Raw genomic sequence first — 57,671 nt, 5'->3', positions numbered from 1 at the left:
AACGATAAAATCTGCTCCTGCTTTTTCTAAAGAGAGTGCCACATCCCCCAAAGTGTGTCCAGCACTTTCCCAATCACCGTTTGCTTGATATCGTTCAATTTCGTCAAAGTCAACGCTATATAAAATGCATTTGGCTGAATGTAATCCACCTAATTTGCTCTTTATCTCTTCATTTATTAACCGGTAATATTCATTTGATGATTCCCAACTCATTCCTCCGATTAAACCTATTGTTTTCAATGTACTAATTCCTCCTAACAGCATTATATTTGTAGAATTGAATATAATAATATCCACCATAAGATACTAAAATCCTCTATTCTTTATTTCGACAATTTAACAACCTTTTCCTTCTTCATCAATCCATGTTTACTATCCTACCAGCTGCTCAATTGTTCAACAAACAGAACGAGTCCCAAGTAGATAAACGCTCTTTGTTTTCTTTTATTACATTGAATCCTTCTCTTTCATAAAAGGAAATATTGGGATTCCTTGCTCAGCCTAAATTTAAGTAAACTGTTTAGATTGCACACAAATTTACATAAAAATATAGTCTTTTATTAAAATGAGTAATATCTTAAAGTTACTACTAAAGGTATAGGAAGTTTGTATCTTTAACAAATACTCTATTTAATTTGAAAGAGGTAGTTATATGAAAATTGATTCACCAAAAATACCAAATGATTTACCTACAATGAATTTCCAAGATATTTTTTATCAAGAAGACCCTGAGCTTGAAATGTGTTTAATTCATGATTCCTTTTTTTCCAATGAAGTGTTACATAGAGTGCGTTTATCTAAAATGTCCATAAAAAACTGTAACTTTAACAATACTAATTTTAGTAATATCGACATAACTGATGTTATTTTCGAGAATTGCGATTTTTCAAAGACTAATTTGAGTAGTTCTTCCATACATAGAGTGGTATTTAAGAATTGCAAATTATTAGGTCTGGATTTTACAGAGTCTCGCTTTGGCAATGTTGAGTTTTATAATTCTTTACTGAACTTAGCTGCATTCGGAAATTCAAAACTAGAAAAAGTTAAATTTCTAGATACTTCATTAGTAAGTTCAGATTTTTATGATTGTATATTTAAGAACGTAGAATTTAGCCTATGCAACATTAACAGTGCAAACTTTGAAAAAACATCTCTAAAAGGGATAGATATTAGTAATTCTACTTTTGAATCACTTACTGTATCTTTAGCAGATTTAAAAGGCTGCAAAGTAAATTCTTATCAGGCAATTCAATTTGCTTCTCTAGTGAGCTTGGTAGTAACTGATTAAATTCATATTGAATATCTAAAAAAATATTAATGTAATAAAAAATAAAAATACATGAAAATATTGTGCGGAGTATGATATGGTAAATTATCTACAACTAATGATTAGAAGGTGAAGACCATGCTAGAAGTAAGTGAAAGTAAATTAGCAAAGTATGTCGTACATTATGTGAGCGATACACTTATTTTGGGAGATGAGGCATACTCTCAACCAGAGGTAATGCTTGAAGCAGCATTTACACAATTAGCGTTTAACAAAATTGATTTTGAGCAGAAATATGAATTTTTTCATGAAACGGATATTGGATTAAATGAAATCTATACATATGTGAATTCAATTTTTGATCAGGAAAGCAGTTTTCTTGATCAATCTAAACATATCGCCATTCACTTACAAAGTGTATCTCAACACCCGAATATTAAAAGTGGTGAATTGTTTATTGGACTATTCGATAATTGTTTATGGCATGCAGAAGTAAAAAAGGTAATTGCCATTGTCAAAATTGATGAAAAAGAAATGTTCTTAGATGTGAAAAACGAGCAAAACAAAATGACTGTGAATGGTATCGACGGTATTAATGTGAAGAAAATCAATAATATGGCTGTAATAATGGATATGGGGCCGGACGTAGCTCCTGCTGTCTTTATGAAAACGAAAAAAAAAGAGGATGTTGTTTACTGGCAAGAGCGTTTTTTAAAGGTTAAGGTAGCAGATGAACATTATCATAAAACTAATTTAGCGTTAACAGAATGTAAAAAATATATTGTAAAAGAAGAGAGTTTTACGAACACCGAGAAATTGGGGTTATTAAACAAAACGCTCGATTACTTTAGAAATGAAGAAGAATTTCAGGTAGATGACTATATTGAAACAGTCTTTGAAGGGACTGATCCTGTTCAAAAAGATATTATCGTCAATTCGGTAAAAGCATACGAAACTGTCATTTCCGAAAGTGCAATCGAAAAGGCAGAAAAAAAATATAAACGTAAAATAAAACTTGATTCCAATATTGAAATTCAGGTCAACGTACGTGATATCGAGCAAGTCGATGAACTGATTGAAGTCGGCTATGATGAAGCAACTAATCGAAAGTTTTATAAAATATATTTCCAAGAGGAAATATAATCACAGAACGATAGAATCCCAAAACTCCTAATTGAGGTGTGGGATTCTTTCTATATAAAGTATGCATTTTAACGAATTAGAATGGTGAAAAGTCAGAAGCAAGCTAACTATTATTTGATTAGCCACCTCTTTTTTTCTTACGGTCAACCCAAACAATGCAAAAGACATTAGAGTTTTATTGTGAGAATGGGCAGGACTTAATCTCCTCCATTTTCGCTAAAAATACAGATTGAATGCCTAGTTTAAATAATCCGCGCTCAATAATTTGCTAATCTTCAGATAATTCAAACCTTATTGAACCATCCTCCCTGTTTATTCAATAAAGAAGGCAATTCCTTATTTAAAGATTGCACTCATTAGTGAAAGAACTTCTCCATTTAAAAAGGATTATGTGATATAACTATTCTGTACTATTTAGAATATAGGTAAAGTCCAAAATCTTGCATAACGGAGTTGTGACCCATTTGACGCAACATAGTAGCTATATTGCCACGGTGATAAGAGCCGTGAGTGACAACGTGTAGTACTGAGTCAGAAATAGAAGTTTCAAGCAATCCAGCATATGGATTATCCACCACTATCAACTTTTCAATATCTTTTTGACTGTTAAGAAGTGCTTTGTTTCGGTAAGATAAGTCTAGAAATATTTTTTTCATTTCCTCAATATTTTTCGTTTCCACCTCTTTTCTTAATTGATCCGTAGACCCCATTGCTTCATCCATACTTTTACCTGAGATTATGTCAAACCATGCGTAATCTGTGAGATAAATGTGAGACAACACCTTTGAAACAGAAGAAAAACCACTCTGAATTTCCTCATGATAAATGTCCTGTGGAAGTTCTTTCAAACGATCAATAATAACTTCATTTGCCCACACGTGGTAGTTGTACATTTTTAATGCGGGGTGTGTCATATTGAATCTCCTCCATTTTCAATCGTTTTTTCATATTAAAACTAAATGATACATAATTTACCTATATATTATGGGAAGTATATTTATTTATATGTTTATTCTAGTTTAGTTATAATAATCCTTCTTCAACTAACCTGCCCCTTCACCCTTAAATGCAATATCGATAATGAGAGTATTGGGACTGTGATTTTTCGCTTTTCTACTCATTGTTAAGGTAAAAACCTCAAAAGTTGACTTTTTTGTTAAAGTTAATAAGACTGGGCAAGACGGAATCCAAGATCGTCTATACAAAATGACGGATGGCTACGCCGACGACACGAGGCCCCACAACCCCTTACCTCTTCAGCCCAGCTACCTCCCCGAAAAATATGGTAGGAGCCGTACACTTGTTCATCATATAAATCCCAACACCACTCCCAAACATTCCCTAACATATCATACAGCCCCCATGCATTCGGTTCCTTTCTTCCTACTTCATGAATTTTGCCTTCTGAATTTTCTTTATACCAGGCAATCTTATCAAGATCTCCGTATCTATAACCAGTAGTTCCTGCTTTACATGCATATTGCCACTCTGCTTCTGAAGGAAGTCGATAGCCATCAGATTCCCAATCACAGATAATGTTTTCACCATCATTACTTATTGAATAACACTCTTTCAGTCCAGCTTTTTGTGAAAGCAGATTACAAAAAGAAATTGCATCATTCCAAGAAATATTCACAACCGGTTTTAGATTTCCGTCAAAAGAATCATTAGGTGATATATTTGTAATAGCGTAGTATAGACCCATAGTTACAGGATATTGGGCAAGAAGAAACGGTCTTATTTCAGCATTCCATTTGCTTTTTATTCTATCGTCTCTTAATTCTATTTCTCCCCCTGGAATTTTTACCATTGGATAGTCTATGAAACTCTTTATTTCATTTGACACTCTACCACCTCCAAAGATTTTGATTTTACAGATTTTACCGCTTTTAGAAGCATTAAATCTATACAAAAATTACTTTGGTTTTTTGCAGATTTTTGCCAGTTTGTATAAGTACATGTCTTTACATCTCATACCAATATTAATATTTACATCCAGAACAATAAAGGCTGTCTCCGGACCAACTTTTATTGTTCTGCTAAAGCCTCGTTAGTTAAAAAAATGCTATGACAATAACAATGAACAAATTAGCGATAAAATGTGATATAGCACTTATCCATGCATTGTTTGTTTTGTAAAATACTACACCATACAAAACACTATTTATGAATATGAAGAAAATATCATAACTGACTACTACAATATTACCGACTGCTAAATGACCTAGTGAGAATAGTAAAGAAGTCAAAATTAACGTTGGAATGATTGGTAACCATTTGCTTAATTGCCTTTGGAAAAAACCCCTCCACGCAATTTCTTCACCTAATGCTAAAATGGCAAGTTGAAGGACGAGTAATAATATCTTATCTAATGAAACCATAAACTCTGTTCTGAGATAAATATGTTCTATGAATTCAGGTAAGAACAGTGTCGCTAAAATAAAACAGACAATATTTATAACGAGTGGTAAACCAATCCAAAACAAAATTGATTTATCTTTTAGATTTATTCCAATTGCTTTCACATTTAGTCCAGTATCAGAAGAAGTATTTTTTTCTAAAACTCTATTGATAAAGAAAAATACGATACCGACAATAACAGATATTCCAGCAATACTAAATCCCAAAAAGTTCGAAACGGACACAATGGTCATAACTAACATCGCAACCAAACATATACTATTAATTTTTGACAAATTTATCTCCCCTTTCCTATTAATCTTTAGAATAAAGCTTATTCTTATTGAATTAACCTACCCCCTTAGTACAATAAGTTCAACAAAAAGACCGTTAATCCTTCTAGCTGCCCTCCAATTGTTACACTCGATTCTAACAATTGGATACAGTTCATTCTTGGATTAACGCCCCGTTAGCGAATAATAAGTGTCCAACTGATTAGGGGTGATATGTTATGATAATTAAGATTCGTTAACTTGTTTGGTTAACATTTGTATTAAATCGATCCTGTCGAAATGGGGGAAAATCATGTATATGCTGCGAGGTCATCATCTTTTTTGCCTTTTGGGCTATCGGGGAATGGGCTATTCCAAAGAATACGTGGAAAATATGACACTTCTTCACCAAACCTTGAGAGACAACCCTAAGATGAGGATTCAACTTGTAAAGGGTCCTGATCAGTTGTGTGAAAAGTACCCAAACTCAGGTGAATACCACTGCCAAAACGATAATATTTATGAAAGAGATGCCGCTATTTTAGAAAAACTAGGGCTTAAAATCGGACAAATTCTGACTTGGGAGGACATTGAATCACACATCCGAAATTATATCGTCCCATCTGACATTCAAATTGTGTGTGAAACTTGTTCTTGGCGGTCATATGGAGTTTGTGAAGAAGGTATTAAAGAGATTCTTGAAGGGAAAGGCTTAAGGGAAGTTAAATAAGTCCTCCCTCTTTTATTATATATTTCTATTTTAAAGTGAATTGTTTAAACTATAGACCCCGTTAGCATAACAAGGGATGAGTTAATATAATTTATTATCATTTTCTAAAGTCACTGCTAAAAATAAATACACAATAATAGATGTTGGACTTGTAAAGAAAAATATTAACCTAACGATTGTAGAGGATATACTGAAAAATTCTGCAACCCCGCCACAAACGCCTCGTATTAATCTATTTTTTGATGATTTCTTTAATATTTGTATAATTATACCTCCCTCATATTTGTAAAATTGGACTGTGCTAAATTGTTTTGCAAAGATGAAAGAATAACTACTTAGTTACTCAAGTACAGATTGAAAGTAAAAGCTGCTAATGGCAACCCCATGTTCTTTAACTAAAGCACCCGTGAGTTGAAGAATAAGATAATTATTCCCCAGGCATAATTCCTATCACCTCTAAAGTGTCCGGGTCAACAAAAACAGTTGGTGCAGCGATAGCATCTTCAATAGTTACTGTAAAAATCTCTTTGCCTATATATGACTTATTAATATTTTTATAACTATCATCAACCGTTATTTTTTTCACAGTTGCATTTTCCCAGTTACTTCTCGAGTATGGCTCAGGATTCCAATCTTGCTCTTCAATATAATTCAATACCACATCTCTAATCTCGCTATAAGTGTTATTATTTTCTACTTCATTACCTTCAACTTCATTGTTTGTACAACCTGTTGCAATTAGCGAAACGGAAATAAGTATGAAAACCAAGATTTGTTTTACTTTCAAAATATCCCCCCTTTTTACAATAAGTCGTTATTGGTAGTTGTATTGTTACTCCTGTTATTGTTAAACTAACTTGCTCTTTTAGTTGAATAGCAATAAAGCCTGACAATTCTGTTTCACTAAAGCCCCGTTCAACTATTTTCCCTATAAAGATAACCTATATTGAATTAGTTGGTTTTCCGTTCCTAAGTATTCTTCAATGCCAATCCTACTTACCTCTATAAATTCTAATTTCTCAAGCATTTTTCTGGAACGAATATTTGCTTCGTGAGTTTCTGCTTTATAAACTGTAATTCCTAACTTCTGAAAAGCATAATCCATCATACATAGAATAGAATTAGACCCAATTCCTTTTCCCCATAGTATACTCTCGCCAATTGCAATACCTAATTCAGCTGTATTATCTTTAATACAGGCTAAATCTACATACCCAACTAACCTTTCTTCCAATTCTATTCCTATTCGAATAAAATCTTCAGATTCATTACTTATACAATGAAGCCACCATCTATATAATTCTTCTTCACTTCTATTTTTCTCCCATCCATTTGCTGAACAAAAAGTGTCATCTTTACTCCATCTTAAAACAATCTTATAGTCATCTATGCTTAAAGGTCTAATTTTTATGGTATTAATATTCACTCTTCTATCCCCCAAGAGTTTTCTTTGTTCAACAACCTGCCCCGTTAGTTGAAGTACATTTTTTCCAAGCTAATTACATACAAACTTTATAATTCTTGTTTAACCATCTTCTTGTTATCAAAATGAATACTTTTCATTCCTTCATAAAACTTATATTCTCTGCTTAAATAGGTTTCTAACTCTCCATTATCATGAATAAGTTGTTTTAAGTAATACTTCGAACAATTTATTCTTTTTTGAATTTCTTTTTGATCCTGTGTTGTAGAACCATGACCTGGTACGTGAGTCGTTATATTATGATTTAGCAAAATGTTTTCAGCTTTATTGACAGTATTTACATAGTCATTATAATTACTGAAGATGAATGGAAATTCTATATCTGACAGGTAATCCCCTGAAAGAAAAATTCCATAAGGTTCGACCACTGTAAATAAACCATCATTAGTGTGACCTGGCGCTTTATAAAAAGTCATAGTAAACGATTCTAATTCTAATTTTTGCCCATCATCTGAAACAACAATATCTACTGAAGGATATTCAGCTATATAGTTTCTGTTCAAATAATACCCTTGGTCAAACCTATTTATTTTTCGAAGTATTTCTTCTTTATTTGGATTATTATCAAATTGTTTAGAAGCTATTACCTTTGCCTCAGGAAAAGCTCCAGAACCAATAATATGATCAAAATCACTATGAGTATAAATAATATACAATTGTTTATCACCAATATTTTGGTTTATGTAGTTCTTAATCACTTCAATTTCAGTAGGCAACCAATTAGGATCAGTCATTATAACAGCTTTATTAGTTTGAATTATCGCCGTCGTGGTCATATATAATGAACTTTGAAAAACTGTAATATTATTTTTATTGAATTGAATCATATAAATCCTCCCTTCCTCCTTTATTATTCTCTATTTCTTCACTCCTTTCCTTCTTTAACTAAAGCACCTGCTAGTTAAACAAAGATTTATTTTTAGTTACTGAATTCAGTTCTTTGGATTTTAATTTGAATAAGAAAAAAAGAGCTGCCTAAGCAAGCCCATGTTCTTCTAAAGCTACCGACAGCTTAATGATAGCTTGATTTTGATCTCAATTGAAAACTCACTTTTGTGTTTCCATGTATATAGAAGTTTAATGAATACATCAAATGAAGTTCCACTATCTTAATCTTTGATATGATAGTGCTTCATTTATTAGGATTTTTTGTTATGTTCCACATTTATGACGACATTTCCCTTCTTATGTCCTTTCTCCACATATTTATGAGCTTCAACTATCTCTTCCATCTCATAGGATCTGTCAATGACCACTTTTAACTTTCCTGACTCTATAAGTTCTTTGAGGAAGTTTAGAGCTTCGGAATTTTAGGTGAATTTTGACTCAATATTATTTTTTTGTTGGTTATCAATTTAGTCCATAACATTTTAATTCCTGGTAAAGGTATAGTGATATTTAGATAGGTTCCGTCCTTCTTTAACGATTTCATACAAGCTGAAAATAAACTCTTGTTTACCGCTTCAAAGATAACATCATAAGTCTCGCCTTTAGTAGAAAAATTTTCTGAAGTGTAATCGATTACCTGATCTGCTCCCAGAGATTTTACCAATTCTAAATTCGTTGTACTGCATACTGCAGTGACGTTTGCTCCGAAGAATTTTGCTATCTGTACTGCATAAGTTCCTACACTTCCTGAAGCTCCATAAACAAGAACCTTTTGGCCACTCTGAATATTAGCTTTTCTAAGAAAATACAATGCCGTTCGCGCCCCAATTGGAATGGCTGCTGCTTCCTCGTAAGTTATATTGGAGGGCTTAATAGAAACTGGTCCATCTTCAGAAAGACACTTATACTCGGCATAAGCACCAAAACCTGCCTGGGATGCTGCAAAAACCTGATCACCTTTCTTAAACAGCTTGACATCTTTCCCTACAGACTCAACTTCCCCAGCTAACTCCATCCCCAATATAGCTTTTCGGGGTCGTCTCATACCAAGTGCAATTCTCGCGGGCAACCAAAAAGTGAGAGGAACTTTAAAACTCCTTACACGAATATCTCCTGCTGTTACGGTTGTCGCTTTTACTTTTACCAGTATTTCATTTTCCTTAGGAGTAGGTTTTTCTACCTCTTTCAGTTGAAGAACGTTGGGGGGGCCATACTTTGTGTAAACAATTGCTTTCATTCATTTCCTCCAATTCGTTATATTCATTAATATCTACGAATGCGAATAAATAGAACAACGGTTTCACACTTCACAACTGTTCTCAAACTTTCCTGTCAGATGATTTTTATTCTACTAACTATTAATAATGTCAAAAATTTTGCGTTGGGCATCCTTAGCTTCAGGAATAGGAAAAACAACAAAAACATGATTCATTTTGGGATAAACAAAAGTGTTATGCTCGATTCCCTGGTCAGTTAGCATTTTATCAAGTCTCATGTTGTCAGGAAATAAGCCTTCATGCGTTCCAATAAAAATTGTAATTTTCCCTAGTCCTTCTAAATCACCATAAATAGGACTTATCATCGGGTCATCTAAACTTTTATCAGCCGCCCATATTCGCCTAATTACATCGTAGCCTTCTACAGCCAACATTGGGTCTCTAGCTTCATAGTCAAATATAACAGGATTATCCAATACCATATCAACACATGGTGATAATAAAATAATGTCTTTAGGCTGAGGAAGATTATTCAATTTTAAATAATGTGCTAAGCTCAGCGATATATTTCCACCCGCAGAGTCTCCCATAATGGTTAATTGTTTAGGACTTTCAATGGATTCAAGGGTTTCTCTGTATAAGTTTAAGAGTCTTGGGTAGGTATGCTGATAGTTAAAATTAGGTACTTTAGGATAAATTGGAGCGATGATTTTTGTATCCAATGATTGGGCAATTTTATCCATGAACTTCCAATGAAGACCTATCGGTTGATGAGTATGGGCACCGCCATGTATATAGAGAATAACTTTTTGTTTTGGAGACTTTTTATCATTTAATGTAAAAACCTGCATTTCTTCAAATGAACGTTCTGTAACATCACAGGTTAATTTAACCTTACCTATAAGATAAGGTTTGATATTTTCAAATCCAACTTGAGTAATGTGCTTCAAGGTGTTTTCTCTGCTTGAAAATTTCATTTTTGTCTTAGAAAATATCAAATATTTTTCAAATAAATAACTTTGTAACGAACGTTTTTTGTTATATATTTCTAAAGTCATATTTATACCACCTTTCACAATTATTAGTCTAATTTTTTAAAATTTTACTTTCTTTGTATAAAATTTGTTCTGCTTGTTCATATTATTTTATGTTTTATCAGATACACGAAATGACAATAAATAGTTATTATTTTCATCATACTAGCACTCATGTTCCAAACAGGCGTCTCCTACTTATTACTAAGCATGCATTAATTGTATACTTTAAGGTCATGACATAAATTGTTCATTTACTTGAGTAAAATATTCAGTCACACAATATGTAAAGGGATTAGTTCAACTTTTTTTGCCTATGCATGTTTGGGGGCTAACTCATATGGAACACTTAGAGGAACTTTATAGGAGTCAAGAAGTGAGGACACACCACCAAATTTGGACCAAGTATAAAATTTGGTGGTGTGTTTCTTTTTCAAAACTAAACTGCCACTTGAGTTGAACAAGATACTCTTTATTTGTTTTTTAAAGCAAGTTTAACTGATGTATTTATTTGTTCTTTGAACACACCAGTTTTATCAATAGCTAATAATTCCTCTTTTAAATGTTTTTCAAATAATTCAACGTTTTCTCCAAGAAATCTTTTAACACCAAAAGAAGTCGAATAGTGATTACCGATTATAGAGTCCAGTGTCCATAGATGCTCATAAGTAGGCATTTGATGAATTTCTAAGTCGAACTTTGATTTAGATATAATTTCCTGATGGCTAACTGCTGGATGACTGTATGTAATTTTCCCTGCTCTCCTTTCATTCCCATACCAATGTTTTATAACTTCTTGGACTTTCTCCTGCCAAGGTAGAAGCATTTCATTAGGAGAGTAATTATCTATAATAGCTATTCCTCCACCAACATCAATCATTTCGTATAAACTTTCAAGAACGTTTGGTCTATCCATCCAGTGAAATGCCTTTGCAATAGTTACAAATCGAAAGGTTGTATTGTATTTACTTTTAAATTTTTCAATATCACCAATAAACCAATTTGCATTCTCTACTCTAGCTTCCTTACTGATTCTTTCAGCCTCCTGAATCATCTCTGGCTCCGTATCTAAACCTACTATTTTTTCGAACCAATCAGAGAACCTTAATGTTAATCTTCCATCACCGCATCCCAAATCTAGCATGCTGCCATTTCCATCATAAGAAAACTTACTTCTTAAAAATCTGATTAAAGTTGCAGAATACAATGGTCTATATCGTGAATAATACCAGGCTGTGCCTTTAAACAAGTCATCCCCATAATCTTTCATTTAATCGTCCCCTTATTTATACCCTCAAAATGTAAATAAACTTTCTATTTAACTAACCTTCTTTAGTTAACGAATTTTATAATATATTTTTTAATATCTTTTTAAATTCGAATTCTTCTTCTAAAAATGGATAATGGTTACTTTGTTCAAAAATATGGAGAGAAGCGGCTGTAATTAATTCTCCTAATTCAATAGAAAAATCAATAGGACACTGAACATCATGTCTACCACAAAGTATGTAAGTATTTGTTTTAACTGATGGCAATTGGCGAGTAACATCAAAAATAAGTTGTTCTCGACTGAAAAAATTCATCCTGCTTGCTGACATCTTTTTAGTGATATTTTTTGAAAAATATAAGTCATAATTGTCAGGTGTAAATAATGACAATTGTGTTCTTTCTTTAGATAATCTTTTTCTTTCTTCCTCAGAAAGGCTTGGGAGTTTTAAAATCTCTATCAATTCTTGCATTCGTTTAAATTTAGGATGTCCTTCATTATAAATACACCTATTTGAGGATGAACTATATTCTCTTGCGGAAGAACCAACTATAATAAGGGATTTTAAAGAAAATGAAAAATGAATACCATATATTATTCCAATCATCCCACCTGTAGAGTGACCTGCGAATGTCCAAGACGGAAAACCTTTCACTTTTCGTATCTCTTCAAGGTCAAGAACGGCATCTATCATACTTAATTCGTGTGCATAGTTTGCCTTATCTGAGTTTCCAGCGTCTTTTAAGTTAACTAAAAAAACTTTATTGTTATCCGTAAATGTATCCGCAAAATAATCCCCTGTCTCATTAAATTCTGAGTAGTGATGAGTTATACAAATAGGTTCTCCTTCTCCTTTGACAAACACTTCAAACGTCCCACGAGTAGTTTTAATCATCTCTTTTATCCATTTCGGCATTCCATTGTTCCCTCCATTGTTAATAATTCTGTTCCTTCTTAAACTAACCAGCCCCTTTAGTTCCATAAGATCAACAAAAAGGGGCATTAATCCTACTTGGTACTTGATCAACGCCCCCCTTCTTCAACTAACTTGCCCAGCTAGTTCAATAAGCAAAAAGAAATTATATTATGTAAGTATAGGTTTTATATTCAATAAGCCTTTATCAACGGATGTCTCTATATAACCAACTATCTGATTAAACGTAAATACATTAAGTTTTTCATTTATAACTTCCTTATCATATTTCATATCGCCTAATACATAAGGAATGAAATCTTCAACTTCTTTTGACTTAACCTCTTGCAAATCAAATATAGTAGGAAGATTACTGAGCATTTTTCTTAATTCATCTGTAAAACCATAGTATTCTAATAATTTTCCATTTAATAATTGGAAATCATTATAGTATAAATCAAACATTTCTTTATTAGCTTCCATTCTATTTTTCAACCAAGGAAGATAAAAACCTTTCAGCCATATGTCATCAGCGATTAAATGTGTAAAGTATCCCAATATATAATGACTTTGACTTTCTACTTGCGAACTATATTGATGTAAAAATCCTTTATAATCAATGCTTCTTGAATAATCTTGTACTTCACCTTTAAAGAAATGTGATGAGTCTTTAGTTGAAACAGCATCTGGCGCAATTCCTCCAAGTAAAAATGATGTCTTATCTTCTATTGAGAGACAATCTGCAATTCTATTAGCAATAACCAAGTGCATGATTCTTGAACCCATAATTCCCCTCACCCTTCAATAACTATTTTGCGCCGTTAGTTGAACAAGAACATTATAATTGAAACTCTTTTTTAATTATTTGAGCTACTTCTTCCGCACTCAAATAAGTGTTATCTATTCTTAAATAATGTTCCTTGTCAATTTCACCCTTTTTAGAATTCAACCTACTACTTTCTATGGTACTTAGTAAATGTTGTTCAGATTGTTCAATGTTTCTTTTAGTTGGTTTATATTCAAGTCTATGCGGTGTCTTATTTCGTTTTAATCTCTCCTCTACGTTGGCCTCTAATTCAACGAAATAAATATCAGCCCCTTGAGAAGAGACAGTTTGACACATGTTTTCAATCTGATCCCAATCCTCTTTTTGATTGAAATACCATACCTTAGTAAAAATCATCCCATAATTATCACTTTTCGAAAATGAATTAAATATTTCCTGCCGAAATAGTTGTGTTAATCTCCACATTTCTGTACTAAATCCGAATAGTGGCTCAAGTAAATCTATAGTCATGTGGTTATGAAATAACTTTAAATCTGTTACCTTAGCTAATTCTTGTCCGACAGTCATTTTTCCAACTGCTTGTGGACCAAATATAAAAACAAACTTTTTCATAGTACCTTCCTCCAAACAGTAATGAAAAGATCACCATATATTTTTCTTATAGTCTCTGTTATAGAATGTAAGCTTCCCGAACTAACCTACCAGTGGTTGAAGAAGAGAGATGTTTTTATGTTCCGAAGACGGAAAAAGCAATATAAATGGTGGCAAAACTTGTTAAACAAAAGCCTTTGCCCTGTTCGAAGACTTGAATACTTAGGATACAACGTTACAATCACTGAACCAATTGCCTCATAATCCAATCCATAGTTTGATCCTCATTTAGGGGCTGCACTTTTTTAAAAATAAATAAGTTTAGTCTGATTTCGTATGGTCTTTTTCTTTAAATCGAAGACTTTAATTTTCATGGGAGTTTAACAACTATTTTGTTTGTTTCCCATTCGACCGTAAATATTCTAAAGTGATTTCTACTCGCTCTTGTACTGTATAATTTCCTTCAATTCTTAACACTGGACAAGTTAGGTCGTCCATCCAATTTTCGTGTAGTATTTTACTTCTAACTTCCATCCCTGCACTATCATATAAGGAAGCCCATTCAATAAACTTCTTATATTGTTCATGTTTGCTACCATCAGCTAATATTTCATCACCATATCTTTCAAACTCTCTTTGTTGTAGCCTTTCCAGTCTAATATTTTCAGGAATCCATAAAAATATTACCAAATCAAAATATGATATTAAGCTATCACCCCAACCACATAATGCCCCCGACAGAACCGACTTTTCATACTTTAATAAGTCTTCCTTCAGTATTTTCTTTCTATCGTTTACTTCTCTTATATCTGTAAATTTTTTTATCCAGAAATAATCATCGGTATCAAGATGAGAGTAAAGTAGCTCATTTGATAATGATGTTCCCAGTGTAGATGTACCAGAACCAGAAGCACCGAAAATATGTATTTTTTTCATTTTTCTCCTCTCAATTTTAAATAATTTTTAAGTTAGTTCTACCTATTCGTACACATATGTTTTAAAGTAAATATTCTGAATCGTGTGTGTGTCTGTCCGCTCTAAACTAATTCACTCCAATTCTTTTCTTTACTACGCAAATATTTTTTCAAGTTTCTTTAGCGATTCAATACTGCATACATTTGAAAAAAAGGATAGTAGATATTTCCTTGATTCCTCTTTGTCTTTATTTATAGTGTCTATTTTATTTCTAATAGCCCAAGAATCATAAGTCTCAAAAGCTGTACTGCTCCATCCATTCTTTTCACCGTCTTCATTTCTTTTCTCCTGTATGCCTGAAATTACAATATCCATTGATCCTTGTAATTCTAATAACGCGTTCTCAAATATCCTTTTTTTATCTCTTTCCTTTAATCCTGCTTTTACTCTTAACGCCCTTGTGTCTATCCCTTCCAGTTGGCTAATTATATTGTATATTTCAAATGCTTCTTTTGAAACGTTCCCATCATAATAGCGTTGCTCAACGGACTCAGCATAACCTAAGACCCTTTTTACATATGGAAGAAGCTGACGTGAAACTAATATCGATTTTTTCTTAATGAATTTACCGTATCCTGCAACTCCATCAGTTGAAAATTTCGTTCTCCAAATCCAAGGATCAAACTCTGTATCGGAATGCCAATACTCTGGAAGAGTAATAGTATTTAAAGAAGGGAAATCAGGTATTAAAGGGGCAAGGGGAAGTATACCAATCTCTTCTATTACATCTATGGCATCTCCATAAGTTTTCACTTTATATTCCATCTTTTTTTATCTCCTTTTAAAAAATAGACATATACATAATTTCTATATATAACAAGATTTTCCTTCTTGAACTAACCTGCCCCTTTAGTTGAAACAAAAAAGGCTGTCTTCAGTTTGCTCTGTTCTGTTATAGCACCCGTTACTTTAAGTAGGAAAATACTCCATAGGTTCTGTACAATGAACGTATCCATTTTTCTTATAATAATTAATGCTATCATCACTTGGCCATACAATAATAAATTCATATCTCTTTTCTTTAGTCCACTCATTAATTTTGGTAAGTAGCTTACTTCCAATACCCTTATTTCTAAATTCTTTAATTGTATATACGTTCGTCATATAAGCAAATGGATGTGTTATTCTACCAGGGCGTGGTACTTTATGTATTAATTCTATATATATATGTGAAACAATTTTTCCATCTTCCTCCGCAACCCAAATAAACCATTGGATACTATTAAGTGCAGACTCTAAAAAAGTTTGATATTCCTTTTCAAAATTATTAAACATAGTCTGTTCGTTATTTTTACTTTCATCAAATTCTATTGTAAAATCCCATCTCATTCTTATTAATTGCTTAATGTCATTTGATTCAGCAAGTCTTATATTCATCTAATTATCCTCCCCTCCCATTATTTCTTCTGTCTCTAAACCGCCCCGTTAGTCAACCATGCAGCACTAATTAGGCTGCCCCACAGAGAATGAAAAAAGCTTAAGAGGAGTCAATACTAATAGTCCACCGAAATCCATAGACCTATTATTGTACGCTCTCCTCTTTTTTTAATCGAATTGAGCAGGGTCTTCTGGAAATTGAATAATAAAAGCTAAATTTATTAATTAAGCAAATTCTTCCACATTAGCACCAATTATATAGTTGAAAATTATTATGTTTTTTAAGACTCTAGGCAATCGGTGTACCATTTTTAACAGTTTCATCTGGCTTTAACAGAATTACATCACCTTCTTCTTGGACACCGCCAACAACCAATACTTCAGATTTGAATCCCGCGATTCGACGTGGAGGAAAATTTACAACCGCTATCACTTGGCGACCTATCAATATTTCTGGAGTGTATCTTCTTGTTAATTGCGCACTAGATTGTTTAATTCCTAATTCTTCACCAAAATCAATACTTAGTTTAATTGATGGATTACGTGTTTCTGGAAAGGATTCGGCACTTATTACAGTACCAATACGAATATCTAGTTTTTGAAATTCTTCTATTGTTGTTAAGGTCAAAATTATTACCTCCCAAAAAATTTAAATAAATTAGTCAAACTGTACGAAAATTAGTTATAAGCAATTGTTGAGATTTTTGTGTATTTAGAGAAGTATCAAAAGATAGATAAGGAACAACTTCTTTTGAAATTATTATTGGACAGAGAAGACTATTTTTCCCTAAAAGAGATATAAAAAGCCAATAGAAAACCGTGCTGAGAAATTACTATTTGATCTAATGCAAAAGAAAACCAAATTTATTTTATTGTGTCAAACAACTCTACATCAATTTCCTCTTTATCTTCCCAACTATAAAATTTTTCTAAATGCCACTTATTCTTTAGTCTTATATGGTTGTTTTTTTCAATCCATTTGTGTAATTCATTATATTCTTTACTTATTTGATAATTTGGACCTAAATGTCTTGTAATAGCATATCGTTGAGGTGGTACTGTTAAAGTCACCATATTAGTCGGAATATCTTCGAACTCTTTTACTTCTACACAAACCCAATAACCATCTTCCTCAACGGTATCATTATCTACCACAAATGCACCAAATTGTTGTAATGGATTGACAACATGTTTAATTTCGCTAATACACTCGCTAAGGCGTAATGATGCTTTTGGTATTTCCTCTATATATTGTTCCCCAGCACACAAAACTCGAAATCCTACTAACCTTAATTCATGAAGTTCTTTAATTGTCTTATTCTCCATTGTCATTTCTTTCATATCCTCCTATTTTCAGTATATTATAATTTCTGCATATCAAAATCAAATACCTTCTTATCTTATGATTTATGATCCAAATAACTAAAAAATATTGGTAGGTTATGCTTCGATTAAGATTCATCCTAAAACAAAAGAACGCCCTGTGGACGTTCTCTTTCTTTACGACAAATTATGTTCCAAATGTGCAACAAAAAAGCCAACTAAATGTTGGCTCAACTTGTTAAACTAAGCACCCGTTAGCCTCTTTATTTGCCTACAAAATAAACAGTAAAAATTAACCCATTTATTACTAAAGCTGATAAAGGAATCATTGCAACAAATGCCGAGAGAACTAATTCCCTTTTGATTCTATTTGAATTAGCTTTAACAATACTAAATAACGAAGAAAGAATTAAAATGAATATAGTTATAGTGCTAACTAACAATATGCTTCGATTCATTTCACCAGTTACTCTTGCAATATATTCCACGAAAAATACTGCTATTAGCCCTACAAGCCCCAATATAAAAGAAGATATAAACCCTTTCGTGAATTTATCTATTTTGCACACCTCCTAATGTTTCAATAAGTACAATTCCCCCCAAACCCCTCATTACTTCCAATTTTAAACAATTAATATTGTAAAGTCCATCTTACCTTATTGAACTATCCTGCCCCTTTAGACGAGTAAGAGTAATAATCGTCACAAAGAATAAAATGGGCTAATAATAAAAAAATGAAAAATGAAACTTTTCAGTTTATGGTTCGTATTACAAATATGCCTTTTGTTAGTAATTTCAGCATAAAAGCATTGGCAAATGAGGTGTACTTTGCTAGTTACAAATTTTAGCAATAGCACAGAATGGAGAGGAAAAAACATGTTAAGACCAAATAGTAAATACGCAGCTTATTCACTAATGTCAAGTATTATAGCTCTTGGTTTAATGCTTCCAACTTTCTTTTCGTCTTCTATTAAGTCTCTACCATTCATTTTTGATATGGGTTTCTTATTATTAGGAATATCATTTATTCTATCTTCTAATACCGAAATAAATAACAAAAAATCTTTTTATATCTATTTAATATGTGGGACTGTAATTATTGTTGTTTCTTTACTCAATATTTATAAACAACTTTAATTTCAAAAAAATGTTAGTTTTCATGATCTATAATTTCATATACTCAACTAACCTGCCCCGTTAGTTCAATAAAAAAAGAGTTGCCTAAGCAACCCGCGTTCTTAAACTAAAACCACCCTTAGTTTAAGTTCATTTCTTCACATTTACATTAATAGAGTATTTTTTAAGAAAGATGTCCCCACTATTTCCAAGTGACTAAAATGACATTATCTATAATATTCTCGCAACCTTCAAGAATGTAATCAGTTCTTTCTGTAGTTTCGACCTCCTCGATTGAGGTACAAGTCGTATTATTTATGCTTCCTTCCCCAAATTTATCTCTTCGTGTGTCACTTGTGGATTTTATGACTTCACCATCAAATTCAAGATCATGAAGCATTGGATCACCCTCTTCTGTATATCTAACTACTCTAATATTATCCTTCTGCCCTTTTTCAACATTATTTAGAAACTCACTAAATCTCTTTATTTTCAATATCCCCATGCATATCTACTACATCTTCTGATGAAGGTTTGTAATCTTGAATATCATTTTGTTCCTGAATTTTGTTTGTTGTATTTTGACAACCTGCAATTAAGAGCGTAATTAATAATAAATTAAATATAAAATTTACTATTTTCATGGCTATACTCCCCCTCATTGCAATTAGACTCTTCTTCCTTAAAGTATGTTACATCTCTTATTCAACTAACTTGCTACGTTGTTCAATAGAGAAAGCGCAATCTAAGCATCTCTAAAATGCACCCTTAAGCATAAATGTACTACTCCGATGCGTCTGTTTTATTTGCTTTGCACAATCTTTGATAGTTTCAATGACAATGGTCGGCTCTGATAATTGCGGGAAATGTCCGCTGTTTCTTGCGATAATATGTTTGCTATTGCTTGACAATGAAAGTAGTTCCAATTGATTCTCTATACGTTTTTTTCGAACGTCCTCTGGCACCATTCTACTTTCTCGTCCACCTGTAATAACAAATAAAGGTATTTCAGGGAAAGTGTCTATTTGCTGAATTTTATCCACAGTTTGTTTCACAAAATTTACTTCATTGAATTGTTTATGTGATGACAAGGAATCAAACATTCTAAACATCTTGTTAATTGCCTTAACTGTCTTACCTTGATATTCATTAAGGCTTATATCATTCGGATGGCTGGATTCTAAAAAGACAATTCCTGCTACTTCATTTGGGTAGAGCCGGGCATATAAATTTGCATATAAGCCACCTAGCGAATGTCCAACTAATAAGAAAGGAGGCTCAAATCCTACTATTGATAATGCTTCACGTAAAACTCTAACAATCGTTATTCCGTCTTGTGATTCTTTCGGCTTATCACTACCAGTAACACCGAAACGATTATATGAAAATACTGATGATGATTTCGAAATTTCCGGCAGTATTTTCATCCAGCCTTCTATCGGCCCTGAACCACCGTTAATCAAAACTATATTTGGTTTTCCGTTTCCACTAAGATTATATTGTAATCTTCCTTTTGATGTTTCCATTATAGATTTAACTATTTTCACTGGGACACCTCACTTTGTTTAATTTTCTTTAACTTTGTTTACGTATGTTAAAAGCTATTGGTTTCATAAGACTCCTTTTCAGATTGTATATAGACACAAATAGATCTATTGCAATTAAATATTACAGAATATAAGGACATCAAACTTAGTCACAGGTACATTTATTTAATGAAGGGCAACGTCTTAAATGACGCTACCCTTTTACTATTGCCCTTATTAGTTAAAGAATATTTTTAAGCCATGACATCATAATTCCCATTCCATTTCTATTGTTCGCTCTAAAATTTCTAACATTAAGCCGAGTTCTTTTACTGACTTCATTTTTTGCGCATCTTCACTTTCGTATGATGCCACTGCCTCCCGATAGCGCTTTATGGAATAGCGCGTTAACTCTTCCTTCACAATCTTTCCCTTCAATTCGTATAATATATCGTTATACGGTTCATCAAGGTAAATAGGCAAATACGTATTTTCTACAAAAATATATTCCCCTTGTGCATTTGTTGTCACTTTCAACCCAAAATCATCTGTAATAAAAGGCAAATCTGGCTGTGGTTCCATCGGATTGAGTCGTTCAGGAATCTTTTCTGCAAGCTCGTTCATCTCATCTTCTGTAATCCCCATAAGATTACTATAGGCCATTGCCACTTCTCCACTTGGGTATGCGCCTGTTTCATCCAAGCCGATTCCTTTATTAAATAAATCTTGATAGAGCATTTCGAACTCTCTGTTTACTAATACATAATATTCAATATATTCTTCCTCTGTAATCTTCAGTGTAGCAAACATCTTTTCATAATATGCGTTTAAATTCGCATCCCTCTTGTCATATTCAAGCTCCATTTTGATACGCTCTCTGAAAAAATCACGTTTCTCTTCATCCCATTTGTAATCATGCTGCTCTAAATGATAGAAAAGTGCAAATTTCTCGATCGTCTTACTTAAACTAAAAAATTCAACAGCTTCTTTAGAATACAAAAAGTTATCTCGATAAAACATTTCATATTTTGTGATCTCTATAGTTCGATCATCAAACATACGAAAGCTTAAAGGGTCTGCTAATTGTTGTGGCTCTTCCGTATTCAATAAGTTCGTCGATACAAGTATTGCACCTATCACTAAAATGATCAGTGCAGCCGCTAGAAATAGCTTTATGTACGGTTTTTTTGGTGTTTTTTGGTTGTGAATCGTTTCTTGATCCATTGTATTTGTCACCCCTGTCTCTATTTTTTATTTTGACAAAAAATTCCGATAATAAAACTTGTAGAAGCACCCTTATTTTTTATAAAAACATAAATTTTGATAAACCTCTCTTTTTTCATTATGAATATCTTTATACACTACAAGTTGTTTATCCTCTAATTTTTCATTACATCATTTAAACATATTTTCATAACATTTACTTATGATACGTTTCTTAGTCACTATTCTGGTTCTTACATTAAGTCGCCGCTGCAGAGGAAGCAGCTGCTTGGTCAGCCTTCACACAATCAATTGCGACAACAAACGCAATAATGATTGCCTCCATTTCCTCATTAAATATTTGAACCTTGTAGCTATCGCCCCAAGTGAACCACTCCTTGTTCACTTTACCGACGATTTCACCATGCTGTAAGACCTGAAAATCCATATCCCACCAGTTACCTTGTACCTCAATGTCTGCAGCATCAATAGTATAGCGTGCTTTTAAGAAAGAAAACTCCTTCTTAATCGTTAGCACCTCTCGACCATTCACCTCAACAAAAAACTTAGGTAAAAAGCTAAACACCTTTTTTGTAATAAGTGCAACTTCATCTCTTGTTGTATTCATAATGGAGAAAGTCTTTGGAATTTGCATAAAACTGCCCTCCACGTAATAAACATCCTTCTCCTGCTGATCCTTTACCGTAAATTTGCCACTTATACTGAATACCTTCTGCTTTATATAAAGTTGCTTCATACTACGCCTCCTTCGATATTGCATATTAATAAAGCGTTGATTTCATCATAGACATCAATAGTGATTGAAGTGGATTTTTTTGTGTTTTGTTTAAAAATATTTGCTAAAGAGAAAAATAATATATTCATTATATATATACTACACATTATATCGAAATACCTTCTTAACAAAAAAAGTATGCAAATATTGAAGATTGCATACCTTGCTATTCTATTCAAAACATAGGAAAACCTCATTTACTTATGATATGGTTGACCGTATTGTAACTAAATAAGGTTTCTACATACTAATTTTCTTAATACCTACTGCCACAATAGCATTATCAATAGAAATGTGCTTTCTTAAATAGTTTTCTACTAACTCCCGTAGCATTGTTGATCCTGGTAATCCATTAAACTCTATTTGATAAGAAAGGGTTTTTCTCGCAATAATATTTTATGGTAAGATGTTTAGGTCGTGTATCAACTATCTGACACATTTACATTCATCTAAGAAAAGAGGTATTTATGCACCACACAAAATTATCCAAGCGACATTGGTTGCTCATCTTAACACTTTCTTTATTAACATTTGTTCTCGGGACAAGCGAATTTGTTATTGTCGGAATCTTAACCGATATTTCGTCGAGTCTTCATATGACAAATGCAAAAGCAGGCACACTCGTTTCTGCGTTTGCAATTACATTTGCCATCGCCACACCACTAGTGATGTCAGCAACAAGTCATTTTCCAAAGCGTAAATGGATGTTGTTTTTGATAGGTTCTTTCATCGTCCTGAATGCTTTGTGTATAATCTCGACAAGCTACATCATGCTTCTAGTACTTCGGATTATGACAGCGATTGTAACAGGAGTATTAATCTCTCTAGCTATGATTGTTGCAAGTGAAACAATGCCCATTAAAAAACGCGGACTTGCTATATCATTCGTTTTTGGTGGTTTCACACTTGCAAATGTCGTTGGAGTGCCAATTGGTGTTGTCATTGCCGAATCGTACGGCTGGAATGCCACTTTCATGTTAACTACTTTCCTAGGAGGATTGGCGTTTTTGGCATCATTTTTCGTCTTGCCTACTAGACTCAGCCAAATACGCAGTTCGATACGGGATCAGTTTTCTTTAATGACCAATCCAAGAATTTTGATGGCTTTTTTCATTCCTGCTCTCGGATTTGGCGCAACTTATACCGTCTTTACGTACCTTGTTCCTATCTTGAAGGGAATGGAAGCACCAAATAATTCAATTAGTTTAATCTTATTTGGTTACGGATTTATCTCGATTTTCAGCAACATCCTCGCCGGTAAAATTGCCAGCCACAATGCAATCGGTCGCCTTCGGTTTGTTTTTCTCGTGCAGGCAGTTGTTCTGACAAGTTTATTTTGGACTACAAATCATTTTATTTTAGGACTGGCAAACATTGGCTTGATGTCGTTAATGGCCATCCTCTTAACAACATCTACTCAGCTTTATTTAATAGACCTCGCCGGAATTTATCAGCCAAAAGCAACAGGACTCGCTGCTTCGCTTATGCCAGTGGCAAGCAACGTAGGTATCGCTTTTGGTTCTGCATTAGGCGGAATTGTATACCATCAAGGGAATTTAATGAATGTAACATGGGTCGGTGGGATAGTTGCAGTCTGTGCAAGTCTGCTAACATTCTTTAGTCATCGTTTAGATCAAAAACAAAAGAAATCAGCATAAAAGGGAAGCAACAAACGCTTGGCATGCTACCTATGGTATCTCCAGAAGAACCAAAATCTTTCCATGCCATAATTAATGATATTACAGTAATCCCTTTATAAAAAATTGAAAAAAGAAGTATCAAAGACGTTTAGTTGCTCTTTGATGCTTCTTTAATAAATACCGCTTACTATGATTGGGTTTCGCTTTTATATTAACAGTGACTATTCTATACAATTTTGCGTCCGAAATACAATTTTGGACGCCCTTCGCTTCTTTATTAATCGATACTACTTATTTTTTCTCTATTTCCACTTACAATATTGATAGGAAAAAGGAACGTACACCAGTTCATTGATTTGATAAAGCATATTGACTTAAACAGACCTGCCCCCCTTAAGTTCGATATTTTCCACATTAGAGGGGGTAATTCCTGTGAATATTAGGTAATTATGTTTGATATTAGAGCATCGAATTTTGATGCTCTTTTTTGACGCTTTTTGTGTCAAGTGTGACAAAAATACTCACTTTCTCTTATTCAACTAACCTGCTGCTTTAGTTGGAGAAGAAAAAAGAGCTGTCCAAATAGCTCAATAATCTTCAAGTAAAGCCCCCCTATAGTTCAAAAAGATTCATTGTATCCCATCCAAAAAATCAGTGAGATTTTCTTCAGAAATTACTATTAAATCATTTCTTCTAAGTAGAGCTGTTGTAACACCAATACCAGGAACTTTAATTCCTTTAAATTCGCCATTATAAATCATAGAACTACCGCAAGATGGGCTATATTCTTTAAGGATAATTGTTGTTGCGCCCAACTCTTGAGCTTTCTTTAATGTAACGTATGCTCCGTTTATATATAGGTCAGTAACATCTCTACCTGACTTTTCAATAACTATTGCCTTCCCATTTAATACATCTTCCCCATCTCCTCCAACGATTTCAGCAGGCTCTCTTGGAGTTAAAAAACCTCCAAGTAGTTCAGGACAAACAGTAATAGCTCTATTTTCTGATAAAAGTTTTTGTATTCTATTATCTAAACTATCTGTCCCGTTATATCTAACTTTTAACCCTGCTAAGCAAGAACTGACTAATATCAATTTTTTCACCCCAATAATAAATAATAAGAATACAATAAGTTTAACACTATTCCAACAGATAAATTAACCTATTATTTCTTGTTCAACTAAACTGCCCCGTTAGTTAAACAAACACCTTCTCTTCTATTACACATTTCGGTCGTAGTGTTCACTTTATAAATAAACTAAATATGTAAAAATTGGTATAATAGTTATAAAACATCATTTTTTAGACTAAGTAAAATAATATTGAAAGAGGTAGTAGTATGGATATATGGATAAACCTTCAAACACTTATTTGGTTGTTTCCTATTTTATTTATTTTTTCATGACTTCGAAGAAATTATTATGATAGAAAATTGGCTAAATAAGAATGTAGGGGAAGTTTATAAAAGATTGCCCAAAAAATTAGCTGATCGGGTAGTTAAACAATTTTCCATGTCCACAGCACAATTTGCTTTTGCAGTATTAATTATCTTTTTATATGTAAGCAGTTCTACCACTATGGCCATCCAATTTGTAACTCACGGCGCATTTGCTAATATCTATTTTTTTACAACAGTAACATTAACTTTTTTCATCCATGCATTTACTCATATTGGACAAGCAATATTTTTCCGTTCCATAACTCCAGGAGCGATAACATCAATAATAATCATACTTCCATACAGTTTAGTGTTATATCGTATTATAGAAATGTAAACTATTAATTTTTCTAAATAAAAAAGCCACTCTAAGGAAACTTTTTTTGAATTAATTAATATTATATAACCTTTTTGCCTATCCAATGAGCAAATAAAGCAACAGGAATTATTAGCAAACCAAAAGGTAGACATATAAAAATAATCTTCCACGTAATGACTTCATTTACTAATAGATATCAACTTATTATTTTACTGCACAAACTAACCTACTCTTCTAATTGAATAAGAGAAAAGAGTTAAAAAGAAATTCTTTTATATCCCTATAAGTTGTCTTTTTTAACCATTGTAATAAATTCTGCAAAATCGGTACTAAATTCATTTTCCATTACAAAACCAAGCTTTTCATATAGATGGATGGCTCTTAGATTGAATTTTGCCACAGTTAATCGAATTGGAGTACTTTTATATTTTTCTTCAATAAATTTAATAATAAATGAGCAAAATTCAAAACCGTTACCTTTGCCTACAAGTTTCGGATTCATACCAAGTCCCATATCAACAAAATTATCTGTATAAACACCAAATTGGTTTCCAATGGGTACTTGAGCAGTTTCCCCAATGCAAAGAAATCCAATTAATTCATTAAATTCATCAACAAGTGCGAAGTATGAACCATCGAGCCTTTCCTTCATCTCTTCATCCGTTAATTCGTTATTGTAAAAATCATATGGCTTATCATATTTCCAGTTAAGTATGTCGTTAGCCATTTTTTCATTCATTTTTTCAATAAATAATTTCATTTTATACACTCCTTCCACTTATTCAATTCTCTAATAAATGGGTATAATTCTACTTGAATTACAACAATAAATAGGTAAAGCTCTGTTGCTGTTTTGTTTTCTCATATATTTCTTTGATATATCTAGCAAAAGAATACGATAAATAAAGTATTCGTCTGCTGGGCTGTCTCAGCAGCCCATATTCTTCATCATCTAAACCATCCTTTAGTTGAAGAAGAATTATTTTAAAATTGGTTTAGGTATAATATGTCTAAGAACTTCATCCACCGTCCAAAAGAAGAATGAAGTGACGATACCTGCGATAAAATTTAGTTCTCCTTCTCCTACCCAATAGTTTCTAAACTCTGTAAAGAAATCAATAGATTCAAATATAAGGCCATAGATAAATGTATAGACCATTCCAAAAAACAAATGAATTATAAGTGCAAAAACTCCTCTTTTAATTCCTATGAAACGTTTGGTTATATAATCTGATAAAAATGTAATTGGTACACCATAAATAAATATAATAGGAGAAAATAATAAGCTATATATCCCAATCATAGGTATCAACTCAAGAGGTCTTTCCCATTCGCCAAAGACAAAAATCAAGATGAACGTTATCGACAAAATGGTTGCAATGAAAAAAGTTATAACTTTCCTCTTAATCAAAATCTCTCCCCCTGTTATAAAAATTATTTTGTTCATATCTAACTCTTTATTTGTCTTGATACGTTTTAAATGAATCACAATAGAATTAGATGGATTATTTAATGGGATTTTAGATCAGATGTTGTTCTCTCAATAATTCTAACAAATCGACCCTGTCCCTATCTAAGTGAAGTCCTCTTATCCCGACTCTTTCGGATCCTTCGATGTTTTCAATTTTATCATCAATAAATATACATTCTTCTTTTTTGGCTTTTACATGGTTAAGAGCGATATGATAGATTGCTTCTCCTGGCTTTTCTTCATTTACAAAGGCAGAAAGAATAATAGAATCAAAATATTTACGAATTCCTAACCTATCAAATATCCAGTCCATACTTGGCATCGCATTTGAAATAACAGCTAATTTGTACTGTTTACTTAATTCTTCAAGCAAGCCTTTTATTTCAGGAAACAGTTCACAGTGACCAGCAAAATGAGTAAAGAATAGTAATTCATTTGTTAGTTCAATTTCTCCAAGTTCTTCTGCAATAGTTCCATAATATCGCTTATAGTATTGTTCTTCTTCACTCCAATTTGTAATGAAAGGTATTTTATTTTGATTTGCCTTTATAATTGCAGCATCGATTTTTGATTTTTGATAACCTCTCTCCATTAATATGTATCTAATTCTGTCTTCTCCCTTTAAAAAAGTATCAAAAAGGACACCACCCGCATCAAAGAAAATTACTTTCACTTCATTTCTTATTTGAATCATTTTGATACCTCCTTTACTATTAAACTTTTACCCGCTTCTTTATTGCCTTCATATATTATGCTATTCTCATACGACAAATCGAATTCGGCACTGTAGAAATCCCACGTATCGGGGGTGTTTGAATTACTTACTATAGTATCTAATATTTTTTCAAATAATATAGTTGCTTCTTTCTTTGTAGGCTTCACTTCAAGAAGGAGTCTAAACTTAACCGAGTCTCCATCAAATGCCGACACGCATTCTATTCCATCTGACATTTTGAATTGTTTCTCTGACTTAGTTAATGACTCCGCGATATCTATCTTGGGGGACTGGTTGCACCCACTTAAGAATGATAAAAATAGTAGAATGAATATTAATAGTATCGATTTTTTCATCAATCCTGATTCCCCTTTAGTACAATAAGTTCTACAAAAAAAGAGTTAATCCTTCCTGGATCAACTCACCTAATTATCGAGATAATTATCAAGGACAGTAGTGATTCACTATATCCAAAAGACGATTTGATTTTTCTGATGATACATTTTCAGATAATCTTGCCCCTGCAATGATCGGAGCCCATTGAAAAACTCCCTCCATTGACAATCCACTTTTATCACAATAAAGTCGTAAATACATGTTAGCTAATTCCATTGAAAACTGTGAATACAAAAGATACGTCCGATAAACGTCGGCACGAATGTCTCCTGCACTGGAATCAACCCAATCTATAATTGTCACTTCGTTATTTGACATAATCAAATTGTAAAGATGAAAATCTCCATGACAAAGTCTCTTCTCGAATACCATAGATTCTAATTTTTTCAATAGACTAGACTTATGTCTTTCATCCAATTGTGGAGCTACTTCAATTTGACGCTTTAATTTTTCAGTCATTGGTTCAAGTGGATCAGCAACAACCAGATGAATTTTTTGTTGTACATCAATGGAAATACCCATGTAATATTCTGCTTGTTGCATGTTTTCAGATAGGATATCGCCTATTGTTCTTCCATTAATATATTCCATAATAATAGCTTGTTTCCCATCTATTTCTGTGACATCCAATATTTTAGGGACAGAAAGTCCACATGAGTAGGCAAATTTTTGCTTATTTGCTTCATATAAAGATTCCGAAACTGGTAAATAGTCATTAAATATTTTAATAATCCTGTCTTCCCAAAGATATATTTTGGCTGTATTTCCCATTGCTATCGGAGAACCTAAGTCCATTCGCTATCTCTCCCTACATTTACTCTTAATGTATATAACAGAACTAAAATATCAATGCTAAACATTTCGAAAATGAGTTTCAAGTAAATTATTGGCTTTTTGTGTATTAAGGGAAGTATCGAGTGGTAGTTACGGAATTTCTCCTTCTTTGATAAAATGCGGTTGTATAACGCTATTATCATATCCAAGCTGCTTCAATCGCTTTTTATAAAAGGTATAATAGCTTTCATTTTGCATAGGACCAAGATGTAATATTCCAGTATATTCTTTAACGGATATTTCAAGAATCGCTTTTGCTAGATCATGGACGTGAACAAATGTCTTATATAAGTTTTGGGTTGCTTCCGTGTATTGCTTTTCTTTAATTTGAATAAGAATTCTCTGTGTTCGCTGTTCAATGTTTTGATTGAAATCCTCACCATAAAGAGGGCTGGTCCGGAGTATTACGTGATTTACGTGTCTCCTTTTAATGATGCTTTCAGCCCTCCTTTTAGCATTAACGTAAGTAGATAAAGGAGCATCTTTAGGAAGCGAGCCTTTTTGATCAGCCTCAATATAATCACCAATACCATCTACGAAAAGAGCATCCGTGGAAATGTAAATAAGTTTGGTATCCTTCTGGATAGCTGCCAATACATTTGTAAGACCTATATCTATTAGCACATTCTCTTTTTCTCCATTCATAAGAGACCAGATTACAACATCTGGTTCAAGTTGCTTGATAACTTTTTCGATTGATCGTTTATCAGTTACATCTACTTGAAGAGTTTATATTCTCATTTGAATAACGTGAAGTATCATGTACTACGAAATTATGTATCTTTGAACTCAATCCAAATATAGTCGAACCTAAAAACCAGTCGCTCCTAGTATGAGTATTCTCACTATTAATCCTAATCCTCCCCTTTGTTATGTGTCCTTCTTATAGATATATTTAATAATTATTAATAGACCCCTTATTTATTTGGTCTTTTGTCATGTACTGAAAAATTCTAATCAACGCAATAACTATTGATATAATTCCAATAAACAAAAAAATAGTGAAAAAATATTTCAAGCCTATTGTTGGAGAATTTGATACGAAACCACTTAATACTAAGAATAAAACACCAATTGAAGATAGAAAATACGAAAACTTCTTATCGTTATGTTTGAATAGAATATAACCTACAAGGATCAGAAGATACGTACTACTAAGTAACATAATTATAGGAAATGTAGGTGCAAATTTAGCCGCATATACAAAATGGTCTATTGGTAAAATATCACTTGCTTTCTCCACTGGGCCATTCACTACCTTTGAAAAAATAGCCGTATATTTCCATTCCCAAGGGAGATGTAATATTTTACTTCCTTCATACCATGATGCTACAGTAGAAAATACAAGGAACATTAAAGCAATACATGATTGAATAAAAATGTTAAAGGTCATTTTTCCGCCTCCAATAGAGTCCATTATTCATAATCTAGAAATAAAGAAATAGTTTTCCCGCATATAAATTCCACACTGAATATGAAATCATCGAAGGAATTAACGATTTGGTCTTATAAGTCATAGTAGATAAAATTACTCCACTCACAAATGCAATTATCAGATACATTGGATGGAATAGTGCAAATATTACCGAAGAAAAAGCAATTGCCCAAACAGGCTTTATAAGTTTTGATAAAGTAAATAATAATATTCCTCTGAAAAAAAATTTCCTCCCAAATTGGAGCAAATATCATTACATCTATAAGTCCAAAGAAATCCAGCCCTCTTAATAGTCCAAGTTTATAAGAAATAAGTAAATTACGGTCAATCAGTATCTCATATTTAACAAGTAGCTTTAGCAATAAATATGGAACTATCGTAGCAAACATAATATAAAAATAAGTGGTTAGTTTCGTTAATGGTTTCCCATTAATTAATGGAATTATTAGTTCTCGGATAGGGCTAAAACTGAAGCTTAAGATTAAAAAAGTAATTAGCCATAACATTGAACCATAACCATTAAATAGTGACTGGCTATTTGAGAAATAACTAATTACATATCCCGTTACAATTAGTAAAACAAAATATATTACATAGTTAATTAAAATAGGCCTTTTCAAATTCAAAACTTTATTCCTCCTTGCTTTTCAAGTATCCTTCCCCTATATATAAGAAAAGGGTGCTTACCTTCTACGTGAAGTAATGCACCGCTAATTTATGTTAACTACTGATTCCATGAAGTTGTTTGACCTATTTAAATTATATAAGCTTAAGATCTTCTTTTATAATTGAGTACATATATAAATCCTCGAATTTACCACAAGCAAATTCGTAATGCCTAAGCAAACCTTCTCTTGTAAAGCCATTTTTTTCTACTAATTTTTGTGATTGAATATTAGAAAGTTCAATTAAAGCCTCTATTCTTTCTAACTGAAAGTGTTTATATCCATAGTGAACGACTGCTTCCAATACTTCACTAGCTATTCCTCTTCCCCAGTATTCTCTACTTAATTCATATCCAATTTCAGCGCGGTAATGTTTAGGAATCATATTGAGAAAACCACAACTTCCAATTACTTTTCCAGAATCTTTTAATGTAATACCCCATCTAATTCCTGTACCTTCTTCATAAATGGATTTGTACCACTTTATTTCATCCCATACGTCTTCAACTGTTTGAAAAGGTTCTAGCCCCATAGGTTTCACAACATCTTTATCAGACAAATATAAAAACATGTCATGAGCATCCTCTTTAGTTACTTCTCTTAAAATTAATCTGTTTGTTTCAATTACAGGAAATTCTTGTTTCAATGTATTACTCTCCTCGTTCTAATCAATTACTTTTGTGGTTGACTTCAATTGGTGCATTTTGTTCGCTGCCTTCAAGATTTAGTTTCAATTTTTCCTTTAATTCTATTAATGAATCATCATGAGGAAAGAAGTACCATATATCTTGCTTTTCGATTTCACTATAAATCCGCTCATCATAACCCTCGAGTTGAAATTGCTCAATAGGGGATGTTTTTATTTTTTGATACATTTTCATTAATCCAAAATACTCTGATGAAGGAATATTTGTTTTCACGTTCTCACCAACATCTTTAATCATATCGTCAACTTTTGTGATATTACTCACGCTAGTGGCTTTATTTATAATATCTTGAATAACTTGTTTTTGACGCGTATTGCGTCCCTTATCGCCTTCAGGATCTTTTTTACGCATACGAACATATGCAAGTGCTTCATTACCTTGTAAATGCATCGGTCCTTTTGTATATGTTTTCCATTTCATAGTATCTGCAAGTTGAATCTTAACTGTAAATGGTACATCCACGTCGACACCACCAACTGTATCAACAATATCTTGAAATCCTTGAAAATCAGTAGAAACGTAATAATCTATTGGAATATCTAATAATTTTTCCAACGTATTAATCGTATAGTTCATGCCACCATAAGAATACGCATGGTTTATTTTTTCTTTTCTTCCTATTTCGTCTATGTATACCATTGTGTCACGAGGAATGCTAACCATCGATATTTTTTCTGTGTTTGGATTAACCGTTACTACAATTAGCATATCCGAACGACCGTTTTTTTCTTCTTCTTGGCGTTCAATACCTGCTAATAAAATTGTAAATGCAGCTTCCTCTATTTTTACATGATCAAGATTTGTCGAATTTTCTTTTTCATCCCCCTCCAAAGGTACATACATCTTACTTGCAGCGTTTTTCGCCTCTAAAGTCAGATTAATTGCAAAAACGATAATCCCTGACAATAAAACCATGGAAATGACAAGTACAGTATATAAAGTTTTTCTTTTTTTCATAGATTTACGTGTTTTACGACGAGAGTTATCCATATTTACTCCTTATTTACTAATAAAATATAATTAATCCAAATTATACATATAAATTAACGACATGTATATGAATATTCAATAATTTGCGATTATAGCGGGTGGACTTGCACATGGCGAGTGGATTTGAACATGGCAAGTCTAATCTTGCAGATGGCGCTTATGAATTTGCGGTTAGAGCATCGCAGTTTGCGATTACGACGGGTGAATTTGCGATTAGCACATCTGATCTTGCGGATAACGCTTACGAATTTGCGTTCACTCTTTAATTTGCACGTATCACGCTTAGCCCAGAGCCCCCTTTGAATCTGCTTAACAAAAAAACATCAGGAATGATTACCTGATGTTTTTCATATTGAGAAGAAAATTAGTTCGATGGCAAGGGACTTAAATGCTCATGGATTAACAACCATTCTTCTGATTCTTTGACGAAGACATTGGTTGCTCTTCCACGGCCACTTGTATAGTTTCCATTAATATACCCTTCGTAAAAATATGTGTATATACAAGTTGCGGAATTACTTCCCGTATGTAGCCATTCCACATTTTGTGCTTCATAATGTTCGTTTTTTACCACTGACCATGCGTTTTCAAAGTATGCCCTTATTTCGTCGTGCGTTGTACAATTTCGATCTGTGAAAAAATAAGTAGCTTTTGGATGAAGTATTTTTGAAACTTCGTCGAACTTATGGGTATTTGTTGCTTCAATGTATTTGTGTAAAATTTCCATAATTATCACTCCGAATAAATATTTCTATTTAGATTTCAATGCTTTTACTATTAGAAAATGTGGATTTTTCATGAGTCTTTCATATTTTTCAGGTTCTCTTATTTTAAAATTATTAGTAGGTTGAGGTTCAATTACCTTTTCAATGGTAAAAAATTCACTAGTTTCATTCAATATTTCTTGTAGGGGGCGTCGATAAAATGGAACGTCTATCAATTTCCCTTCTCTTTCCCATTGGTCAATAATAAACTCATTTGAAAAGTAATCCCCACTATTGGACAATTTATGATCCATAAAAGGATGATGAGTGGAAAAAAGCAATTTCCCATTTGGTTTTAATACTCTACGAAACTCACTAAAAGGCTTGCTCCAATCTTCAATATAATGAAGGACTAAAGAACTTACAATAATATCGAATGATTCATCCTCAAAAGGGAGTTTGTTCTCTAGATCTAAACACAATACTTCGGCACTTTCTCCAACACGTCTTTTAGTGGCTTCAACCATTTTTGGACTAATATCAGTTGCAGTTACTATCGCACCTAAATTGGCTAATTGATTCGTATACCATCCAGCTGCACACCCTGCATCAAGAACTGTCTTATTTTTTAGATCTGAAGGAAGTAATTGGATCATCGCAGGTCTTTCGTATTCAGTGTTAAAAACACTCTTTGTATCGACGTTATGTTCGTAATCATTTGAAAGCTTATTGTAGGCATCTCTCACTCTATTATTCATATTTCACCTCGTATTAATGAATTTACTTAATCGCTATATAATTATTTTCGATAAGAAAGATCAGAATTCCTTTCTAAAGCAACTTTTATTAAATGTACTTTTCATCTATTACCCCTTCTTTCACATCTCCTAAATGATTATTCTTCATTTTTACAGTGGACAAGATGATACTAAAGAGTACTAGAGTAGCCCCTACATATTCCTTAATCGACATGATTTCTTGTGCAAATATATATCCAAATATAGCTGCAAATACTGGCTCTAGGGAAAAAATCAGTCCTGTTCGGGATGGAGATGTATATTTTTGTGCTACGGTTTGAAGAATAAATCCCAAAGCGCTACACAGGATGGCTAGTGCGAGGATGGCGAACCAACCTTCCCTTGAACCTGGCAATGTAGGTGTTTCGAAGATTAAGGAAAATATTAACCCGAATAATCCGGCGAACCCCAATTGTAAGATGCCAAGATTTAATGCATCTACTTTCTGTGCTGTGAAGCCTGTAACAATAATATGGATAGCGTAAAAGAATGCTGCTGCGCTACATAATATATCGCCAATGGATACTTTAAAAGGTAGTTGAATAGTAAGAAAACCTATACCTATAATCGCTAACATAATGCTAAACAGTAATCTTGTCTCTAACTTCTTCTTCAATACAACTGCGCTAATTAGCGGCACAAATACAACTGTTAAGCTCACTAAAAAGCCTGCATTGGATGTTGTTGTTGTCTTTAATCCATATGTGATCGATGTAAAAACCATAAATAAGAGAAAACCCAAAAGCATTGCATATTTTAAGGTTTCCAAGTTAACTTGCAATAAACGTCGGAAGAAGATAAATGCCGCAAGTATAAAAGCCAATCCAAATCGGAGCGCGATTAAGTTAAATTCTGATATGGAATTCAGCCCCATTTTCATAAAAAGATAAGATGAACCCCAGAAAATTGTAACTAATAAAATCAATAAATCTGCCTTAATTGGCTTCATTTTAGTAACCTCCTTGTTTAAACAAACTCAGTATACTAAGCTATAATAAACAAGTAAAACGAATGTTTCTTATATGATACATGAGTAAAACTAATGTAAAAAATAATGGAGGTTTAACATTGAGCATTAGCAAATACAAAGTTTTAATGAAAGTAGTTGAACTTGGAAGTCTTACAAAAGCGGCAGATATGATGGGATACACACAATCGGGTGTGAGTCATACTATTTCCAGCTTGGAACAAGAGTTTGGATTTTTATTACTTGCTCGAAGCCGTTCCGGGGTGAAATTAACGATGAATGGAGAACAGGTGCTAAAAACCATTCGAGAAATATTGAAATGGAATGAACATTTAGAGCAGGAAGTTGCTTCTATCCACGGCATAGAAATAGGAACGATCCACATCGGAACCTTTACAAGTGTTTCCGTTAACTGGTTACCAGATATACTTAAGGATTTTCAACAGGATTATCCAAGTATTGAAATCAAATTATTCGAAGGGGATTATCGACAGATTGAGGATTGGATTTCTGATGGGGTGATTGACTGTGGTTTTTTATCCCTTCCAACACGAGATATGATGGACATAATACCTTTGCACAAAGACCAAATGGTAGTATTACTCCCTACCAATCATCCTTTAAGTTCCGAAACTAGACTTACGTTATCTCAGATTGAGAAAGAGGCTTTTATTATGCCTAGAAAAGGTGGAGATGATGATATCAATCGAATACTAGAAAAAGCTTCTATTAAACCGGATATTAAATTTACTGCTGGGGATGATTATGCCATTATGGCAATGGTGGAAAAGGGACTAGGCATAAGTATTCTCCCTGAACTTGTTCTACGCGGACAACAACGTAATATTCGAATTATAGAGCTAGAGGAACCGAGCTATCGCTCTCTTGGGATTGCTGTCAGTTCTATTAGGCATGTATCTCCTGCGACAAAAAAATTTTTAAGTTATGTTCAAAACCACCTACAATCGAAGTAGCTTCGTTCACTTTCAATAACCTTTGTGGAAGCGACCTCTCAAGAGTGCATTATTTCATTTCCTGTCTATAATTGGAACAGTCGTCTCTACACCACTTTGGACGATTACTACATTTTTTATGTGATTCGAGCTTTCTTTATCAAGCTCTATTACAAATGATCTTGGTGTTGCATCAGCAGTGCAATCACCTCCCGTCTCAGATAAAAAAATAGTCATCTCTTTACTTTCTATGGTTGTATTTATATTTTCTAATTCATATGGACAACTACCAGACTCATAGAGGCCGATAAAAAGGAGAACCTTTTCTTCAAAATGAACTTTTGGTATTTGCTCGTTAAATCCAAAATAGTTCCAAGCTTCTTTAAACTGAGCCTGGTCGTATACTCTGCTCACCAAATATTGAAAATGAGGAACTTCCTTTCTTTCTAATGCTATTTCGTTAAAGTTTGTTGGCAGGTTCTTTTCACTAGCCACTAGCCTATTCTGCACGTTATCTTCTTCTGTTTCAATATCGGAAGTATTACTACAAGCAACTAACAATAGACAAGTAAAAATGAGTAAAGATATCCTTAATGTATTGATTTTAGGTACCCCACCTTCTTATTTATCTGTCTGGTAGTCACTATGTTTTGATTATTAATTTTTTTCAGGCTCATGCTCTTTAAATGTAATCGACTTCGCTTTATACATTTGCCCGGCCCAAAAGTAATCAATTTTTAAATGACCAAGATAGCCTCCATAAACACTGTCATCTCTTACTACATAAACATTTACAATCCCTATTAGAGTTCCATTTTCGATAGAATATTCTATGGTGTCAATACTGACGTACGGATCACGAGGATTAGAGAAATCATACTTGGAAATGTCGATTTCATATTTCTTATTATCTGCAAGAATCCTCACGAGATTACCATGTTGCTCTATTTTCACAAGCCGATCCGTGATTAAGTTGATTGGTTCTACTGGAGCCTCGACATATTTTTGATAGGGATCACGTATTTGATTTAGGATATGAATGTCTCTAAGAGGATTTCCAATACCAGCTTTATCATTGTTTAACACGATGATTACATCTTCTAATGAGTCACCGCTTATGTCTTCGTTATACAATGCAGGTTCGTACTTTCCATGATACCAATCGGGAAAATTGTAAACAAATTCACCTCGGTCGCCAATTTGAACGGTAAAATTTTCATAATCCATCCAGCTTTTTTTATCGGCTATTAGATAGACTCTTTTATACCATATATCAGATGGTATGCTTAACAGCACCACGCGGTCACTTGCATAAGCCTTTTCCGTATTCAAGAAAATTATCAACAGAATAAAACAACTTATATAAAAACTTTTTATCATATTTACTCTCCTTTTTTACTTAAGATCCCCAATAGGAATCAAAAAACTCAAGTAAATAGGAAATTAATTAAAATCCTTATCCTTAAATGTTGCTTCTTCTAGAACTCTCTCGCTATTTACATAGAATTATTTAGGGTATGAAGACTTTCCACTTATATAGAAAGTCTTCATACTTGTTTACGTTCCGCAATAGGTTTGATAAGGACTATTTGATTGTGCAGGTAGTTTGCAGTAATCTGCCTGTTCGGGAGAGTGAGCGTAGGGAGTTGAAAGAACCGCAAGTAATTGCTCCATCACACTGTAGTTTCCATGTTCCACCGCGGCTTCTAGTGCCTCTTCTACACGGTGATTGCGAGGTATTACCGCTGGATTGCTGTCTCGCATCAATTGATGTGAGGAAGCTTGTGATTCTGTTTGCTTGCTTAGTCTTGCTTGCCATTTCTCATACCATTGATCAAATTCTTTGACCCCAAACAAAACCGTATCTTCTAGCTTATCAAAAGTTAATGCGCGGAAAGTATTAGTATAATCAGCACCATACTTCTTCATCATATCTAGAAGTTCTTCGATTAATGATTCATCCTGTATTTCTTCGTCAAATAAACCTAATTTTTCCCTCATTCCAGCAAACCAATTGGTATTATACTGCTCCGTAAAACTATAGATTGCATCCTGAGCAAGCTTGATAGCTTCCTCTTGATTTTCATGAAGCAGCGGCAATAGGCTTTCAGCAAATCGCGCGAGATTCCATCCAGCAATACGAGGTTGATTGCCATAAGCATAGCGACCGTGAATATCAATAGAACTGAATACCGTTTCTGGGTCATACGCATCCATGAATGCACAAGGACCATAGTCAATGGTTTCTCCACTAATAGACATGTTATCCGTGTTCATCACCCCGTGAATAAATCCAACTAGTTGCCATTTGGCAATCAACTCCGCTTGACGCTTGATCACTTCCTGGAGTAGGAAGAGATAACGATTCGAGGAAGCATCGGTTCCTGGAAAATGTCGTTGCAATGTATAATCAGCTAGAGCCTGGAGTTCTTCCACAGTTCCCCATTTTGCAACGTATTGAAAAGTCGCAACGCGTATATGGCTGGCAGCTACGCGGGTCAAAATTGCACCAGGCAAGTTGGTTTCACGTCTTACGGATTCACCTGTTGTCACCACTGCTAAGCTGCGAGTCGTAGCAATTCCAAGCGCATGCATTGCTTCACTAATAATGTATTCACGTAGCATAGGTCCAAGTGTCGCACGACCATCTCCGCCGCGTGAGTATGGTGTTCTACCTGCACCCTTTAGTTGAATATCAACCCGCTCGCCTTCGGGGGTAATATGTTCTCCTAAGAGGATAGCCCGGCCGTCTCCTAACATGTTAAAATGCCCGAATTGATGCCCCGCATAAGCTTGTGCAAGAGGCAAAGCACCCTCGGGAATCTGGTTGCCCGCAAGTACTGCAACCCCATCTTCGCTTTCCAGTGCCTGCACGTTCAACCCTAATGATGTTGCCAACGGATAATTGAGAATGGTCAACTTCGGTGAATTTACAGGGTTAAGATTGAGGGTAGTAAAAAATGAGTTCGGCAGACGGGAATAACTGTTATCTAAGTTCCATCCCGCTTCTATTGTTTCTGTTCTTTTTGTCATCGTATCTCCTGTTCTTTTTGTATCATATTTTTTTCTTTTATTAGATTTTCATTTCAACACAAGATAACCTTTATTAGTGTCTACTTCAGCCAATATATTATACCAAAAGATAAGTCCTTCTTACTTTGCTGTTAGATCCTCAATAATCCAATCCACAGCTGTTATTAAGTCAGGAAAAACAGCATCTGCAAGCGGATCACTCTTCCCCAAAAATACTCCTTTTGTACCTGCATTTTTCCCGGCGATTATGTCTGTATCGGTATCTCCCACCATGTAGGATTGGGATAAATCAATATCATATTTTTTTCCTAGATCTACAATTAATTTACTATTTGGCTTGCGACAGTCACAGCCGGCTTTTGGCTTATGAGGACAATAAGTCGCTTCATGAATTGTTGCCCCATCTTTCTTTAATTCCTTAATCATATGGTCATGTATTTTTTGGAGCTGAGATTCTTTCATAAATCCCAATCCTACACCACCTTGATTGGTGACGACAAAGATGTAATCAAAAAAAGAGTTCAATTTTTTTATTGCTTCTGGAACACCTGGTAAGAAGTATAGCTCATGTGGCTTATTCACAAATTTAACTCGGTCCGTTAACACTTCATTTATTACTCCGTCACGATCCAAAAATACAGCCTTTTTCATATATATCACGCCTTTTTAAAAGATTGAAAAGATAGATAGTACTCTCCTTTTAAATTGCCCCTTTTAGATAAGAAAGATGCTTCAAAAAAAATATGTATCGTCGGAATTTTAATTAATTAGTTTTAATGCTGATATTATTCCTTTTACAATTTGCATGTTGATATCCTGCTTTTTCTTCACCAATAACAAACGGTGAGCTAGCAAGTACATTTGGAACAACTACTATGAAAAATGTAATGACCATAGAATATATTAATAAAAACTTCTTTTTCAATTCCATTCCCTCATTCTATTTAATCTTAAAGAATCCTTCTTCCTTTTTTTCCATCTTGTATAGTTATAAGTCAGTTGTAATAGGAAAAGAATTAAAGAGGATATAATTATCGTTAGATTCTCATTTAAAGTTAGATCAGTATAACGATATATAATAATAAGTCCAATAAGTAATATGGGAAACATCCATAAGGTGCGAATCATCCTTCTTCTAAAACTTAATCTATAATATGTAAATACAACACCTTTATCTAACTTTTCCTTGTTTTTAAAAATAGTCGATAAAATCCCGTTAATAATTAAAGCTATAGTTGATATAATGATGATACTTTGTAATATCGACATAATTTTCCCCTTTTCCAAGCAAACAATATAGTACGAATGCTACTATGATGCTTTCTATTTACACTTTTGTAGTATTTTTTTCATTTAATTCTTTTGAATAAACTATCGGGGCTTTATTTTTATTGGTAACATCGATTAACGCAACTTCTTTAATCTTTCCTTGTATAGTGCTGTTTCTTTTGGAACAGTAATTAAATGCCTCTGATAATTTTTCGGGAGACAACCGATTAGCAAGAGTACAATGTGGTATCCAATTATTAGGCAAATATAATGAATTAGGATTATCATTAAACCTTTCAAAATATCGATGATGATTCGAATGAAATTCCATTAACTCTATTGTCACAGTTGGTGAGAAAAATAAAGCCCCCGAATTCAAAAATGAGCCAATGGAATGAAACGTTATATCAATTGCTGACTTATCTTCATAAAATTCATCCATTTGTTTTACATACTCAGCTTTGTTTAGATCGTTATAACTGGCTAAAGTAATATGTGGTATTCTATTTTCTACTTCATATGCATAAATCGAAATTGACTTTTCATATAACTCTTTCCATATATCTTTAATTATTAGTTCTGTCTTTTCATCCAATATTGCAATTAACGCATACATACTTTAAACTCCTTCTAATTCTTCCCTTTATTATTCAGTAGAATCGATTCTTCAAGATCATCCCATTTTATATTTACTTGTATAACCTCATCTTCACTTACTTTTGCTCCACCTTTAGAAGCCCCTCTAGATGTGAATATTAAAGTTGTAGGAGGTTCAGTGAACTCCTCCGTTCTTTGACCACCATTACTATTTGTTCGATAACAGTATTCCAATTTTTGTATTGATGATAGGTCTTCTAAAGAACCTTTGTATTTTAAGACAAATTCATAACTATCCTCATTCGAATAAGTTTTTGTTCCGTCATCTTCTCCCCATGTTTCTGTTCCTTTATAGGAATATTCCGCTTCCCAATGTTCACTTTCTCCATTAAATGTATACTCATTGTGCGTTATTTCCGCACAAGCAGTTAGAAGTATTAATGTACATAATAACGTGAATATTCTCCTCAACTATATCCTCCTCAATTTGTAGAATTAACTTCTCTTTTTCAATTTCACACTATAGAATCGCATTGCTTTTGGAACACCTTCTATTTCAAAAACACCATTTAAAATTAGTTTCCTTACTCGATATTCTATGAACTCGTCACCTATATATTGGTTGAGATGTCCTATTACCTCTCCAATCAGGCGTGCTGATTTCATGAAATCTGGATTTGTTTGTTTATTATGTAAATGACGAGCTCTGTCGGTAATATATGCATCGAAGTAATTTTCCGGGACACTTTTGATTTGGTCATTCTCCCAAATTCGTAGCACCTCTTTTGTTACCGCCAGGTTTCTCCATTCCTCTGCATATTTGTTGCGGACTTGGACAGTTAATGGTTGAATGTTTTTATTCGCTTCATAAACAACTTTTAGATTTTCGTGGGTTACTTCACCTGTGTTCAGTGGGAAGTATTCCTCCGCTTCAGTGGACCAATGATTTTGACTAATATTAATAATCCGGATGTTATTTCGCATGTCTTTAAGTGCATGAATGACAAATCGAACAGCGGTTTGTTCATGTGCATTGTTTGCAGTCCAAATGTAAATTGGTACAAGCTCTGATATATTCTTTATTTCTGCTATTGTTTGCTGAAATTCTTCTATATAGGTATGTGTGTATTGTTCGTCTAAGTTAATATGTAAAAATAACCATTTTTTTCGTTGTTCAAGTCCTTTTTCGGTATGCAGCTGATTTACTGGTCCAATGGAAAATTGGTCAGAAAATGCTATCACCTTTTCATCTTTTGGCAGCGTAATTCTTAAGCTCCCTGCAGGCGAATCTCCGAACATGATATGTACTTTATGATATGGCTGACGCTTCGATTCAGAAGCATACTTCAGCAATTCCTCGTACTCTTTTTTCATTCCTTCTATAAACTTGTCTTCAGAATAGTTTGTTTCCTCAAGCATCTGAATTCGTAAAAAATGCTGTAATAACAGCGATTTTGCCTCTTGATCCGACAATTGCTCTACGATTTTTTTGATTTTATGTATCATTAAAATGACTCACCTTTCGTTTAATCATGAAATCCACTTTTGAATTATTTCCCTTGCACTCATTAAAGGTACGAGAGGTAACAATATTGCAAAGATAAGATTGCTTTAAAAAATTGCCCTCCATATTTTTACTCCGTTCCGTATATGCATAACAATCAAAGTGGACGATATACTGACAGTTGAAAAAAGTAGCCACAAAGATTCTTTGTGTCTTTTCACTTGATATGTAATATCATCTACTCTCCATGTCTCTTCTTCTCTGAATAATATGGTATGAATACTTTTTTCTTTCCCGATCAAATTAAATGATTTAATTGTTAACCCATCATTTTGTTTTTTCACAATCTCATAACCATTTGGCAAAAAAGAAGCTTGATATACAAGAATATAGGACAAGCAGCAAAGAATAGTCATAATGAAAAGATACGATAAGAGTTTTTTAATTTTTATTGAAAGTTTTTTCTTCACCATCATTCCCCCATTTTGAATTGAAGTATTGCTTTTCAAGTTAAGAATCCGTTTGTTGAATACTTGAAAACATTAGGATTAACCCTACAATTACTAATAAAACTGAAAGAATACTTAACCCTTTATATGTTCATTTAATAATCATATCCCCCTTCCTTATTTTCTTTTAGAACGCATCCCTTTTAAAATAGTGATATTATCAACCTGAAGAAATTGATGATAGGATTTATTCTTCACATCATAAATGGCTATCTTCCCTGTCTCATCATAATGAATTCCCCATCCATATTTTTTCACTAATGGTGACGCTCGAAAGCATGCCTTAGGCTTTGAGAAAAATTCGTTACGTAACTCTTCTAACTCATTGGACTCAATATTTTTCTTCGTTAAATACGTTTGAAATTGAACATCCTCTTGTGTGTATACATAAGGATTGTTAAAGATTAAATCATGTTCAATCGAAGCAATTGTAGGCTTATCGTTTTTAGGAACAGGTACAATTGCAGAAGTAGCCGTAGAATCCTCTGAAATTATGATGAAAGTATTCGTATAGCACATTTTATTTCCCCCATTTTTTATTAAGCATACATATTACCTGTTTACTCATTCATCCGCTCTCTTTACAAACTCCCCAGTATTAGGATTTAATAGGTAAATTCCATCTTTTGTATAAATTATATAATGACCGATTGATCTTTTAATTTCTTTCGTTTCAATCTTTTTTTCCCCTGTTTCATTTTCAATCTTTGCCCCAGCTTCTTTATAAGTATAAGTAGGTAAACAGCTATAGAATGCTGCAGTAAAAATCATTAGACTAACTACGTAAACAATCATTAATCGTTTGAAGATTCTCTTCACTTTATTTTCATCGTGGAGGAGTGTATAAATACTTCCGGTGATTCCTATTGCTACTGCTCCTAATACAAAGCTTACTGTACTATCTATAAATTCATATTTTGTGGCTCTGAAAATATCCATACAGCCAACAATACATACAATCCATTCATGGCATACAAATAGTTCCTTTTCATTTACTCCCTCCCCATACAAGATTCTGTTTTATAATTGGAAAATCCTTCTTAAATAGGTAAATTGAATATAAAAAAGACCAAACGAATGTAGACGTTCGGTCATTCCATCATTTTTAAAATCCTCGAAGCAGCCAAGCCGAGCTCTTGCAATTCTTGCTTCTGTGCAAGATACTGCACGCAATGATTCAATCCTCACAAAAATTATATGTGGATGGATTGCACGTAAATGCAGGTATTACAACAAGAGCGCATTTATGGTTAATCAATCAATCCAATCAAGCAAAGAAATGGTAGTTTGTAACGAGAGTTTACATTTTCTCTTTAATTACTGTTATCTATCCTGATTTTCATAATATGCTTCATCCGCATATTTCTGATCTGTTCCTTTGAGATAAGCTAAAATCATTTTCGGACGTTTAAGTAAAACCCAATCTCCATGTTTATCAAACTTTCTGCATGAAGTAATCATCGCATTTTGGATCGTCCCGTATTTTTTTCCATTTTTCTTTCCCCACTCTTTTAATCGCTTAGCGAAATCAGCGTCTTCTGCCATAACCATTTCTTCATTAAATCCATTAATCGAGTTAAAATCCTTCTTGTAGCACCAAAAGATTCCTACAGATATAGCACCATATTTAAAGAGTAGCGGCCTATTAGTAATAAGGTAGTAACAAATATTCCTACAGACATTCTTTCAAATTTCCCTGTAACTCCACCACCGATGTACTTTTTAGTTGTTAAGTACTTATCTACTGTAGACAACATATGATCTTTCATCTGGGTGTCAGCGTCAATTGTAACGATTATTTCACCTCTCGCAATATCAACACCTGCGTTTCTAATCTTAGAAAGGTTTTTATCGCTATTCTTTATCGTGATACATTTGTATGTTTTTGCAATTTCCTCTGTTCTGTCTGTACATCGATTTAACACGACAATGACTTCTACCTGATTTTCATATAATTTAGATGCTGCTGAAATCGAGTCTAAGCATTTTCCTAAATACTTTTCTTCATTATGCGCAGGAATAATAATTGAAAATTTTATATCCTCTTGATACTTATCTTTTGAAGAGTTCTCCTTTACTTTCATATAGTATCTCTCCCTTTAATGAAACGATTTGAGTAACTAATACTCTCTTAAATGAATTGGATTATTTTTCATTAATTGTAACATTAAAACCATTATAATACTATATTAAACTAACCTGCTTCTTTGGTTGAATAAGAGATTTTATAAAAAATATTGACAAACTATTGACTGCTTTAGTTGAACAAGATTTTTTTATTTATGATCTTTAATTGGCATAAAATTAGAAGGGGTTAATTCTTCAGACTCAATTACAATTGTAGTTAGTCCAGTGGTACTTTTAATTCATCATCACTACGAACCCATCCTTCTCCATCTACAACAATTAGTAATTGTGGGACTGCTTTAATTCCATTCTTCAATGTGTAAAATTTATCATTTCCGCGTTTGAATTCCTCTAAATCAACATCGTTTAGTTCTAGGTGGAAGAAGAGAAATGATTTATTTTTCTTCTTCCATTCTCCTTTACAGACTTTTAAACAGGTCATTCCATCATTTTTTATGCCCTCCAAGTAGACTAGCACGAGATCTTGCAGTTCCTGCTTCAGTGTAAGATACTGCACGCAATATGGCAGTGGATCCATATTTACTTCGGAGGTAATCCATTGTTTTTCCTAGTTTTCGTTCTTTCCATTTATTTTCTTCAAATAGGCTGAGCTGCATAGAATGCTCGGGTTCTAGATTCGTCAATGAAATCGATAATCTGCGAACGGGACGATGATCATAAAATTCATCGAATATACGTTCACATACTTTATATATTTTCATCGTGGCATTGGTTGCTTCCTCAATGGAGCGCGAACGATTGAACCCTCCACCAAATGCTTCTTTGCTGTACCCAACAGCGAGATGAATCGTTCTCCCTGCCATATCCGCTTCTCTTGCACGTCTTGCTACGTCTTCACACATCTCGAGCACAACTGCCATTACTTCTTCCTTTGAACGATAATCACGAAACAATACTTGACCTTTTCCATAACTGATTTGTCCATCTACAATCGGTGCTCCAAGTTTGGACAGATCTACACCCCACGCGTGATGATATAACTGGTTTCCCATGACACCAAACTTCTCCTCTAACAGTTCGAGTGGTGTATGCGCTAGCTGCCCTACACTGATAATCCCCATATTATTTAATGTTTTTTCGAGCCGATAGCCAATCCCCCACATATTACTTAGCGGAGTGACAGGCCATAATTTTTTTGGCACATCTTCGTATGTCCATTTCGCAAAACCTGTTTTTTTCCCTTCCAAATCTAGCGCAAGCTTTGCCATTAGCATATTTGGGCCCATCCCTACCGCACATGGCAATTGAAACTGATTATACACGCCATCTCGTATTCGCTTAATCGTATGTTCTACTGGTCCCCAAAGCTTTTCAGTTCCTCCTAAATCAGCAAAGCACTCGTCGACACTATACACATGAATGGCCTCGCTTGGAACAAACTGATTTAAGAAGCGCGTTATTTCAATAGAAACGCGAACAAAAAACTCCATCTTTGGTTCAATCAAATGAATTGAAGGATGATCCGGTATTTCAAATAGCCGTGTTCCTGTTTTCACCCCAAATTCCTTTTTCATTCTTGGAGAAGCAGCAAGAACAATACTTCCTTTCTGCTCCAAGTTTCCAATAACCGCAATCGGTGTATTCATCACATCAAGCCCAGCATCTGCCGCCGCACAGCTTGCAAAAAAGCTTCGCATATCAATACATATAATTTCTCGATTTTCGAGTCCTTCATACATTATTATTTACTCCTCTCGAAAGGAACATTTGTTCTTATTATATTCCGAACGCACATTCTTATTCAATGGTAAATAATTGTTTTCATTTTGTAACACTCAAGATTAAAAAATGTGAATTTTTATGGAATAACAGGGTATTTTAGCTAAATTGTAGAAATAGATATTAAGACAGCAAATGATATTGATGAATGTTGACAGGAGAGTATCTAAAATGGAAATAAGAAATTCAGCTAAAGCAGTAATAATAAAAGAAGGGAAAATATTGACCGTAAAGATTCATGAAAACGGTGGAACATATTATATTCTGCCGGGCGGTGGTCAAAAACATGGTGAAAATCTGCATCAAGCATTAGAAAGGGAATGCTTGGAGGAGTTAGGAGCAAAAGTGGAAATTGGCGAATTGATATTTGTACGTGAATATATTGGAAAGAACCATGAATTAGCTGCATACCATTCTCATGCACATCAAACTGAATTTATGTTTTTATGTAATGTTAATCAAGATATATTTAATAATGGAATCAGTCCAGAAAAGGGTCAAATAGGAACAGAATGGCTACCAATTAACGAGTTGTTAAAATATAAATTATTTCCGCAAGCGCTAAGAACCCATTTAATTTCTTATTTTGAAAGTGGTAGAGCTTCAACTTATGTAGGTGATATTAATTAAATCCTTGAAAAAGGACCCAAAACTAATCAACCTTTTTGTATTCAGTGAACTATATTAAAAGGATGGGAGAACAGAATCAGCTGTTTTCGCATCTTTTTTCTCCAGTAGGGCTATAAACGCTGTAGATAGACTGACAAATCAAATAGAGTTTGTTCATCGTTTATACCTGGCTCTGCCTATACGCCTCCCTCACCCGCTTGATTGAACTAAGGATCACTAAAGCCCCCGTTATTTTAATAAACCTGTTTAAAAAAATCAGTCATTTGAACAATAATTAGCATCTTCTAAATTAAATTACTTCTCTCTGTTCTCTTTTAGACCTTATTTATATTCATATTATTACAATAATCAAGTATGTAGTTCATACATTGTATTGTGTCATTAATCCGTTGTTTTTTAGATTTACAGTAACGTATGTTTAATCCTTCTCGAATACTTACGGCTTCTTTGATGATATTATGCCATCTTTCTGGCATATAATTTATTGCATTTTTGCCCGCATCTACTTTTGAAATGATTTCATGTTCTCTAAGCGTATAGAATTGCCGTAACATTCCAGTAATAGACCATTGAACTTCCTGATCCACAAGTTTGTTTGGTAATAGAGGCACTAATCTTTTGAATCTTGCAATTGTATTCATTCGATTCAACCAATAGGTGTTCATATTGGTTAGTACGTAATCAGCCAAAGCACTTTCATCAACATCAAAGTGGAATGAAGTTATCTCAGGACCAATAATGCTGATCCCTTTGTCTCTCAGAATCCACCAAGTAGTCGGATTGATACCGTGATTACTCCAACCTATCTTACCTTCGTTTACGTATAAACATTTTTTTGTTTCAGTCTGTTTCTTACCTATATCTTCCCAAAGAAGGTAGCATCCGTCCATTCCTGTTTTTTTAAATTTATTCTTTAATTCTCGATGAATATTAGATAATATTTTAACCTCTTCTTCAGTTAAATGACGGTTTACAATTGTAATGAAATCAATATCGCTAGAGCCATTAATATAAGCGTTAAGGGCAATTGAACCATGTAAATATAATCCCTCAAGTGTATTGGGAATTTGTTCTTGAAATAAGGAAATATATTCACTTAAAATGTTTTGGACTGGTATGGGAATTTTTGAATCCATAAAATTACTCCTTTTCTTTAGACTCATGGTTGCACCATCCTTGCCTTCATTCTAACTAGAAGGAGGATGCTTTTGTTTTCAAACCAACTTTATATTATTTCGAGCTTTTTTTATTTTCATGGTAGTTGAATAAGTAAATTCTATTTTATTGCATTTCGTAAGTTTATAACATTATTCGGATTAATTGCCCATTTACTCATAAGCTCTTTTTGCCTATTCTTTAGGTCTTCATATGGTTGTTCAATCATTTCTACTACATTAAACCTTTCATCGAAGACCTTAGAATCTTTTATTTTTCTATAACCACCAAATCCTAAGTCGTCATTTAGAAGCCAAACTACTCTTTTGATATTTGCAAATAAAATCCCACCCGTACACATAGGACAAGGCTCTAATGAAGTGTATATTGTGAATTTTTCTCTTTTTATTTTTGCGTTAAATATTGCTTGACCCGCATTTCTTATAGCATCAATTTCCGCGTGGGCAGTTGCATCTTTTGCTGGATGTACTCTATTTCGTCCTCTTGAAATCAAGTTAAAGTTTTCATCAACAATTACTGCCCCTACTGGGTATGTATTTTCCTTTAATGCTTGCTCTGCCTCTTCCAATGCCATTTCTAAAAAAAGTCTATCTTTATCAATACTCATCATTTCCCCTACCTCAAATATTGGATTTGTGTAATATTCTTGTTCAACTACACCCCCCCTTAAAAAAGAGCCGTCTAAGCAGCTCATTGATCTTTTACTAATACACCCTTTAGCTAAATATAGATATCGTTTAACAAATCATAGTTAACTACTGCTCTCGTCACTACATTCATCATGAGGTTTAATGTGGAGGATGATGGTTGCTGCTTTCTTCCCGGTCAGACTGATAAGCTAGTGTTGCTGGGTTCGTATTGCCAAACGTCAGATACCACGGCATTCCTAATGGTCCTCCCGACATAGCAGGAGGCACGAACAGATCATATGTCTTGTGATAGACGTTGTAGCGGCGTACCGAACCAGTGTATGGTCCCGCAGGAGCCCCCGTATCAGGGTCAGACGGGCCATTAATGGGGACAAACAGTTTTCCGTCAGGTCCGAACAAGATTGCCTGCGCAAAGGCGCGTGGCTGTCCGACGACATCGAGATCAATTTTGTCGAGTAACTTGCCCTTGCGGCCGTCAAAGATTAGAATTTTATCCGTGTCACTCGCGTCCCTTCTGAAGCTAGTGATATAGAGGTTGCCGTCAGGACCAAATACCAAACCTTCAGGACGATTGAGGTCGTTAAAGGGGTGAATGAACACTCCACCGAACGCCCCTGTTTTCGAGTTATAGCGTACTACGTATCCACCAAGCTGACCTTCCGCAGTATTAGGATTGTTACGGACGGACACATACAGATAGCCATCCGGCCCTATGACTACACTGCGAGGAAAGAATTCCCCACTGGGTGGATGGGCAAGGTTCCTCATAAACGTCGCGGTATTGCCATTATACTTATACATCCGAACTTCCCCATGCTGACCGTTTTCTTCAATCACTAGGTCAGCCACAAACAGGATATTGTGTTTCGAGAGGACGATGCCGCGTGGAGCGAACGGGGCGCCAGTTGCATCGGATTTAACAATTTCACCCAGAAACTCCCCTGTTTGACCATTGTACTTCAAAACGTTGCCGGATCCCTCATCGACTTTCTGGTTTGTGACAAGTAGATTGCCTTCATGGTCGAAGATAAGTCCCCGCGGACCATTCAAGCCGTTGTTGCCTGACGCGACAAAACTACCGAGGAACCGTCCCGTTTCTACGTCGAAAGTCTTCACGGTGTTGTCAAAGCCGTCACCAATATAGAGATAGTCGCACTCGAAGCACCTGTTATGATCTTTTTGATTATGCATTTTATCACCCTTTTAAAAACATATTTTAAGTAAAAGATTAGCTTTTACCTATATTAATATATTCTTACGGAGATTTATCGTATAGGACATGAATGCTGATAGAATATTTTTAAGTTTTTCACTAACTTGCCTCGATAATTTAATAAGAAATTCCAACTCTAACTCACGTAATTGCCTTGACTATTCACCATAACGAGAAATCACTATGCTAAATTGTCATTTTTCTTTTGGAATCCATATCTATATAAACCCAGCAAAAGAGGATACATTATAATAAACGTGAAAGCCGTAGCAAAAATCAATTCTCCCTGTTCAGCTGCATCTTCAAACCCATAATAAAGTGTAGTTACAATTAAATCTATTACAGTAATTAGAAATATGATTTTCCAAAAAGATTTTGAAAAGAATTGTTTATTATATACATAACCATAAAATCCCACTGTGCTAATAATACTAATAATCATACTCACAATTCCTATCACAGATCCTACCAAACCGTATTCATTTTCTAAAAACATTGACGCTATCTACATACCTAACATTGCCCAAAAATAAATTTTCCAAAGCATCTTTATATCTCCTGTTTCCTCATATATCATATTGGCACGTATTTCTTTATTATTCTATATACAAAAACACCAAAAAATTTCATTCCTTTTTCACTAACCTACCCCGTTAGTTTAATAAGCACTATCTAAATTAGATAGACTTTAATTTTCAAGTTCAACTTCCTGATTGCAATACTCATCATAAAGTAATTTCATTGCATCGATAATTATTTCATCTGCTAATTTCTCTTTATATCGATTTGGTAACTCCTTTGCACCCAAAACAAATAATAATGGATTTTTGGAAAACTCACCCATTATTCCAATATCAACTACTACATTATCTAATCCACCAGTCATATGATTTAAGAAATGGCTTGGTATACCTTCTATATCACCTCGTTGCCTAACTAAACCATTAATAACTGGAATCCATAAATTAGGATTAGTTTTGTATCCTTGATATATTAATCGTAAAAGTTCTAACATCTCACTCAATTCTCCGTTGTTATCCAAGTCTCTTGGATTTTGAGTAATATTTATGTTATTAAAATATGATTTTATTTTATTGTTAATCATTTCCCATCCACCACAAAATTGAACAATTCTCTCTGCAACAAAGCTATCATGACAGGCTATCATCACTTCCACCGCATCTTGGAGTGCCAAGTTTTCTCTATTTTGAAAGTGAGGATACACTTCGTTACTATCCTCTTCTGGATTTAAAATTACATCTTCAACAATGTCAGTCCATTTATAGTGTCTTTCTTCAACCAATTTTGCTATACAAAAGGCAATTGCAACTTTTGCCGCAGAAGCAAGGGGTACTAATAATCCTTTATTTAATGATAAAAGTATATCCTGTTTTACTTGAGAATAAATTATAATTCCCACTTCACCTGATTCTAATTCCTTTAGTTTTTCGAGAACTTTCTCCATTTTCGAACCCCACTTCACACTATTTTCTATTTACTTATTCTCTCTGTAAACTTGTACTTGTTCAACTAAACTGCTGCGTTAGTTTAAGTGTAACATTTCACAATGGATTTCTGAGATCTACTTGATGTTTTGGATAAAAAAATAGACCATCGAAATGATGATCTTGTTTAACTAAAGGGCCAGTTAGCTTAATAAAAAGGGATGCCAATATTATTTAGCCTTATAAGTTGACTAATTTACTACTTCCCCTTTGGCATTCAATATTCTAATTTCATAAGAGTCAATATGAGATACTGAATTTAGTTCTTTAGAATGTAAGATTTCATTTACTGTCTCTTCAATTTCCATTGCTAACTTATGTGCATCTTTATCTAAACCTTTTATTGATGTATGAATGGTAATGGATGTTAGAGAATCAGTATTTATATTTTCAATTACTTCGTAATCTTCTTTAAGACCTTCCATTAAAGTCTTTGTTAAAAGTAAAAGTTCTTTATTTATATTTTTTTGTTCTTCAGTAATGATAGATAAATCAAGTCTCTCTACAACAACTGTATAGTCTTTTAATGTGGAAGATTTAATTACACTTTTTGCAATGGACTCAAGATCCTTTTTTACTGAATTAAAATATTTTTCATTCTCTTTAACTTGTATCCTCAATTCTATCTCTGAGTTCGAACTTACAACAAATTCCAACTCCTCATATTTCTCATGAATTATTTCAGTTACCGTGTTCAATGTGGATATATTTAGTTGTTCTTCTTTAGTAAATAAAGGTTTTTGTTCCTCTTTATTTGCAACAGCAGTATCAGCTTCTAAAGATTTATTTAACAGGCTAAATGATGCTATTCCCACTATAAGTATTCCAGCAATTATCAATATCCTTTTTAACATATAATCCCTCCCGTTAAGAAGGTATGTCCTGTATCCCTAAAAAATGCCATGAAAACACAACGTCCTCTACTTGAGGTAGTCGAGTAGAAGGGAACCTCTCTACCTTTCGGTAGATTGTGTTCCACCCCCCTCACAGAACCGTGCTTGCGCTATTTACGCACACGGCTCCTCCTAGTCATCATTCACAAAATATAGCTAATCTCTTTTCTTAAGTCGTATATATTCACCTTAGCTCTTGGAGAAGGTAACGGATATTTATGAAGAAAGAGATTGAATTTATCCCAAGTAAAGGATTTTCTTTGACTTCTTCTGTTGAGCCATTTAAAAAGTAAATATTGGATTTTGTCTTTAAAGTGGTGAACACTTTGAGTGTTATCCGTGATGCAATAGTAGTTGTAATAACCTACAAGTGAGCGTTTAAATCTATCCATAATCATATGAATATCATTATTTCGGTTATTCTTTATCCATTCTTTCGATTCCTTCAGTTTTCCTTGTAGCTTTTTCCTGCTTGATTTCCGTTTCACACGAAAGTATCCAGATTTACTCTTTCCACAATAGTGTGTAAAACCTAGGAAATCAAAGGTGGCAGGTTTTCCATTTCCCTTTAGTTTTGCATCTTTCTCCGCAAATCTCCCGAAGGGAATAATTTTGGTTTTATCCTCTGCTATTTCTAGGTTAAACTTCTGTAATCTCAACTTCAATGATTGAAAGAATTCCTGAGCTTCGCTCTTATATTGGAAGCAACACACAAAATCATCGGCATATCTAACTATGTATGCTTGCCCTTTACACTGTTTTCTGACCTTTTCCTCAAACCAAAGGTCCAGGACATAGTGGAGATATAGATTGGCTAGTATCGGAGATATAACTCCACCTTGCGGTGTGCCTTTATCTGTCTTGTATTTCTTTCCTTCCTCCATGTATCCACCTTTTAGAAACCTGCCAATTATTCTTAGTAGGTTAGGGTCAGTAATTCGCAGTTTTAAGAACTCCATCATCCATATGTGGTCAACGTTGTCAAAGAACCCTTTAATATCTACATCTACTATATAATTTACTGATTTCTTTTCCATATAATGATTTAATATTTTCAAAGCATCGTGGCAGTTACGATTTGGGCGGAACCCAAAAGAGCAGTCTAGAAAATCATTTTCATAGATGGCATTTAGTATTTTTGTAATGCCTTTCTGTACAATCTTATCTTCATGTTCCGGTATCCCCAACGGTCTTTTCTTGTTGGAGTTAAGCTTAGGAATATACATTCTCCTCACGGGAACAGGATGATAACTTTTACTTTTAAGCCTACTTACTAAATCCTCTATATTTTCCTCTAGTGTTTCACTGTATTGCTCTTTAGTTGTGCCATTAATCCCAGTTGCCTTCTTATTAGGTAATTCAAGATGACATTGCATTAANTGCTTATTTAGTAAATGTACAATAGATGTAAATTTCATTTTCGGATCAGATTTTGCTAATTCTGCTATCCTTAATAGTTTTGTTTCCATTTAGTATCCCTACCTCTGTGTGTAGTAAATGTGTCCTTAGTAAGGATGATAACTGGTAGCTAGCCTTTCCTCCATCGGCATTACCCAACTTCATTGGTACTACGCTGCTATCCGACTCCCTACAACGGCATTTGGTTTCCTTGCTTATTATCGCTTGTACACCATACTCTTCTATAAGAAGAGACCGGTAGGGTCTCCCGAGTTGCCGTATCATATCCATGTGTGACGTGCCAAGGTCTCTGACCCCAGAGAGGTTTTATCCTTCTTGCCTTTAACGAAGAATAAAATGTAGTTTTCTGCCGCAGGTAAGGCATCAACCCTCTCGATTTACTAACATTATGGGGCTCAATCCCTTCAACCATTTGGCTTTCGGCCCGCCACCTAACTGTCTACGCTTAAAGGCTAATGTTACCATTAGCCCTCCAAGACTCGCTACGAGTGAATGGCTAGTTCTTTCTCGACGGGAATCCNTGTTGCTTTCTGCTGTGCTTAAGGCATCAGCCCTCTCGATTTACTAACATTATGGAGCTCAATCCCTTCAACCATTTGGCTTTCGGCCCGCCACCTAACTGTCTACGCTTAAAGGCTAATGTTACCATTAGCCCTCCAAGACTCGCTACGAGTGAATGGCTAGTTCTTTCTCGACGGGAATCCCACCCGCTATATGATACGACCTAGGCTCGGCCGCACACCTGCCCCGTTAGTTTAAGTACATTTCTTTACAATCTTTATAGTTATATTAACATAAATATCCAATGAAAAAGATCATCTCACCTCGTAGAAATCTATAGAGGAGAGATGATTTTAAATCAAACTTTATTATAAATGAACAAGTAAAATAATATTTTAGAATACCAATATTATACCTAGGAAAATATTGCAAAATTTATAACTCCTGATATTCTTATATTTGCGGGATATGCCCAAGGCAGAAAATGGAATATTAAAATAATCAAAGGGAGTTCATCAATGAGAAGTAGCTTAAAGATTAAAATGTTAATGGTTTTTTCAATTTTACTTATTATTTCGTGTTTTCTGATTAGCTTTTTTGTTTATCGTTCATCGTTAGATCTAGTGAAAGAGACTGTTGGTCAACAAAATTTAGCTATGATTGATCATGCAATCTCTAAGATAGATGATAAAGGTTATCAAAATTTAGAAATTAATGCTAAAAAGGAAGGGTATTATCAAGAATTACAAAAAGAACTAGGCTCTGTTAAAGAGTTTTATGAGGTATCTAGTTTGTATACGATGTCTCGTGTGAAGAAGGGTGAAGACTACGAATACTACTATATGGTAGATAGTACGCCAAGTGAGGGTTCAACGATCGGTGTTCAAGAGGAATCACCAGAATCCTATCCTAAGATGAGACAAGTATTTGAAACAGGGAAAGTACAATTTCAGTTATCAAATGATGCAGAATATGGTGCTGTACTAGCTATTTATGCTCCGATAAAAAATATGGCTGGTGATGTGATTGGATTATTGGGGGCAGATTTGGATGCCACAGAAGTTTATGAAGCCATGGATACCAATCAAATGAAAATTATTACTATTACACTGATTGTCTTATTAGTAGGAATCTGCATTGTTTATTTCTTCACAGATTATTTAACGAAGCCTATACGAAAATTAACATCACAAGTGAGAAAAATTGGTAATGGTGATTTAACTGTCGTGATAGAAACTGGCCGAAAAGATGAAATTGGACTTCTAACACAAGCATTTCAACAGATGGTATTAGATTTACAAAATATCATTCTTGGCATTAATGTTGGGTCCAAGCAGTTAATTGACACGACCAATTCAGTGGCTAAAAGTAGCGAGAAGGCAAGTGAAGCAATTAGCCTGATTTCTGCGTCCGTTCAGGAAGTATCGGCAGGAGCGCATGCACAGTATAAAAGCTCGGAGGAAAGCTCTGTTACATTAGAGCAAATGTCAGAGGGCATTCAACAAATTGCTGAAGCTTCTTCAAATGTATCTCAATTATCATCGATTAGCTTACAAAATGTAGAGCTCGGAAATAGTAGCATTGAAAAAGTGATTCATCAAATGAATGTTATTCATCAATCTGTTCAATTATCGGCAAATGCAATTAAAAAACTCGAGAATCAATCAAACGAAGTTTCGCTTATTATAAATATCATTCGTGACATTGCTACACAAACGAATCTACTTGCATTAAATGCTGCGATTGAAGCGGCTAGAGCTGGTGAATCTGGAAAGGGCTTTGCTGTAGTAGCTGAGGAAGTAAGAAAGCTAGCTGAGCAATCGGAAAAATCAGCAAATAGCATATCGGATTTGATTTCTAAAATAAATGTGGATACGAATTTAACAGTACAAACAATGAATGTTGTAACAGGAAATGTAGAAGACGGTATACAAGCTGTTGAGGAAGCTGGAAAATCATTTGAAAGTATTCTCCATTCTGTTCAGGGCGTAGTATCTCATACGAAGCAAGTCTCTGTAACTTCAGAAGAAATGTCAGCATTCTCGGAGGAAATCACAGCAGGAATAATGGAAACGACGATGCTTGCAAATAAGGCTGCAAAGGCAACAGAAAGTGTGGCCGACCGAACAATTGAACAAGAAAACTACAATCAAGATATCCTTAATGCCGTTTTAAGGCTTAATAAAATGGTGAAAGAACTTGAAAAAACAGTTTCAAAGTTTGATGTAGGTGTCAAAAATACAGATAGTCCCGACGTTATTTAAGAATGAAAAGATAATCTTTAGAATTAAGATTGATTAAAAAATTTCCTTCAACCTTTATTTATAAGCAAATGCAAAAACTCCATTTTGAAAAAAGATTGATCAAAATGGAGTTAATCTTTCTAACTAAGTATGAGATTTTTATAAAAAAGTTTGATCAATTAAATTAGCCTTATTCAACTAGTCGAGTAGAAGAGAACCTCTCTACCTTGCGGTAGATTGTGTTACTCCCCCCTCACAGAACCGTGCTTGCGCTATTTACGCACACGGCTCCTCCAAGTCACCATTCACAAAATGTAGCC

The 57,671-nt window shown here is 33.9% G+C and carries 66 protein-coding genes and 3 pseudogenes (1 of these 69 running past the window's edge); 10 read left to right on the top strand and 59 right to left on the bottom strand.

Annotated elements, in window-relative coordinates:
• On the bottom strand, positions 1-240 hold the start of the coding sequence (locus FG384_RS12480; protein WP_142642936.1) for an aspartate/glutamate racemase family protein. Its footprint begins 450 nt before the window's first position; only the first 240 of its 690 coding nucleotides appear in the window; its start codon is at positions 238-240; its stop codon lies off the left edge, out of view.
• Positions 241-652: 412 nt separating this feature from the next.
• Between FG384_RS12480 and FG384_RS12475 the strand changes: the two genes are divergently transcribed.
• The gene (locus tag FG384_RS12475; RefSeq protein WP_142642935.1) at positions 653-1,288 is read left to right on the top strand and encodes a pentapeptide repeat-containing protein; all 636 of its coding nucleotides are present in this window, start codon (positions 653-655) and stop codon (positions 1,286-1,288) included.
• 117 nt (positions 1,289-1,405) lie between these two features.
• On the top strand, positions 1,406-2,410 hold the full coding sequence (locus tag FG384_RS12470) for a nucleoid-associated protein (protein WP_142642934.1): 1,005 nt from the start codon (positions 1,406-1,408) through the stop codon (positions 2,408-2,410).
• 410 nt (positions 2,411-2,820) lie between these two features.
• Here the strand turns inward: FG384_RS12470 and FG384_RS12465 are convergent, their stop codons facing one another.
• The 3 genes from FG384_RS12465 to FG384_RS12455 form a co-directional block, all read right to left on the bottom strand.
• Positions 2,821-3,324: a DinB family protein gene (locus FG384_RS12465; RefSeq protein WP_142642933.1), complete on the bottom strand. Its 504-nt coding sequence runs from the start codon at positions 3,322-3,324 to the stop codon at positions 2,821-2,823.
• Between the two features lie 248 nt (positions 3,325-3,572).
• Entirely contained in the window at positions 3,573-4,220 is a 648-nt protein-coding gene (locus FG384_RS12460) for a formylglycine-generating enzyme family protein (protein WP_205961793.1), read from the bottom strand.
• A 244-nt stretch (positions 4,221-4,464) separates the two neighbouring features.
• Complete coding sequence (locus FG384_RS12455; RefSeq protein WP_142642931.1) at positions 4,465-5,106, bottom strand: CPBP family intramembrane glutamic endopeptidase; 642 nt, start codon at positions 5,104-5,106, stop codon at positions 4,465-4,467.
• Positions 5,107-5,395: 289 nt separating this feature from the next.
• On the opposite strand from FG384_RS12455, the gene FG384_RS12450 reads away from it, so the two are divergent.
• Positions 5,396-5,812 carry a DUF1284 domain-containing protein gene (locus FG384_RS12450; RefSeq protein ID WP_142642930.1) on the top strand — a complete coding sequence of 139 codons (417 nt, stop codon included), beginning with the start codon at positions 5,396-5,398 and terminating at the stop codon, positions 5,810-5,812.
• Between the two features lie 81 nt (positions 5,813-5,893).
• On the opposite strand, the gene FG384_RS12445 is transcribed toward FG384_RS12450, so the two are convergent.
• The 15 genes and pseudogenes from FG384_RS12445 to FG384_RS12375 form a co-directional block, all read right to left on the bottom strand.
• Positions 5,894-6,070 carry a PspC domain-containing protein gene (locus FG384_RS12445; RefSeq protein WP_338101332.1) on the bottom strand — a complete coding sequence of 59 codons (177 nt, stop codon included), beginning with the start codon at positions 6,068-6,070 and terminating at the stop codon, positions 5,894-5,896.
• Between the two features lie 169 nt (positions 6,071-6,239).
• Positions 6,240-6,599 (bottom strand): hypothetical protein, encoded by a 360-nt coding sequence (locus FG384_RS12440; RefSeq protein ID WP_142642929.1) that lies wholly within the window; start codon positions 6,597-6,599, stop codon positions 6,240-6,242.
• 141 nt (positions 6,600-6,740) lie between these two features.
• Entirely contained in the window at positions 6,741-7,238 is a 498-nt protein-coding gene (locus tag FG384_RS12435; protein WP_240793416.1) for a GNAT family N-acetyltransferase, read from the bottom strand.
• 86 nt (positions 7,239-7,324) lie between these two features.
• On the bottom strand, positions 7,325-8,122 hold the full coding sequence (locus FG384_RS12430) for an MBL fold metallo-hydrolase (protein WP_142642927.1): 798 nt from the start codon (positions 8,120-8,122) through the stop codon (positions 7,325-7,327).
• A gap of 312 nt (positions 8,123-8,434) precedes the next feature.
• A pseudogene (locus tag FG384_RS12425) lies at positions 8,435-9,420 on the bottom strand (NAD(P)-dependent alcohol dehydrogenase).
• A 114-nt stretch (positions 9,421-9,534) separates the two neighbouring features.
• Positions 9,535-10,458, bottom strand: a complete 924-nt coding sequence (locus FG384_RS12420) for an alpha/beta hydrolase fold domain-containing protein (protein WP_142642926.1) — start codon at positions 10,456-10,458, stop codon at positions 9,535-9,537.
• Positions 10,459-10,906: 448 nt separating this feature from the next.
• Positions 10,907-11,704: a class I SAM-dependent methyltransferase gene (locus tag FG384_RS12415; RefSeq protein WP_142642925.1), complete on the bottom strand. Its 798-nt coding sequence runs from the start codon at positions 11,702-11,704 to the stop codon at positions 10,907-10,909.
• Positions 11,705-11,780: 76 nt separating this feature from the next.
• Positions 11,781-12,617, bottom strand: a complete 837-nt coding sequence (locus FG384_RS12410) for an alpha/beta hydrolase (protein WP_166462446.1) — start codon at positions 12,615-12,617, stop codon at positions 11,781-11,783.
• 168 nt (positions 12,618-12,785) lie between these two features.
• A complete protein-coding gene (locus FG384_RS12405) occupies positions 12,786-13,400 on the bottom strand; it encodes a zinc dependent phospholipase C family protein (protein ID WP_142642924.1) in 615 nt (204 codons plus the stop codon).
• 52 nt (positions 13,401-13,452) lie between these two features.
• On the bottom strand, positions 13,453-14,013 hold the full coding sequence (locus tag FG384_RS12400) for an AAA family ATPase (RefSeq protein ID WP_142642923.1): 561 nt from the start codon (positions 14,011-14,013) through the stop codon (positions 13,453-13,455).
• Between the two features lie 366 nt (positions 14,014-14,379).
• Positions 14,380-14,928: an ATP-binding protein gene (locus FG384_RS12395; RefSeq protein ID WP_142642922.1), complete on the bottom strand. Its 549-nt coding sequence runs from the start codon at positions 14,926-14,928 to the stop codon at positions 14,380-14,382.
• Positions 14,929-15,060: 132 nt separating this feature from the next.
• On the bottom strand, positions 15,061-15,732 hold the full coding sequence (locus FG384_RS12390; RefSeq protein ID WP_142642921.1) for an AlkZ-related protein: 672 nt from the start codon (positions 15,730-15,732) through the stop codon (positions 15,061-15,063).
• Between the two features lie 144 nt (positions 15,733-15,876).
• On the bottom strand, positions 15,877-16,344 hold the full coding sequence (locus FG384_RS12385) for a GNAT family N-acetyltransferase (RefSeq protein ID WP_142642920.1): 468 nt from the start codon (positions 16,342-16,344) through the stop codon (positions 15,877-15,879).
• A gap of 289 nt (positions 16,345-16,633) precedes the next feature.
• Positions 16,634-16,972, bottom strand: a complete 339-nt coding sequence (csaA, locus tag FG384_RS12380) for a chaperone CsaA (protein ID WP_142642919.1) — start codon at positions 16,970-16,972, stop codon at positions 16,634-16,636.
• A 236-nt stretch (positions 16,973-17,208) separates the two neighbouring features.
• The gene (locus FG384_RS12375; RefSeq protein WP_142642918.1) at positions 17,209-17,685 is read right to left on the bottom strand and encodes a GyrI-like domain-containing protein; all 477 of its coding nucleotides are present in this window, start codon (positions 17,683-17,685) and stop codon (positions 17,209-17,211) included.
• Positions 17,686-18,543: 858 nt separating this feature from the next.
• On the opposite strand from FG384_RS12375, the gene FG384_RS12370 reads away from it, so the two are divergent.
• Entirely contained in the window at positions 18,544-18,804 is a 261-nt protein-coding gene (locus FG384_RS12370) for a hypothetical protein (protein WP_142642917.1), read from the top strand.
• A gap of 181 nt (positions 18,805-18,985) precedes the next feature.
• On the opposite strand, the gene FG384_RS12365 is transcribed toward FG384_RS12370, so the two are convergent.
• The 5 genes from FG384_RS12365 to FG384_RS12350 form a co-directional block, all read right to left on the bottom strand.
• Positions 18,986-19,288, bottom strand: coding sequence for a DUF4362 domain-containing protein (locus tag FG384_RS12365; RefSeq protein ID WP_142642916.1), 303 nt, complete (start codon positions 19,286-19,288; stop codon positions 18,986-18,988).
• Entirely contained in the window at positions 19,260-19,427 is a 168-nt protein-coding gene (locus FG384_RS19845) for a hypothetical protein (RefSeq protein ID WP_166462445.1), read from the bottom strand. The genes FG384_RS12365 and FG384_RS19845 overlap by 29 nt, the downstream gene beginning before the upstream one ends.
• Before the next feature lie 111 nt (positions 19,428-19,538).
• A complete protein-coding gene (locus tag FG384_RS12360) occupies positions 19,539-20,330 on the bottom strand; it encodes an alpha/beta fold hydrolase (protein WP_142642915.1) in 792 nt (263 codons plus the stop codon).
• Positions 20,331-20,576: 246 nt separating this feature from the next.
• Positions 20,577-21,533: a hypothetical protein gene (locus FG384_RS12355; protein WP_142642914.1), complete on the bottom strand. Its 957-nt coding sequence runs from the start codon at positions 21,531-21,533 to the stop codon at positions 20,577-20,579.
• A 238-nt stretch (positions 21,534-21,771) separates the two neighbouring features.
• Positions 21,772-22,269 (bottom strand): LURP-one-related/scramblase family protein, encoded by a 498-nt coding sequence (locus tag FG384_RS12350; RefSeq protein ID WP_142642913.1) that lies wholly within the window; start codon positions 22,267-22,269, stop codon positions 21,772-21,774.
• Positions 22,270-22,775: 506 nt separating this feature from the next.
• Between FG384_RS12350 and FG384_RS12345 the strand changes: the two genes are divergently transcribed.
• Positions 22,776-23,966 carry an MFS transporter gene (locus FG384_RS12345; RefSeq protein WP_142642912.1) on the top strand — a complete coding sequence of 397 codons (1,191 nt, stop codon included), beginning with the start codon at positions 22,776-22,778 and terminating at the stop codon, positions 23,964-23,966.
• 611 nt (positions 23,967-24,577) lie between these two features.
• Here the strand turns inward: FG384_RS12345 and FG384_RS12340 are convergent.
• Positions 24,578-25,045: a 2-thiouracil desulfurase family protein gene (locus FG384_RS12340; protein WP_142642911.1), complete on the bottom strand. Its 468-nt coding sequence runs from the start codon at positions 25,043-25,045 to the stop codon at positions 24,578-24,580.
• 327 nt (positions 25,046-25,372) lie between these two features.
• Between FG384_RS12340 and FG384_RS12335 the strand changes: the two genes are divergently transcribed.
• Complete coding sequence (locus FG384_RS12335) at positions 25,373-25,726, top strand: HXXEE domain-containing protein (RefSeq protein WP_240793415.1); 354 nt, start codon at positions 25,373-25,375, stop codon at positions 25,724-25,726.
• Positions 25,727-25,988: 262 nt separating this feature from the next.
• Here FG384_RS12335 and FG384_RS12330 read toward each other — a convergent pair whose 3' ends face one another.
• The 10 genes and pseudogenes from FG384_RS12330 to FG384_RS12285 form a co-directional block, all read right to left on the bottom strand.
• Positions 25,989-26,468 carry a GNAT family N-acetyltransferase gene (locus FG384_RS12330; protein ID WP_142642910.1) on the bottom strand — a complete coding sequence of 160 codons (480 nt, stop codon included), beginning with the start codon at positions 26,466-26,468 and terminating at the stop codon, positions 25,989-25,991.
• A 219-nt stretch (positions 26,469-26,687) separates the two neighbouring features.
• On the bottom strand, positions 26,688-27,119 hold the full coding sequence (locus tag FG384_RS12325) for a hypothetical protein (protein ID WP_142642909.1): 432 nt from the start codon (positions 27,117-27,119) through the stop codon (positions 26,688-26,690).
• Between the two features lie 109 nt (positions 27,120-27,228).
• Entirely contained in the window at positions 27,229-27,873 is a 645-nt protein-coding gene (locus FG384_RS12320) for an HAD family hydrolase (protein ID WP_142642908.1), read from the bottom strand.
• Positions 27,870-28,253, bottom strand: coding sequence for an IolE/MocC family protein (locus tag FG384_RS12315; RefSeq protein ID WP_142642907.1), 384 nt, complete (start codon positions 28,251-28,253; stop codon positions 27,870-27,872). The genes FG384_RS12320 and FG384_RS12315 overlap by 4 nt, the downstream gene beginning before the upstream one ends.
• A gap of 85 nt (positions 28,254-28,338) precedes the next feature.
• Positions 28,339-29,085, bottom strand: coding sequence for an aminoglycoside phosphotransferase family protein (locus FG384_RS12310; RefSeq protein WP_142642906.1), 747 nt, complete (start codon positions 29,083-29,085; stop codon positions 28,339-28,341).
• 129 nt (positions 29,086-29,214) lie between these two features.
• Positions 29,215-29,838: pseudogene (locus tag FG384_RS12305) on the bottom strand (sugar nucleotide-binding protein); the annotation flags it as partial.
• A 181-nt stretch (positions 29,839-30,019) separates the two neighbouring features.
• Positions 30,020-30,517 (bottom strand): YjdJ family protein, encoded by a 498-nt coding sequence (locus FG384_RS12300; RefSeq protein WP_166462444.1) that lies wholly within the window; start codon positions 30,515-30,517, stop codon positions 30,020-30,022.
• 34 nt (positions 30,518-30,551) lie between these two features.
• Entirely contained in the window at positions 30,552-30,806 is a 255-nt protein-coding gene (locus FG384_RS20435) for a CPBP family intramembrane glutamic endopeptidase (RefSeq protein ID WP_142642903.1), read from the bottom strand.
• A gap of 512 nt (positions 30,807-31,318) precedes the next feature.
• Positions 31,319-31,870: a GNAT family N-acetyltransferase gene (locus FG384_RS12290; protein ID WP_142642902.1), complete on the bottom strand. Its 552-nt coding sequence runs from the start codon at positions 31,868-31,870 to the stop codon at positions 31,319-31,321.
• A 22-nt stretch (positions 31,871-31,892) separates the two neighbouring features.
• Positions 31,893-32,921, bottom strand: a complete 1,029-nt coding sequence (locus FG384_RS12285; RefSeq protein ID WP_142642901.1) for an LCP family protein — start codon at positions 32,919-32,921, stop codon at positions 31,893-31,895.
• A gap of 104 nt (positions 32,922-33,025) precedes the next feature.
• Here FG384_RS12285 and FG384_RS19840 point away from each other — a divergent pair, with 104 nt between their 5' ends.
• Positions 33,026-33,187 carry a hypothetical protein gene (locus FG384_RS19840; protein ID WP_205961791.1) on the top strand — a complete coding sequence of 54 codons (162 nt, stop codon included), beginning with the start codon at positions 33,026-33,028 and terminating at the stop codon, positions 33,185-33,187.
• Positions 33,188-33,285: 98 nt separating this feature from the next.
• On the opposite strand, the gene FG384_RS12280 is transcribed toward FG384_RS19840, so the two are convergent.
• From FG384_RS12280 to FG384_RS12270, 3 genes are all read right to left on the bottom strand, one after another.
• Positions 33,286-33,648, bottom strand: coding sequence for a YybH family protein (locus FG384_RS12280; RefSeq protein ID WP_142642900.1), 363 nt, complete (start codon positions 33,646-33,648; stop codon positions 33,286-33,288).
• A 24-nt stretch (positions 33,649-33,672) separates the two neighbouring features.
• Complete coding sequence (locus FG384_RS12275) at positions 33,673-34,383, bottom strand: class I SAM-dependent methyltransferase (protein WP_142642899.1); 711 nt, start codon at positions 34,381-34,383, stop codon at positions 33,673-33,675.
• 88 nt (positions 34,384-34,471) lie between these two features.
• On the bottom strand, positions 34,472-35,371 hold the full coding sequence (locus tag FG384_RS12270) for a DMT family transporter (RefSeq protein ID WP_142642898.1): 900 nt from the start codon (positions 35,369-35,371) through the stop codon (positions 34,472-34,474).
• Positions 35,372-35,490: 119 nt separating this feature from the next.
• Between FG384_RS12270 and FG384_RS12265 the strand changes: the two genes are divergently transcribed.
• The gene (locus FG384_RS12265; protein WP_142642897.1) at positions 35,491-36,363 is read left to right on the top strand and encodes a LysR family transcriptional regulator; all 873 of its coding nucleotides are present in this window, start codon (positions 35,491-35,493) and stop codon (positions 36,361-36,363) included.
• Positions 36,364-36,417: 54 nt separating this feature from the next.
• Here FG384_RS12265 and FG384_RS12260 read toward each other — a convergent pair whose 3' ends face one another.
• The 14 genes and pseudogenes from FG384_RS12260 to FG384_RS12200 all read right to left on the bottom strand — a co-directional run bounded on the left by FG384_RS12260 (position 36,418) and on the right by FG384_RS12200 (position 47,081).
• Positions 36,418-36,837: a hypothetical protein gene (locus FG384_RS12260; protein WP_166462442.1), complete on the bottom strand. Its 420-nt coding sequence runs from the start codon at positions 36,835-36,837 to the stop codon at positions 36,418-36,420.
• 162 nt (positions 36,838-36,999) lie between these two features.
• On the bottom strand, positions 37,000-37,674 hold the full coding sequence (locus FG384_RS12255; RefSeq protein WP_142642895.1) for a hypothetical protein: 675 nt from the start codon (positions 37,672-37,674) through the stop codon (positions 37,000-37,002).
• Positions 37,675-37,899: 225 nt separating this feature from the next.
• Positions 37,900-39,375, bottom strand: coding sequence for a protein adenylyltransferase SelO (locus FG384_RS12250; RefSeq protein WP_142642894.1), 1,476 nt, complete (start codon positions 39,373-39,375; stop codon positions 37,900-37,902).
• Positions 39,376-39,495: 120 nt separating this feature from the next.
• Positions 39,496-40,026 (bottom strand): D-glycero-alpha-D-manno-heptose-1,7-bisphosphate 7-phosphatase, encoded by a 531-nt coding sequence (locus FG384_RS12245; protein ID WP_142642893.1) that lies wholly within the window; start codon positions 40,024-40,026, stop codon positions 39,496-39,498.
• A 112-nt stretch (positions 40,027-40,138) separates the two neighbouring features.
• Positions 40,139-40,300, bottom strand: coding sequence for a hypothetical protein (locus FG384_RS19835; RefSeq protein ID WP_166462441.1), 162 nt, complete (start codon positions 40,298-40,300; stop codon positions 40,139-40,141).
• 402 nt (positions 40,301-40,702) lie between these two features.
• On the bottom strand, positions 40,703-41,260 hold the full coding sequence (locus tag FG384_RS12240; RefSeq protein WP_142642892.1) for a 2'-5' RNA ligase family protein: 558 nt from the start codon (positions 41,258-41,260) through the stop codon (positions 40,703-40,705).
• 14 nt (positions 41,261-41,274) lie between these two features.
• A complete protein-coding gene (locus tag FG384_RS12235) occupies positions 41,275-41,712 on the bottom strand; it encodes a hypothetical protein (RefSeq protein ID WP_142642891.1) in 438 nt (145 codons plus the stop codon).
• Between the two features lie 24 nt (positions 41,713-41,736).
• Positions 41,737-42,747: a DUF1835 domain-containing protein gene (locus FG384_RS12230; protein ID WP_142642890.1), complete on the bottom strand. Its 1,011-nt coding sequence runs from the start codon at positions 42,745-42,747 to the stop codon at positions 41,737-41,739.
• A gap of 105 nt (positions 42,748-42,852) precedes the next feature.
• Positions 42,853-43,215, bottom strand: coding sequence for a hypothetical protein (locus FG384_RS12225; RefSeq protein WP_142642889.1), 363 nt, complete (start codon positions 43,213-43,215; stop codon positions 42,853-42,855).
• 156 nt (positions 43,216-43,371) lie between these two features.
• Positions 43,372-43,773, bottom strand: a complete 402-nt coding sequence (locus tag FG384_RS12220; RefSeq protein WP_142642888.1) for a DUF6157 family protein — start codon at positions 43,771-43,773, stop codon at positions 43,372-43,374.
• 45 nt (positions 43,774-43,818) lie between these two features.
• Positions 43,819-44,193, bottom strand: a complete 375-nt coding sequence (locus tag FG384_RS12215; protein ID WP_142642887.1) for a hypothetical protein — start codon at positions 44,191-44,193, stop codon at positions 43,819-43,821.
• A 384-nt stretch (positions 44,194-44,577) separates the two neighbouring features.
• Positions 44,578-45,338 (bottom strand): annotated as a pseudogene (locus FG384_RS12210) (glycosyltransferase).
• 260 nt (positions 45,339-45,598) lie between these two features.
• Positions 45,599-45,823: a hypothetical protein gene (locus FG384_RS12205; protein WP_142642886.1), complete on the bottom strand. Its 225-nt coding sequence runs from the start codon at positions 45,821-45,823 to the stop codon at positions 45,599-45,601.
• A 4-nt stretch (positions 45,824-45,827) separates the two neighbouring features.
• Positions 45,828-47,081, bottom strand: a complete 1,254-nt coding sequence (locus FG384_RS12200) for a Y-family DNA polymerase (RefSeq protein ID WP_142642885.1) — start codon at positions 47,079-47,081, stop codon at positions 45,828-45,830.
• Between the two features lie 211 nt (positions 47,082-47,292).
• Here FG384_RS12200 and FG384_RS12195 point away from each other — a divergent pair, with 211 nt between their 5' ends.
• Positions 47,293-47,751, top strand: coding sequence for an NUDIX domain-containing protein (locus FG384_RS12195; protein WP_142642884.1), 459 nt, complete (start codon positions 47,293-47,295; stop codon positions 47,749-47,751).
• Positions 47,752-48,065: 314 nt separating this feature from the next.
• Here FG384_RS12195 and FG384_RS12190 read toward each other — a convergent pair whose 3' ends face one another.
• The 7 genes from FG384_RS12190 to ltrA form a co-directional block, all read right to left on the bottom strand.
• Positions 48,066-48,887: an aminoglycoside adenylyltransferase domain-containing protein gene (locus FG384_RS12190; RefSeq protein ID WP_166462440.1), complete on the bottom strand. Its 822-nt coding sequence runs from the start codon at positions 48,885-48,887 to the stop codon at positions 48,066-48,068.
• A 140-nt stretch (positions 48,888-49,027) separates the two neighbouring features.
• Complete coding sequence (locus FG384_RS12185) at positions 49,028-49,534, bottom strand: nucleoside deaminase (protein WP_142642882.1); 507 nt, start codon at positions 49,532-49,534, stop codon at positions 49,028-49,030.
• Between the two features lie 181 nt (positions 49,535-49,715).
• Positions 49,716-50,768, bottom strand: a complete 1,053-nt coding sequence (locus tag FG384_RS12180; RefSeq protein ID WP_142642881.1) for a hypothetical protein — start codon at positions 50,766-50,768, stop codon at positions 49,716-49,718.
• Positions 50,769-50,971: 203 nt separating this feature from the next.
• Positions 50,972-51,286 carry a hypothetical protein gene (locus FG384_RS12175; protein WP_142642880.1) on the bottom strand — a complete coding sequence of 105 codons (315 nt, stop codon included), beginning with the start codon at positions 51,284-51,286 and terminating at the stop codon, positions 50,972-50,974.
• A 192-nt stretch (positions 51,287-51,478) separates the two neighbouring features.
• Positions 51,479-52,255 (bottom strand): serine hydrolase, encoded by a 777-nt coding sequence (locus FG384_RS12170; RefSeq protein WP_142642879.1) that lies wholly within the window; start codon positions 52,253-52,255, stop codon positions 51,479-51,481.
• A gap of 231 nt (positions 52,256-52,486) precedes the next feature.
• Complete coding sequence (locus FG384_RS12165) at positions 52,487-53,149, bottom strand: DUF4030 domain-containing protein (protein WP_142642878.1); 663 nt, start codon at positions 53,147-53,149, stop codon at positions 52,487-52,489.
• 182 nt (positions 53,150-53,331) lie between these two features.
• A complete protein-coding gene (gene ltrA, locus FG384_RS12160; RefSeq protein ID WP_476748478.1) occupies positions 53,332-54,564 on the bottom strand; it encodes a group II intron reverse transcriptase/maturase in 1,233 nt (410 codons plus the stop codon).
• A gap of 1,062 nt (positions 54,565-55,626) precedes the next feature.
• Here ltrA and FG384_RS12155 point away from each other — a divergent pair.
• The gene (locus FG384_RS12155) at positions 55,627-57,372 is read left to right on the top strand and encodes a methyl-accepting chemotaxis protein (RefSeq protein ID WP_142642876.1); all 1,746 of its coding nucleotides are present in this window, start codon (positions 55,627-55,629) and stop codon (positions 57,370-57,372) included.
• Positions 57,373-57,671 lie beyond the last annotated feature (299 nt).

This window comes from Psychrobacillus vulpis (assembly GCF_006861825.1).
GTDB classification, from domain to species: Bacteria; Bacillota; Bacilli; order Bacillales_A; family Planococcaceae; genus Psychrobacillus; species Psychrobacillus vulpis.
Note: the sequence above shows the minus strand (reverse complement) of the source record. Positions and strands in the feature narration are given on the sequence as shown.

Excerpts from the sequence above, each read along its gene's own strand:
- FG384_RS12390 (WP_142642921.1), bottom strand. The coding sequence starts at position 15,732 with ATGGAATATAAAGTGAAAACTTATGGAGATGCCATAGATGTAATAGAA.
- FG384_RS12475 (WP_142642935.1), top strand. The coding sequence starts at position 653 with ATGAAAATTGATTCACCAAAAATACCAAATGATTTACCTACAATGAAT.
- FG384_RS12385 (WP_142642920.1), bottom strand. The coding sequence starts at position 16,344 with ATGAATATAAGACTTGCTGAATCAAATGACATTAAGCAATTAATAAGA.
- FG384_RS12170 (WP_142642879.1), bottom strand. The coding sequence starts at position 52,255 with ATGGAGAAAGTTCTCGAAAAACTAAAGGAATTAGAATCAGGTGAAGTG.
- FG384_RS12415 (WP_142642925.1), bottom strand. The coding sequence starts at position 11,704 with ATGAAAGATTATGGGGATGACTTGTTTAAAGGCACAGCCTGGTATTAT.
- FG384_RS12370 (WP_142642917.1), top strand. The coding sequence starts at position 18,544 with ATGTTAAGACCAAATAGTAAATACGCAGCTTATTCACTAATGTCAAGT.
- FG384_RS12365 (WP_142642916.1), bottom strand. The coding sequence starts at position 19,288 with ATGGGGATATTGAAAATAAAGAGATTTAGTGAGTTTCTAAATAATGTT.
- FG384_RS12180 (WP_142642881.1), bottom strand. The coding sequence starts at position 50,768 with ATGCATAATCAAAAAGATCATAACAGGTGCTTCGAGTGCGACTATCTC.
- FG384_RS12275 (WP_142642899.1), bottom strand. The coding sequence starts at position 34,383 with ATGAATAATAGAGTGAGAGATGCCTACAATAAGCTTTCAAATGATTAC.
- FG384_RS12460 (WP_205961793.1), bottom strand. The coding sequence starts at position 4,220 with ATGGTAAAAATTCCAGGGGGAGAAATAGAATTAAGAGACGATAGAATA.
- FG384_RS12375 (WP_142642918.1), bottom strand. The coding sequence starts at position 17,685 with ATGAAAGAAATGACAATGGAGAATAAGACAATTAAAGAACTTCATGAA.
- FG384_RS19845 (WP_166462445.1), bottom strand. The coding sequence starts at position 19,427 with ATGAAAATAGTAAATTTTATATTTAATTTATTATTAATTACGCTCTTA.
- FG384_RS12430 (WP_142642927.1), bottom strand. The coding sequence starts at position 8,122 with ATGATTCAATTCAATAAAAATAATATTACAGTTTTTCAAAGTTCATTA.
- FG384_RS12200 (WP_142642885.1), bottom strand. The coding sequence starts at position 47,081 with ATGTATGAAGGACTCGAAAATCGAGAAATTATATGTATTGATATGCGA.
- FG384_RS12320 (WP_142642908.1), bottom strand. The coding sequence starts at position 27,873 with ATGATTCAAATAAGAAATGAAGTGAAAGTAATTTTCTTTGATGCGGGT.
- FG384_RS12220 (WP_142642888.1), bottom strand. The coding sequence starts at position 43,773 with ATGTGCTATACGAATACTTTCATCATAATTTCAGAGGATTCTACGGCT.
- FG384_RS12355 (WP_142642914.1), bottom strand. The coding sequence starts at position 21,533 with ATGGATCAAGAAACGATTCACAACCAAAAAACACCAAAAAAACCGTAC.
- FG384_RS12185 (WP_142642882.1), bottom strand. The coding sequence starts at position 49,534 with ATGAGTATTGATAAAGATAGACTTTTTTTAGAAATGGCATTGGAAGAG.
- FG384_RS12190 (WP_166462440.1), bottom strand. The coding sequence starts at position 48,887 with ATGGATTCAAAAATTCCCATACCAGTCCAAAACATTTTAAGTGAATAT.
- FG384_RS12400 (WP_142642923.1), bottom strand. The coding sequence starts at position 14,013 with ATGAAAAAGTTTGTTTTTATATTTGGTCCACAAGCAGTTGGAAAAATG.
- FG384_RS12195 (WP_142642884.1), top strand. The coding sequence starts at position 47,293 with ATGGAAATAAGAAATTCAGCTAAAGCAGTAATAATAAAAGAAGGGAAA.
- FG384_RS12205 (WP_142642886.1), bottom strand. The coding sequence starts at position 45,823 with ATGACCTGTTTAAAAGTCTGTAAAGGAGAATGGAAGAAGAAAAATAAA.
- FG384_RS12175 (WP_142642880.1), bottom strand. The coding sequence starts at position 51,286 with ATGTTTTTAGAAAATGAATACGGTTTGGTAGGATCTGTGATAGGAATT.
- FG384_RS12395 (WP_142642922.1), bottom strand. The coding sequence starts at position 14,928 with ATGAAAAAAATACATATTTTCGGTGCTTCTGGTTCTGGTACATCTACA.
- FG384_RS12240 (WP_142642892.1), bottom strand. The coding sequence starts at position 41,260 with ATGTATGCGTTAATTGCAATATTGGATGAAAAGACAGAACTAATAATT.
- FG384_RS12245 (WP_142642893.1), bottom strand. The coding sequence starts at position 40,026 with ATGAAAAAGGCTGTATTTTTGGATCGTGACGGAGTAATAAATGAAGTG.
- FG384_RS12215 (WP_142642887.1), bottom strand. The coding sequence starts at position 44,193 with ATGGATATTTTCAGAGCCACAAAATATGAATTTATAGATAGTACAGTA.
- FG384_RS12250 (WP_142642894.1), bottom strand. The coding sequence starts at position 39,375 with ATGACAAAAAGAACAGAAACAATAGAAGCGGGATGGAACTTAGATAAC.
- FG384_RS12345 (WP_142642912.1), top strand. The coding sequence starts at position 22,776 with ATGCACCACACAAAATTATCCAAGCGACATTGGTTGCTCATCTTAACA.
- FG384_RS12420 (WP_142642926.1), bottom strand. The coding sequence starts at position 10,458 with ATGACTTTAGAAATATATAACAAAAAACGTTCGTTACAAAGTTATTTA.
- FG384_RS12350 (WP_142642913.1), bottom strand. The coding sequence starts at position 22,269 with ATGAAGCAACTTTATATAAAGCAGAAGGTATTCAGTATAAGTGGCAAA.
- FG384_RS12330 (WP_142642910.1), bottom strand. The coding sequence starts at position 26,468 with ATGAAATTATTTATTGAAAAAATGAATGAAAAAATGGCTAACGACATA.
- FG384_RS12335 (WP_240793415.1), top strand. The coding sequence starts at position 25,373 with ATGATAGAAAATTGGCTAAATAAGAATGTAGGGGAAGTTTATAAAAGA.
- ltrA (WP_476748478.1), bottom strand. The coding sequence starts at position 54,564 with ATGCAATGTCATCTTGAATTACCTAATAAGAAGGCAACTGGGATTAAT.
- FG384_RS12465 (WP_142642933.1), bottom strand. The coding sequence starts at position 3,324 with ATGACACACCCCGCATTAAAAATGTACAACTACCACGTGTGGGCAAAT.
- FG384_RS12155 (WP_142642876.1), top strand. The coding sequence starts at position 55,627 with ATGAGAAGTAGCTTAAAGATTAAAATGTTAATGGTTTTTTCAATTTTA.
- FG384_RS12230 (WP_142642890.1), bottom strand. The coding sequence starts at position 42,747 with ATGATACATAAAATCAAAAAAATCGTAGAGCAATTGTCGGATCAAGAG.
- FG384_RS12285 (WP_142642901.1), bottom strand. The coding sequence starts at position 32,921 with ATGGATAACTCTCGTCGTAAAACACGTAAATCTATGAAAAAAAGAAAA.
- FG384_RS12310 (WP_142642906.1), bottom strand. The coding sequence starts at position 29,085 with ATGGACTTAGGTTCTCCGATAGCAATGGGAAATACAGCCAAAATATAT.
- FG384_RS12470 (WP_142642934.1), top strand. The coding sequence starts at position 1,406 with ATGCTAGAAGTAAGTGAAAGTAAATTAGCAAAGTATGTCGTACATTAT.
- FG384_RS12300 (WP_166462444.1), bottom strand. The coding sequence starts at position 30,517 with ATGACCTTTAACATTTTTATTCAATCATGTATTGCTTTAATGTTCCTT.
- FG384_RS12270 (WP_142642898.1), bottom strand. The coding sequence starts at position 35,371 with ATGAAGCCAATTAAGGCAGATTTATTGATTTTATTAGTTACAATTTTC.
- FG384_RS12410 (WP_166462446.1), bottom strand. The coding sequence starts at position 12,617 with ATGCCGAAATGGATAAAAGAGATGATTAAAACTACTCGTGGGACGTTT.
- FG384_RS12405 (WP_142642924.1), bottom strand. The coding sequence starts at position 13,400 with ATGGGTTCAAGAATCATGCACTTGGTTATTGCTAATAGAATTGCAGAT.
- FG384_RS12165 (WP_142642878.1), bottom strand. The coding sequence starts at position 53,149 with ATGTTAAAAAGGATATTGATAATTGCTGGAATACTTATAGTGGGAATA.
- FG384_RS12450 (WP_142642930.1), top strand. The coding sequence starts at position 5,396 with ATGTATATGCTGCGAGGTCATCATCTTTTTTGCCTTTTGGGCTATCGG.
- FG384_RS12280 (WP_142642900.1), bottom strand. The coding sequence starts at position 33,648 with ATGGAAATTTTACACAAATACATTGAAGCAACAAATACCCATAAGTTC.